Source organism: Olivibacter sitiensis DSM 17696 (genome assembly GCF_000427965.1).
Taxonomy (GTDB): Bacteria; Bacteroidota; Bacteroidia; order Sphingobacteriales; family Sphingobacteriaceae; genus Olivibacter; species Olivibacter sitiensis.
The window spans coordinates 115,344-173,014 of sequence record NZ_ATZA01000004.1 but is presented as its reverse complement, the minus strand read 5'-3'; the positions used below and the strand labels follow the sequence as shown (position 1 = coordinate 173,014).

Here is a 57,671-nt window from a genome sequence, read left to right as displayed (position 1 = left end):
GAATGGAAACAAAGGGCGTTTGACCGTCGTGGGTGCATTGGGAGGTAACTATATCTTCAAACCACCGTCCGATCATTTTAGGGAAATGCCGGAGAACGAACATGTCACTATGCGCATCGCCGAAGCCTTTGGGATAAATGTTGTCAAATCGAGTTTGATCCGCTTGCAATCGGGAGAGCTATCTTATATTACAAAACGCATAGACAGGACAGATGCCGAAGAGAAAATCCATATGCTCGACATGTTCCAGATTACCGAAGCTGTCGACAAATACAAGAGTTCTATGGAAAAAATCGGAAAGGCATTGGATAACTATTCCAGCAACACACTGTTGGACAAAGTTTATTTTTTGGAATTGGCAATCTTCTGTTTCCTGACAGGAAATAACGATATGCACCTGAAAAACTTTTCGATGATAAACTGGGAAAACGAATGGACTTTGGCACCTGCGTATGATCTGCTTAACGTCGCCATCGTAAATCCTGATGATACCGAAGAATTGGCCTTGACTTTGGAAGGGAAAAAAAGAAAGTTGCGGTGGGAGCATTTTGAACGTTTGGGAAAAGTGCTGGCATTGAATGACAAACAAATTGCTGGTATCGCAAAGCGCTTCCAGAAAAACAAGTCAATTGCCATCCGATGGGTCAATAATTCTTTTTTATCGGAAGAATACAAGCAAAAGTATAAAGCGCTTTTGGATGAGAGGTATGCTGTCTTCGGGTGGATGTAAATGCAATTTTGTGATGAAGTGGCAAAATCGATATTGTAAAGTTTGTTTCCATAATTCATCATTTTTGCTGAATTATGGAAACAAATTTCTGTCAACTTATAGTTTAAGGAAACTGAAATAGCCACTATTACTTAATCCGACAGGGACATATAGATAATGTAAGCAAAATAGCTTACATGGACAAATGTTCTTCTTAGCCGTCAAGCCAAAAACAGCACAGGTAAGTTTTTTGATTAGCAAGAAATGTGACCGCGAATAACAGGAAAAAACAAAATTGAACAGCATATGCTATAATAGAATAATAGGATTTTTTCCGATTATCCTATTATAAAATCACAATTCGCGTATATCCGATTATTTCATACATTATAATGTTCAAAATACCATTCAAAGAAACGGAAAGTTTCGGCCCTTGGATAGCGGTCACTTCGCCCGTCTCTCTGAACTTCGAGCTTCTTGGCATTAGGAATCGCATTTTCTTTTAACAGCTTCTTATAACGTTCATAAGGTTTTAATCCAGTAAGGTAGCGTTCACCTTTTTCATAGTTTGCAATTGCTCCCGGCTTTCGGATCTCCGCAATAACATTGTCGCAACTGGTAAATAGCTTCCCTGTTGACGAAAAATGAAGTAATATCCATGTTTCAAAACAGGGGTTATTCTCCAATATGGTCACCCCAGATTGTTCGGCAGACTGCTTGTTGGCATGATACTCGGCCATTCTATTTTCATTGATAATCTTATCCATGTCTATCAGAGCATAAACATGATCGTAGCCAGTGTTTTTCAAGGTTACCGCCCTTTCCAGAACACCTTTGTAGCTGCCGATTTTTCTTGGGTAATCGGGGAAAATATCGAGATTGGACGGTCTATCCGTATCCCGTACGTTGGCGAAATAAATACGTTCCGTTTGGCCATCGCCTACCAACGCTACCGTTTTATTGGTTCTTTTGTTCCTGGTATGTCTGGCCATGTTAGTCCGCTACGATGATGTATGGAGACCCTAAGTTTGGCTTGGCGCCCAATCTCCCCGTTCTATAAGCGTTGATTAAGCTGGCATCTTTCCGTAGGGTTGTGGTATCAAAATCTGCCGCAGAGAAAAGTGAAACAGACCCGTCGCTTTCTTTTTCGCTGAACCATAACGCATCCCTGCGTATGAAATCGGGATCGGCCATCAACGAAAGGTTATGCGTGGTAATCAATAATTGAGACCTCGTAGAGTTCATTAGGAAAACCTGTAAAAAATGCTTCATCAAATCGGGATGCAATGACGTTTCCAATTCGTCGATGCAAAGCAAATGTGAGCCGTGTATCAGTTCATAGAGAGGGCCACCCAAACCAAAATACCTTTTAGTTCCGCTACTTTCCTTTTGTATGGATAAGGGATATATATCGCCACTCCCTATTTTGTGCAAAAACTCAATTCTCCGTTCATTTGACCCACCATAAAACTTGATTGGATTAGCTTTTTCCCCACTTGAAGACCCAATTGTCGTTTTGCTGGAATAACTGCCCTGTTGCAAGATTGTACCTTGAAATTCATTTTGAAAAGTGTCATCGAGAGGTATCGCTATCAAATCGTTCCAATCAGGTACTAATACTTTCGCTATCTGGTTATCCGCTTTGTACAAAAGTGTATTTATCCAATCGTTGATAGTAGGGTTCTTGTCGATAAGTTTGGCCGTAATCTCGGTAAGGTCATGCGCCGATGTAACCATACCAAGAAGGTAGGTACTGAACCATTTATTCAATTCTTCGAGCTCCGGTATATCAACGTTTGTTTTGGCGTATGCCCCAAGCACCGTATTATTATGCAAGGTGTTGCTTTCCAATAAATCTTTTTCCCTTGCCGGTACCTTGGCTTTGGACCCAAACTGAATTTTGGCTAATCGCTTTTCCGGATCGGTTTGCCTTGAAAAAAGTTCCGTTGGCCTGACCGTTTGATAAAACAAAAGTTTTTCGTCCAGTATGGAATGTTTGGTAAAATTCAATTTATATAAATAACGGAGATCATCCACATAAAAAGACAACTCGAAATAAGAAGGCTTTGAATAGGCATCTTCACAAAACAGAAAAGGATCAAACGAAAGCCCCTGTGATTTATCTCCAGCAGGATACAAGAGGATTTTGCGTAGAAAATCAAACGCCTTTAAAATCGTAGTCTTGCCCGAAGCATTGGCCCCATAAATGTAGGCCAACTTCAACAATTTCCGCCCATCGCCCATCGTTATCTCATAGGCATCTTCCTGGATGCTATCAGCAACCTCAAAGCTGATTTCTGCCTCGTTTTTTACAGGGCCAAAATTCTTTATTTTGAGATAATGTATCATTTTAATCCTTATTTTCTCGATATATCTACAAAAATACGAAATAAAAACAAGTGTTTGCTCAACTATGTTTGTTTTCTTTGCGAGTCACTGTTTGTGTTTGGCGTTAAAATCTATATTATATGCAATTGTGTCACAAATGTTGACAATATTTGTGACAAATACCAAATGATGTTTGCATATTAACCTGTTTAATATCAAAGGGAAAACCATTACTTTTTGAATTAATTTTCAATTAATATTTTTACATTTCATGAAGGTTTCGGATGTTGGTATATAAAGGGTTTGGTGATGGCAAAGCTCGATGAATTAAAAAGACGTTTAAAACAAGGAGAGGTCTATCGTAGGACAGATTTGGCACAGTGGTCAAAGTCTGTAGATAGGCATCTTGATGAGTTGCTAAAGGATGGTACACTCCAAAAACTTTCGCAAGGAGTATATTACTATCCCAAAGAAACGGCTTTTGGCAAAACTCCACCGGAAGAAGATGTTTTGGTTCGTAGCTTTTTGAAAGATGACCGCTTTTTGCTGATCTATCCAAATTCATATAATGGTCTGGGTGTTGGCACAACCCAACTGTATAACTTACGTAGAGTATATAACCAAAAGCGACATGGTGAGTTTACGCTTGGCAATCGGAAATTCGACTTTAAAATCAAGCACCATTTCCCAAATAAACTCACAACCGAATTTCTTTTGGTCGATTTGGTCAATAACCTTGACAAGCTTGCAGAGGATAAACTGGAGGTTCTAAGAAATGTCTTGAAAAAAGCCGAAACAATGGATGTTGAAAAATTGGCGGATTCCGTCGCATTATACGGTACACTAAAACCAAAAAATTATTAGCTCCGGTCGTTTCCAAAACTGCTCGTAGATAGAATAAGCAAGTACGTCGAAAAACTCTAAAAAGTATTTTACTAACCAAAGCCCACAACCTAAACAAAAACCTATCCATGTTACAATCCGTAACAACACAATCAAATCAACACAAAACCGTAACAAATACTAACGGAGCAAAATTTTGCGGTTCAAAAAATAGTTCATATATTGCTTTACCTTGAAAAGCATCGGTTTTTAGTGGTTTTGTCTCATTTCTTGTTTCATTTTTCAGAGTATATTTACCTCCCTTTTTAGTGTTTAACAAAGATACAATTTGTTTTCTTGTCGCAATATAGGCTTTCGAGCCGTGGCGAGTTGAATGAGGGTCGTTTGAGTAAAGCTCGATAGAGCGGTCAAACGATATGTTGCTCCAATAGGGCAATACAAGCTGTTGGCGATATTTTTGACCAAAAATGGTGACAGCAGTGCGGCCCGAATGAATGCGCAGGCGAGCAAAATCAAGAAAAGCGGTTGGATTTTGTTCTATGGAACATAGATCGAAATCCAAGTGAGCTTTTATGAAGCACGACCTTTCGCAAAGCAATACGGGTGACAAATCATATTTGGCGACCGTATTGCCAAGATTGGGAGTGCGGAATGCCATTTTTCCTGCCGTTCATATGGTTGTTGTTCCTCCCGATTGTGTACCCACCTAGATTGTGTTGTGATAGCAATGGCTAAACGGGCGGTGAAACCCCAAAAGTTTCAAGAGCCATGTTTAGCCATTATGCCATTTTACATCAACCCCTCGTCACACATGCTGGAATATCCGTCCACCGTAATGATTAGATGCTTTATCACCTTTATGCCCATGATATGGCCACATTCCACCAGTCGCTTGGTTGTCTGTATATCGTTTCGGCTTGGTTTTAGATTTCCGCTAGGGTGGTTATGCGCCAGTATGATCTGTGTTGCATTGGCTTTTAACGCTGCTGCAAATATGGCACGCTGGTCAACGGTAACTCCATCTATACCTCCACTTGAAAGTTCATATATACCCAATACGCGGTTATACGGATAGCTTGCTTTATATGCTGTTTCAGCACATTTTGGTATAATCCCTCTCTATTGTTTTGTACTTGCAAGTTGTGTTTTTGTACGTACGGTTTTCGTTCCTCAATCCCGCACCCACAAAAATAACTTGCCACGGAACAGCCACACCCCGTTGGGGAATGGCCGTGCCGTGGTAGGAAAAAGGTCGCAACTCCCTTTTTCCTACCAGAAGACGAACACAGACGTTTTGTGAATAATTTTGTACTTTTGATAATCAAAAGAAATTGTTATGCAAACGACATATCGTTTAAAGGCCAAAGAGATCAGTATGTCCTTTCTAAAATCCTTAAAGACTTTGTTTGAAGGACAGGAGGTGGAGATCATTGTTAAATCCGTGGATCAGAAAAAAGAAAGGTTGCCCAAAGAGGCAAATAAAGGTTTGTTGCAAATGATTAAGGACAACCGACAAAATGCTCCAGTTATTTCCCCAAATATGGATATACGTGGTTTAATCGACAGTGCGCATAACCCGGACGGTATCTAATATGAATTATATTGATACGGATGTGCTGATTCACTCGCTGGTTAATCAAAACCCGGGTTTGCACTTGAAGGTTAATGATCTGATCGAAAAAATGATCGTTGACGATACGTTTCTAATTTCATGGCTCAATATACAGGAAGTTGGGTTTGTTCTGGCCAAACTTGACCAGCCTGCCGACTTTATATCCGCTAAATTGATGACATTGATGTCTTCCTTGCCCGTAGCCTATGGTTCTATTGAATTTACGCGTGCGTTGGAACTGGCAAAGACCATCGGTTTTAAGGATTTTAATGACTGTATTCATACCGCAATTGCTGAACAACATTGCTCCGGCCTCTATACCTACAATTATAAAGACTTCAAACGCATCCAACCCTACACTTCGCTGAATATCCATTTTCTATAGCCAACAGAAAAGTCGTTTTCCCGCAAGGAAAAACGGCTTTTTTCGTTTCTTAGGGCACTTTAGGAACCAATAACAGGCCTTGGCGTTCATTTTTATACATCTGTGTGCAGTTTCCAAAAACTTCATGTACATTTGAATCAGTTCTCAATTTGCATAAACCTCCGAAACTGGGTAATATTTTTTGGATTATGAAAAAGATCGTCATTGGCATAGCGCTGTTATTGGTCGTACTTGTCGCAGTTTTATTGATCAAAACGGCAGTACATCCCTTTTTAGACACAAGTGAAAGGCCCACGGGTGAAAATGTAGCCCCAATTTCTGATGCTGCCATTCAACGATTTTCTGAAGGCATCAGAATCCCCAGTGTTTCCAATGCGGATTATGCCGAGTTCGATTATGCCCCCTTTGATGAATTTGCATCCTATCTGGAAAAAACGTATCCCCGCATATACCAAAAAACGGAACATTACAAGATAAACAACCATGGTTTGGTGTTCAGGTTAAAAGGCGAAAATCCGGATCTAAAACCTATTTTATTCCTTTCTCATTATGATGTCGTGCCCGCTTGGAATTATGATGGGCAAGACAGTCTGGACGCCTCCATACAAGCTCCTTTCTCAGGAGCGGTAATCAATGGAAGGATATACGGACGAGGAACTTTGGATATGAAAGGGATGTTGTTTGGCCTTATGGAATCTATCAACAAGATCATTGCAAACGGGCCAAGGCCTCAAAGGGATATCTATCTTGCGTTCGGTTTTGACGAAGAAGTGGGCGGGCTTGAGGGCGCGTCAAAGATTGCCGAAGACTTTAAGGCGAAAGGGCTACATTTCGATGCCGTTTATGATGAGGGTGGGATTATCTCGACAAAAGGCAGTATTCAGGGGATCACCTCGGATGTGGCACTCATTGGCTGTGCCGAGAAAGGTTTCCTATCGGCCAGGGTGAAGGTAAAAGGCCTGGGAGGGCATTCTTCGATGCCACCCTTGCAAAGTGCGATAGGCAAGGCGGCAATCATCATGCAAAGGCTGGAAAACAACCAGATGAAGCCGATGGTCATACCGATCATCTCCAATTTTCTGGACAACGTGGGCGGTATGATGCCTTATGCCAATCGATTGGCCATTGCAAACCAATGGTTGTTGAAACCCGTGCTGCTGTCTTCCCTGGCGAAGAACAACGCGACCAATGCATTGACTAGGACCACTACGGCACTTACAATGATGAAGGGAAGCGATGCTTCGAATGTGTTGGCGCCCGAGGTTGAATTTGTGGTGAATTTCAGGATTTTGCCTGGCAACAGCGTTGCCGACGTCAGAGAGCACCTTGAGAAGGCATGTGAAGGATTTGAGGTGTCGATAGAAGAAGTGAGCAATACACGCGAAGCATCTAAGGTATCGCCAACTGATACGCGCGCATATGAGGTGATGAAAGAAAGTATCAATACGGTTTTTCCCGATGCTGTTGTGACTCCCTATCTAACGATTGGGGGTACGGATGCCTATAAATACGAAATTGTCAGCGACCATATTTACAGGTTTATGCCAGTTGCTTTAGATGCCGATGAGCAGCAGAGCATTCACAACACGAACGAGTCAATCAGCACTGAGAACTTCAATAGGATGATCCGTTACTTTGAACTGGTAATGCAGAACTATGACAAAAAGTAGATCTATATACTTGCTGTTAAGATATGTTAAAAAAGGGTGTCTATCAAAAACATTTTGTTAAGTTCGTACCTTATACCTTTTGATCATTACAACAAAAGTAAAGGAACTTACACATGCAAGAAACAAATATATTATGGGCTGATGATGAGATTGATCTGTTGAAACCCCACATCATGCTTCTAAACGAAAAGGGCTATTACGTTAAGACTGTGACCAATGGACACGATGCCGTGGAGGCTTTTAAAAACTCCTTTTTCGATCTGGTATTTCTCGACGAAAATATGCCCGGACTTACGGGATTGGAAACATTGAGCACCCTCAAAAATATAAACCCCTTGGTGCCTATGGTGATGGTTACCAAGAACGAGGAAGAATTCCTAATGGAGGATGCCATAGGGTCAAAAATAGACGACTATCTTATTAAGCCAGTCAATCCAAAGCAGATTTTGTTGACGATAAAAAAGCTGACCGAGAACAAGCGATTGGTGAGTGAAAAGACATCCATGGCCTACCAGCAGGAGTTTCGTAACCTGGGCATGACGCTGAACGATAACTTGGACTATAAGGAATGGGCAGAGGTGTACAAAAAATTGGTGTATTGGGAGATCTCACTTGAAAAATTAGAGGATGAGGGTATGCACGAAATCCTCACCATGCAGAAATCGGAAGCCAATGCACAGTTCTCCAAGTTTATTGAAAAGAATTATCTAAAATGGGTGAAAGACCCAGATAGCGGACCCCTTACCTCCCCTCAGTTGCTCCGGAAGAAGGTCTTTCCTCAGTTGGAGAGCAACAGACCCACTTTCTTTTTTCTGATAGACAATCTGCGGTATGACCAATGGAAAGTCATCAATGATGTGTTGGCAAATTACTACCGCATAGATGAGGAAGATACCTATTATAGTATACTCCCTACAGCCACGCAATATGCTCGAAATGCGATATTCAGTGGCATGATGCCCTCTGACATGGAGCGTCAGTTTCCGCAGTTATGGCAAAACGACGAAGATGAAGGAGGGAAAAACCTACATGAAGAAGCGTTTCTTTCGGCACTGATAAAAAGCACCGTCAGAAAAGAATGTAAGTTTTCCTACAACAAGATATTGACCTTGGAGCAAGGCAGGGATGTCGTAGATATCTTGCCCAATCTCATGGGCAATGAACTCAATGTGTTGGTCTACAATTTTGTGGATATGTTGAGCCATGCTCGAACGGATATGGCCATGATTCGCGAATTGGCGAATGACGAAGCGGCTTACCGTTCGCTCACACTTTCATGGTTTCAGCACTCGCCTTTATTAGACGCGCTGAAGTGGCTGGCGAGCAAAAATGTAAAAGTTGTCATTACGACCGATCACGGTACCATCAAGGTAAGGCATCCAAGCAAGGTAATAGGAGATAGGAATACAAATACCAACTTACGTTACAAGCAAGGGAAGAACCTGAATTACATAGACAAAGATGTATTTCTAGTGAAAAATCCGCAAGATGCAAAACTGCCCAAGCTGCACGTAAGCTCCAGCTTTATCTTTGCCAAGGAAGATACCTATTTTGTTTATCCTAATAATTACAATCAATTTGTGAATTATTTCAACGAGACGTTCCAGCATGGAGGCATTTCGTTGGAGGAGATGATTATTCCATGCATTACATATAGTCCCAAATAAAAGCTTTGCTTACCTTTGTGCCTTATGGTACTGATAGCAAAGGGCATTGACGAAATACCGCAGGTGGCTGAGGAAATATTGAAATATACTCGCCGTCCTGCGGTATTTCTTTTTTTTGCAGATATGGGGACAGGTAAAACAACGCTTATTAAGGCATTATGCCAAGCGCTTGGCGTGCCAGCGCAAGATATCTCAAGCCCAACTTTTTCCATAGTTAATCAGTATATGGGCAAAGAGGGTGAGGTGATATACCATTTTGATTTCTATCGTCTTCGCGACGAGACCGAAGCCTATGACCTGGGCTATGAGGACTATTTCTATTCGGGGCATTTTTGTTTTGTAGAATGGTCAGAAAAAATTCCTAATCTATGGCCACCAGATCACATCAAAATTCACATGAAGACGCAAGCAGATAGATCCAGGCTAATTACCTTGGAAATTAATGAAGCCAGTTAATCGGATATATTGATTTTTTTGCGTAAATTTCCCACCACTTTCGAGTAAAGCAGACCCACACATATATGAGTGAATTGTCCAAACTGGCAAGACAGGCCATGATGCAGCCGCAGGAGGCCTTATTAGAAACCGGCAGCAAGAAAAATAGCTTATGCATCGGTATTCCAAAGGAAATCAGCTATCAAGAAAATCGAATACCGCTCACACCACTTTCTGTGGCACTTCTGGTAGAGAATGGGCATCAGGTATTGTTAGAATCTGGTGCAGGCGATGGGGCCAATTTTTTGGACCACCACTATAGCGAGCAGGGTGCAAACATCGTATATGAGAAAGAAAGGGTGATGCAGGCGGACATCGTCATAAAAATAAATGGCCCCACATTGGAAGAAATCGCGCTGATGAAACCTGGACAGGTACTGTTCTCCTCGCAGCCACCTTCCTTCATGACGATGGAAACATTAAAGGCCATGATGAACAAGAAAATAACGGCGCTATCGTACGAGTACCTAAGGGACGAAGGCAATATTCTTACAGTTGTGCGCGCCATGAGCGAGATAGTGGGCACAACATCCGTGCTTATCGCTGCCGAATACCTCAGTAATATCTTTAATGGAAAAGGGTTGATGTTGGGTGGTATTACCGGCGTGCCGCCTACCGAAATTGTCATCATTGGCGCAGGTACTGTAGGCGAATATGCTGCTCGTACGGCTATTGCACTTGGCGCACAGGTCAAGGTTTTCGACAATTCGGTCTATCGTCTACGGCGTTTGCAGACAAACATAGGTAATAGGGTGTTCACTTCGGTCATTCAGCCCATCGTTTTGCGAAAGGCCGTGTTAAGTTGCGATGTCGTCATCGGTGCCATGCGCTCTCCGAGTGGCAGATGCCCCTGTATCGTCACCGAAGAGACCGTATCTAAGATGAAACCGAACTCTGTGCTAATTGACGTCTCCATCGACCAAGGCGGCTGCTTTGAGACGAGCAAAGTGACCAACCACGAAGAGCCCGTGTTTAGAAAGTACGATGTCATTCATTATTGTGTACCCAATATTGCTTCAAGGGTAGCCAGAACGGCCACCTACGCCCTCACAAACATTTTCACGCCTATCTTGTTAGATATCGGAGAGAAGGGCGGGCTATGGAATCTGATCTGGGAGAAAACGGGTATTAGAAAAGCCATATATCTTTATCAAGGACAGTTGACAAATGCAGACATGGCAGAGAAGTTCAATATGACCCCGAAAGATCTTGATCTAATGATTGTCTCCAGCAGATAGCCACATAGGTCACTTTCTCCCAGAGATTGTTATATGAGGATACTTACCAAAGCATTTTATGTTGACGCTTTTAGCGTGCTTAAGGCAACAGGCGTATCGTTTGGCGAGGACAAGGCTACTAAGATGGCTGCATCATTGTCATATTATACCATTTTTGCCTTGGCCCCCTTGATCATTATTATTATGGCCATCGTGGGGATAGTTTGGGGCGAAGATGCGGCACAAGGAAGGATTTTTACCGAGCTGAATGAACTGATTGGGCCAGACGCCGCAGCGACCGTGCAATCCATTGTGCAAAATCTTAACGTTGGAAGAGGCTCCTCCATAGCGACCATTATCGGTGTTGGTACACTCGCCTTTTCCTCGACCAAGGTGTTCATCGAGATGCAGGATACCCTCAACATGATTTTCAATGTGAAGCCCAAACCAAAACGGGGTTGGGTAAAGATGCTATTGGATCGGCTGCTTTCCTTTTCTATCGTACTTTCCCTAGGTTTTATCCTGATCGTTTCCTTTATCGCCAGTGGTCTCATCACCGCCCTTAGCACGTCTATCGTCAGCTATTTGCCCGATGTATTTGTATTTGGCTATAATCTCTTTGATACTACCACGCTCTATGTGTTGGATATAGTAAACAACACGTTGTCTTTTCTGGTCCTTTCCTTCCTGTTCGGATGTATTTTTAAATTCTTGCCCGATATAAAGATTAGGTGGAAGGACGTCCGTTCAGGGGCATTTTTTACCGCCGTCCTTTTTATGATCGGCAAATGGGGCATAGGTCTGTACATGACTCAGGCTGCTCCAGGCTCGGCTTATGGTGCTGCAGGAACGCTCATTATTATCTTGCTGTGGATATTTTATGCGGCCAATATCCTATTTTTAGGAGCCGAATTTACCAAACAAAATGCGGAAATGTTCGGAATGGGCATACAACCTTCTTCCATTGCCGTAAAGGTACGCTTGGAAGAAACCTCCGACGAGGAAGATGGTGAACGCTCTTACGAGCTTAGCAACGAAGCCCAAGATCCCAAGTTTCCCAATGCTTAGGTAGAGTTGATGCTCATTACTTCCATCTTTCTCCTGCCGGTGTAACGAGAGGGTAATGTCGCTATTATTTCGGCTTTTAAAGCTTCAATTGCTTTGGTTTTTAGATAATCTCCCTTGGTAACGAGGCTGATCTCGCGAACAGGTTCTGGATTTTTGAAATAGCGTACGTTTTCTAGCTCTTCTTCATTGAATTCAGAGATGCTCAATTCCGGCATGATGGTTACACCGCTATTGCTGTCTACCATGCGCTTCAGGGTTTCCACGCTTCCCGTGTTGTACTCAAACAGCTTATCTGGATGCATAGACCGCTCTTTGTTGCAAATATTCATTACCTGGTTTCGCATGCAATGCCCCTCGTTGAGCAACCATAGTTTTTCGCCAAGTATGTCATTGGCCGTCACCAGTTTTTTATCGTGAAGCGGACTGTGTTTTGAAAGGTAAGTGACAAAAGCTTCATAGAATAAAGGATATTCCTCTATGTTGGTCTGATGTAAGGGGGTGGAAAGGATCCCGCAGTCAAGCATGCCCCGCTTTATTTCATCCACTATTTTCTCCGTAGTGTATTCCCATATCTTTAAGCGCAGTTTTGGATATTTCGCCATGAAATTTCCTAATACACGTGGCAGTAAATAGGGGGCGACTGTGGGTATGATGCCCAATCGTATCTCACCCTCCATCTCTCCCTTTCTGTCGGCTACAATCTCCTTGATCCTCTTGGTTTCGTTCAATACGATACGTGCTTGCTTGATGATTTCGGCCCCAGCTTCCGTGGCTATAATGGGCTGTCGGCTCCTGTCGAATATCTTTAGACCCAGCTCATCCTCTAGCTTTTGTATTTGCATGCTTAAGGTGGGTTGCGTAACAAAACTGTGCTGCGCTGCGCTTACAAAACTCTTATAATTGTCTACGGCAACGATATACTCCAATTGAACCAATGTCATAATGCCTATTTTGGTGTCACTGCCTGCCAAAGCAAACGGTGTGAATTGATTGTATAAATATTGTTTATTTTGTTTGTAAATATAAATAGATTATATCTATACAAAGATAGAGATAATCAATTTAAATCAATGAAATAAAAAAGTATTTTTGACCAATGACCAAGGAGCCAATATGCCATAAACTAAACAACTGATTTTTTAATAAAATAAAAGAAAATGGAAAACGATTCTAGCAACATCAGCAAGTGCCCATTTCATGGGGCTGCTCCACAACACCAAAATAGCAAAGCTACAACCAACAAGGATTGGTGGCCTAACCGACTGGAGGTGGGGTTCTTGCGCCAACATTCCACTAAATCCGATCCGTTGGGTGAAAAGTTTGACTATCGGGAGGAGTTCAAGAAATTGGATTATTACGCATTGAAGAAGGATCTGCTGCAATTGATGACCGATTCGCAAGACTGGTGGCCAGCGGATTTCGGCCATTATGGTCCGCAGTTCATCCGTATGGCTTGGCATAGTGCCGGCACTTACCGTGCATTTGATGGTCGCGGAGGCGGAGGCCGTGGTCAGCAGCGCTTTGCTCCGCTTGATAGCTGGCCAGACAATGTCAATATCGATAAATCACGCCGTTTGCTATGGCCCATCAAGCAAAAGTATGGGCAGAAAATTTCCTGGGCCGACCTGTTGATTCTCACGGGTAACGTGGCTTTGGAAAGCATGGGCTTTCGGACTTTCGGTTTCGGCGCAGGTCGTGAGGATGTCTGGGAACCCGACGAGGACGTGAACTGGGGTAGCGAAAAAACTTGGTTGGAGCACCGTCCCTTAGAATCATTCGAAGATCATCTTGGGGCTACCGAGATGGGATTGATCTACGTCAATCCAGAAGGTCCGAATGCTAATGGCGATCCGTTGTCCGCTGCGAGCTTCATCCGCGAAACCTTCGCCCGAATGGGCATGAACGATGAGGAAACCGTGGCGCTGATCGCCGGCGGCCACACCTTTGGCAAGACACATGGTGCGGCTCCCGAGTCGCATAAGGGCCCAGACCCGGAGGCAGCTTCTATCGAGGCGCAAGGGCTCGGGTGGATCAGCGACTATGGCAGTGGCCACGGTGCCGACACCGTGTCCAGCGGCTTGGAGGTTACCTGGACCCAGACACCGGCGCAGTGGAGCAACTTTTTCTTCGACAACCTTTTCAAGTTCGAATGGGAGCAAACCCGTAGCCCAGCAGGGGCCATCCAATGGGAGGCCAAAGATGCCGAGCTCATTATCCCTGGCCCGACGCCCGATTCGCCCAAGCGCCGGCCAACGATGTTGACCACCGACATTTCGCTACGCATGGATCCGGTATACGAGAAAATCTCGCGTCGCTTCAAGCACGATCCGCAAGCCTTTGCCGAGGCCTTCGCTAGGGCTTGGTTCAAGCTTACCCATCGTGATATGGGGCCAAAGTCCCGCTACCTGGGACCTGAAGTGCCTAAGGAAGACCTTATTTGGCAGGATCCCCTGCCACAGGCAACCTTGCCTGCTCCCAGTGGCGCTGACATTGCCGAGCTCAAGGAGCAGATTGTTGCGTCGGGCCTGACAATTTCACAGCTGGTATCCACCGCTTGGGCATCGGCGTCCACTTTCCGTGGCGGAGATAAGCGTGGCGGTGCCAATGGTGCACGTATTCGTCTCGCCCCGCAGAAGGATTGGGAAGTCAACAATCCCTCGGAATTGGCGGGAGTACTGGCAAAATTGGAGGCAATCCAACAGGCATCTGGCAAGGTATCGCTGGCAGACCTAATCGTACTGGCTGGTGGAGTAGGCGTTGAGCAAGCGGCAAGGGCTGCAGGTATCAACATCGAAATTCCATTTGCGCCGGGTCGTGTAGATGCCTCCCAGGAACAAACCGGCGTGGACCTTTTCGAATTTTTAGAACCGCTAGCGGATGGTTTCCGCAACTATCGAAACAATCGGAAAGCCAAGTATTATTCATCGACAGAAGAATTGCTAATCGATAAGGCGCAGCTGCTCACCTTAACTGTTCCTGAGCTGACTGTGCTTGTGGGAGGTATGCGCGCTTTGGATACTAACTTTGATCACTCTAGAAATGGTGTGCTCACTGAGCGTCCCGGTGTGCTCAGCAATGATTTTTTTGTCAACTTGCTGGACATGAGGACAGTTTGGAAGGCAGCTGATGAGCGTCAAGAATTGTTTGAGGGACGTGATCGTGCCAGTGGCGACCTGAAATGGACGGCTACTCGTGCGGACTTGGTCTTTGGATCAAATTCAGAGCTTAGGGCTGTAGCTGAAGTTTACGCCAGTGAGGACTCAAAGGAAAAATTCGTAAAAGACTTTGTTGCCGCATGGGTGAAGGTAATGAACCTCGACCGCTTTGACTTAGCGCAGTAATTGAAGCTGGAGACGATCGAGTGGTTTCCATGACACCAAACACACATCAATTGATAAGTGGCCACCGCATTTGCGGTGGCCTATTTTTTTGCTTGTATGCCCATAGGATCGCTCTGGATAGACCTGGAATACGCGCGAAAAAAGAAACAGAAGTGGGAGAAAGATATGCCAGTTAGGTAATTGTCATAATATTCACTGCAAGAAAAGGAGAGTGATCAGCGCATTGTGCCTTGGTCACTTTTTAGTATGTTTGCGTATTGATTGTTGAAAGATGATGCTGCATATTGCCAAATATATTTTTTTCCTGTTCCTATCATTATTTTTTATCGTTTCGTGCAAGCGAGTAGATGACGAACCTATTGCTCCTATCGTACCGATAACCAGGTTGTATGTCTCCTTTTCGGATATTTATGTAGATGATGGAACCTCGGAAGTCTATAACAATATTGTTGCCATTGATCCGGCGGACAGTATCATCGACGGAGCCATAAGAGGCACTGTGTTAGGCTATAATAGCCAAACCACCAACGGCAATGGTAGAGGAGTGGTTTTCAATGCCGATATTTCACGATTGTTTCAAGCAGGAAGCCGAGATAAATATATTCGCTCATTTACCTTGAGCAATGCAGGCGTTATTAGTGCCTCCACCTATTTTGTAGATACATTGGTGACCAATGGTATTAGAGATATCGCACTCTACAGCTACCTAAACAGTAGCAATACCAGAGTCAATCAATTATACGTAGCAGACCTGAATGGCAGATACGTTCATTTTTATCTGGGGCCACAATCGCTGACAAATTATATCAGGCCTACCAAACGCTTCTATACCGGCGCAAACTCTACACCTTTTGGACTAGATACGAGCAATGATACTCTTTTCGTGAGCATGTCTGGAAATGCACATGAGATTAGGTTATATGCAGGACTTAACAGCAGCATAGGAGGGGAGGATACGACCGTTACTCCAGAGATACTGTCGTCCATTACCATTGCTGGAGCTACAGACCTGCGGGGGCTTAGCTACAGCGATTCCCTAGACATTTTGGCTGTAGCTGATAATGATGGCAAGGTGTTCATCATAGAAGACGCAAAAAGCAAGTTCTCAGCTGGTGGAGAGGTCAATCCCACGCGAACGATCACCGGATTTAGCAATCCGGCAGACGTGGCCATAGATGAAAGAAGTGCAAAGAAAAGGCTTTACGTAGCAGATAGAACTGCCCATAGTATCCTGCTGTTTGATATCACTACGGCCAATGGCAATGCGACTCCGTTGGGTACGCTTACATTTGGTGCGGGGATTGCGCGGACCCCCGAGTTTATACACCTGGATGCTAGATAGAGAAAGATAAAAAAAGGAAAATTTTCCGCTTTTTAATCTTGTCCCAGTATATCGAGTAGCCTCTGGATTTCCATGACTTTTTCGCTCGTGCCAGATTGGCTATATGACGACAGTAGGTTGCGCAATACCCTGGTAATGATAGCCAAGTTATCACAAGGTTCAAAAAAATGCTTTTCATTTGGTAAATTGAGTTGCTTCAAGAAAGCAAATACGTCGTGCTTGCCAAAAATCTGTCCCCTATTGAAAGCATTGATATAAAACAAAACTTCCTTCTCGTGATGGGCATCCTCGTCAAGATAAGCCAAAATAAAATGCCTAGGTAAGTTGACCCCATACACTGGTAGATCGACTTTTTGCGCTATGATAGAATAGATGGAAGCCAATAGAATAGGATTGCCCCGTTTGGTCTCCAGTACCCGGCCGATATAGGAATTCTCCGGATCGTGGTAGTTCTTGGTATTGCCGCGAAAGCCGTGCTTATTGTAGAGCACGTTGTTGAGTAGACGTACCTTTTCCACCGCGCTCATGTTATAGATCATTTCAAGCCATACATCGCGTTTTATTTCTTCCAGTATGTTAATTATTTCCTGCTCATCCTTATCGGGATATTGGTAGCGATTCACAATGAGCAGACCTTCCAATAAATCGTATGCCCCTCCCAGGTACCATGTACGCAAAGAAGTAACTGTCTGGCTGAACTGTATCTTATGGATGAGATACTCTATACGCGATTGCTTTAAAGGTTCAAAAGCCCCTTCCCACTCTTCCTCCAATGATTCTATTACATGACTTCCCAGTGAGAGGATCTTTTCTTCCACCATTCCGTAGATTTCTTCATCGGGATCATCCAGCAGATCTATTAATGACTTTATTTCTTTTTCGCTAAGCATATATACAAATATAGCAAACCTTCCATGTTCCAACAATAACGAAGAGTTTTTGTGAAGTATCTGCCAGTAATGTGATTCATCGCAAAAAGCTTACCTTTGCGTCCATGGCCAATATCAGGTTTTTCTTGGACTATTTGACGCATTTTGTCGCTGCAAAGACTAGGCATGGCGTACATTCTCCATTTGTATATCGGCTGGTAGATGAGGTGATATACGATTTCAGTCCGAAGCAGTATGATGCTGCTATTGAAAGAAGGCGTAAGCAGCTCTACAGGTATGATAGGGCAATAGTTAAGAATGCCTTGCCAACACCTCGTGTAGTACAGTTGCTTGCACGTTTGTCCGCTCATTTTGAGCCTGCTAACATGGTGGTGATAGGGGACTGCATGGGCATCGCTACGGCATACCTAGCCAAGGCATGTCCTGCAAGCCACTTGTATGCCATAGAAGAGGGGCAAACAGCCCTATTGGCTGAAGAAACGTTTGAGCAATTGCAGCTTTCCAATATAAACCTAAGTGTAGGTGAACCAAACAGTACGCTAGCTCGGCTATTGAATGATTTGGGCACTTTGGACCTCCTTTTTATAAATGGGCATCATGATTACGAGGCAAACATGTGTTATCTTTCCGAGGCATTGAACTACGTAAATGATCATTCTGTAATAATATATGTTGATATTTACTGGAACGATGACATGAAAAAAACATGGGAGACCATCAAGGCACATCCGAAAGTTAACCTTACGATAGACCTGTTTTACATGGGACTAATATTCTTAAAAAAAGGCAGGGAGGAAGAACATTTTAAGATAAGGTTCTAATTGCTTGATTGTGTTTTCCAGAATGGGTTAGAACGCTTCGCCTAAAGAGAGATAGACGCCGCTTTGACGGGGTTCTCCCGCTCGTTTTTCTCCCACAGCATAGTCGATACGCACACTACTGTTGTGATTTATGTCGAAGAAATATCGTATTCCACCACCAAAACTCGGTTTCAGCCCCGAAAGGACAAATTTACTGCTATAAACAGTACCTGCGCCCCCAAAAGCCACAATGGCAAAACGGTTCACGAAGCGATACCTAAGTTCCGCTTGGGAGGTGAACAAAGTCTTGTCCCGAAAACGTCCCTGATAGTAACCGCGCATCACCTCGTCATTGCCTAGCTGAGGGTAAAGGTAAAAGGGTATATTGCCGAAAAGTTCGTCGTAGGTCAGCTGGATACCGAGCGTAACTTTGGGGAATACTGGATAAAAGGCTTTCAGGTTGAGGCTTAGTTCAGATCCAGTGAAATTATCTCCACCAAAAAAATCTGGGGCATAACTATAGATGGCTTGCAATTGATAGCCTCTTGTAGTATATACGTTGCTGTTTCTGTTGTCAAACGTTTGTGATATGCCTACTGCCATCAGTTTGCCACCGTCGCGACCATAGAAATTTCCAGATTCGAATATTCCTGGCGAACCGTTGTTGACGTAATCATATTGTTGGTAACGGAAAGTGAGACCAGCGTAATATTGCGGAGCTATCTTCCGCTCTCCTAATACGTTAAAGCTGAATAGCTTTTGCGTGATGAGTTGTTCATCTGCTTTGTGGGTATCTCCCCCTACACCATAAAAATTGAATGGGAAATTTCTCCATCGAATAAGGGAAAGCACGTGGTAAGTATTGCCTTTGGTCCATAGGTCGGATTGCAGCTTCAAATAGGATTGTCCTTTTTCTGTCAAGGTTCCCATCAACAGGAGGCTGGAAGTGCGTATCAAGCTATCTGAACGGTCCATCTTATAGTTGACCACACCCGATAGGCCATATTCTAATCCCGTCTCTTGGGCATATCCGAGCGCTGGGAGTACCAAGAACGATGTGTGTCTGGACGTATCCTTCTCAGATGAAATGAACTGCTGTACAAAATTGCTTTGCATTAGCTTGCCATCCATAAAACGGCGGTACAAACTTTTGGGTTTGTCTTGTGCGTGGACGGTAAAACTGCTTATGACAATGCCAAACAATATGCCTAGTGAGGACAGGGGGCTTTTCATGTGCTACAATCTATTTTCTACAAGGGTTGTGGAACGCAGGTAATGTCCTGCCTCTTTTTCATGGATACTGTTTTGTTCGTGTATTCTTCACGCAAAACCAGCGAATCGGCGTTGTGCGAAAAAATGGAAAACTTAGGCAGGTATTGCCCAGTTCTATAGCAGCCTCCTTGTTTGTATCGGCCATTCTGTTGCGTAAAATAGGCTTCGATCATGAGGGTATCCTGATGCACAATGTAGACGCCCTTTGCATATTCTTTCCATGAAGTGTCCCTTGTGCAGCTATCTGCATGTAGCAAAGCTTTGTTGACCATATCCATGGAAATGTACACAGAATCGCAGGTGAACTTCATTTCGTACAAGGTGTATGCTAGTCGCTTATCTTGCATAGGGACACTGTCTTGCTTCCATACTCCCTGCAAGAAAGCCTCTCCTTCACCTTGTATGTTTGGCCTCATTTTGCATCCTATGTACATAATAAAGCACATGCCTAATACTGAAACCAGACATGTGCTTTTTTTTTGCTTCATTGCCATGCTTTACTTCAAGCCACCTATCATGTCCTCCGGACGTACCCACTGATCAAATTGTTCTTCGGTGAGTAGTCCCAAAGACAAAGCAGATTCTTTCAGGGTCAGGTTTTCCTTATGTGCTTTTTTAGCAATCTTGGCTGCATTCTCGTATCCAATATGTGGATTGAGTGCGGTTACAAGCATCAAGGAATTGTTTACGTGCTTCTTAATGCCCTCGTAATTTGGTTCTATGCCTATAGCGCAATGATCGTTGAATGATACGCATGCATCACCCAATAACCTGGCCGATTGCAAGAAGTTACTTGCCATAAGGGGTTTGAACACATTGAGCTCATAATGTCCTGTGGCACCACCTATGGTAATGGCGACATCATTGCCCATGACCTGAGCGGCTACCATGGTCAAGGCCTCGCACTGCGTGGGGTTTACCTTGCCGGGCATGATGGAAGATCCGGGTTCGTTCTCTGGAATATAGATTTCACCTATGCCAGCACGGGGTCCGGAAGCCAACATCCGTACATCATTGGCAATCTTCATGAGCGATACTGCCAATTGTTTGAGGGCTCCATGGCTCTCCACAATGGCGTCGTGCGCTGCCAGGGCTTCAAATTTATTTTCGGCTGTCTTGAAAGGAAGTCCAGTGAAATCAGCAATGTATTTGGCCACAGCAACGTCATATCCCTTTGGGGTATTGATGCCGGTACCTACTGCAGTGCCGCCTAAGGCTAGTTCAGAAAGATGGTCTAGCGTGTTTCGCAAAGCTTTAAGACCGTGATTCAGCTGGGCAACATAACCGGAAAATTCTTGACCAAGCGTGAGAGGAGTAGCATCCATTAGGTGGGTACGTCCTATTTTTACAACGTCCTTGAATTTGTCCGATTTTTCCTTTAACGTGTCACGTAGTTTTTCCACACCAGGAATGGTGGTGTTGATGAGCATCTTATAGGCCGCAATATGCATGGCGGTAGGATAAGTATCGTTGGAAGATTGCGATTTGTTTACATCGTCGTTCGGATGTACAAAAGTCTTTCCTTCTCCCAGCTTATTTCCCTGAAGAACATGAGCCCGATTGGCAACCACCTCATTCACATTCATGTTCGACTGCGTGCCGGAACCTGTTTGCCAGATAACCAACGGAAACTCGTCGTCAAGCTTTCCTTCTAAAATTTCATCGCATACCTGCCCAATTAGGTCTCGTTTCTCAGCAGGCAACACGCCGGCATCCGTATTGGTATAGGCGGCCGCTTTCTTTAAATAGGCAAAAGCCTCGATGATTTCCTTTGGCATGGACCCTTCGGGGCCAATTCTGAAATTCTCGTGCGAACGTTCTGTCTGCGCTCCCCAGTATTTTTCTGCGGGAACCTTCACTTCGCCCATCGTATCTTTCTCTATTCTATATGACATAATGATTTATATTTTCAAATACCACAAAGGTATAAATATTCTCCAGAGGCACATAACGAATGTGTCTCTACTCCGTTACAAATTAAAAATGATTTTCAAACAATAATTCTTCAATTTAGGCATTTTATTTTTGAACGTTTATTTAAGCAAGAAACAATACCTGTGTCGAAACATCATTACTTCCCTCAAATCCTTTTTGCCTTATTTTTTATTATAGCAATAAACGCTTGTTCATCTACCGCAGAAAAGAAACAGAAAAAAGAACGCGAACAAGCTGTTACGGATAGTGTTAGATTGATCTATGATCATAAAAAAGCCGATAAGTCTCTCGATGAATTCATGCAAAAATTACATGCCAAATCGGCCTTTAACGGCAATGTACTGATTGCAAAGAAGGGAAAGATCATTTATGAGAATCACTTTGGTTGGGCGGATTATTTGCGAAAGGATAGTCTGAAAATGAGCTCCCAGTTTGAACTGGCTTCGGTGTCCAAGCCGCTGACAGCTACTGCCATCTTGTTGCTAGTACAACAAGGTAAGTTGAAACTGGATCAACAAGTGACGGATTTTTTCCCAGATTTCCCCTGGCCAGACATTACCATACGCCTTCTGCTGAGCCATCGATCTGGCTTGGTGAATTACATTTATTTTACCGATGACCTATGGCCCGACAAGAGTAAGGGCATGAGCAACAAGGATGCCATGAGCTTGCTGACAGAGCACAAGCCCAGTCCTTATGCCAAGCCAGATACCCGCTTTCATTACAACAATAGTAATTTCATGATTCTTGGATCCATCATCGAGAAAGTGAGCGGACAGTCGTTCACCGTATTTATGAAAGAACATATTTTTGATCCATTGGGGATGAAACATACAGCGGTATATTCCAAGGCAGACTATGATAAGATACCAACTAACGTTGTGGGACACGATAAGGTGTGGCGGCGGTCAGTGGTGCAGAACTTTCATGATGGGCCAGTAGGGGACAAGGGTATATACAGCACGGTGGAAGACCTGTTCTTGTTTGATCAGGCCTTGAAGGAGAGTCGTTTGCTGGATAAGGCTTTGCAAGACTCGGCATACGCTCCCCACAATAAATCCATGAAAGGGGTATTCAATTATGGCTATGGTTGGCGTACCTTTCAGCAAGGGGACGAACATATCGTATATCATACCGGTTGGTGGCACGGATTCCGAAACTTGTATGTACGAGATCTCCACAACGACGTTACCATCGTATTGCTGAGCAACATGGCAAATGGTAGCCTGCTCCATTTGGATGAGCTCTACAAGCTGCTAGGCATGCCGGTGGTACGTCAAGGTGCATATGACAGTCAGGGAGGCTATCATGGGGATGATTAAGACGTGTTCCATCCAAGCCTTAGGAGGGATGATTTGCTCTTGGCATATATATGCGTCCCCTGCTTTTCAGGCAAAACTTTTTTTCGTAGTTTTGTTTTAATATAGACTACAAAGCAGGATCATGTTCGACAAATTATTCCAAGCCCAGCAAATGGCGGAAGAAATCAAGAAAAGACTTGATTATATTACCGTGAATGGAGAGGCAGAAGGAGGGAAAATAAAAGTAACCGCCACTGCCAATAAAGAAGTGAAAAACATCAGCATTTCGCCAGATTACTTTGCGCAAGCCGATCTGGAAGAATTGGAAGAGCTGCTAGCCGTTGCCATAAACAAAGCGCTGCAACAGGCAGAAAGCATTAGCCAAGCCGAGATGCAGGCCGCAACGAAAGATATGCTCGGTGGCTTGGGTGGTATGTTTGGATAGGAGAAAGCATTCAGTTTTTTGACTTTTTAATTTTTACTTTTCAATATGAAAGCGACATATTATGGACATTCCACGGTAGAACTGGAATTAGTAGGTGCAAGTATTTTGTTCGACCCTTTTATCACTCCCAATGAAAAAGCCAATAATATCGATGTAGAAAGTCTCAATCCAGATTATATATTCTTGAGTCATGCGCATGAGGATCATGTAGCTGATTTGTTTGCCATCCAACAACAAAGTGGTGCAGAAGTAGCAGCCATTGTAGAAACTTCCGCATGGGCCAATAAAGGAGGGATACCTCAAGAAAAATTGCATCCTTTTAATTTTGGAGGAACTTTGAAGCTCAAGTTTGGAACGGCCAAAATGGTCTACGCCTTGCATACAAATGGAGCACCGGATGGAAGCTATGCTGGGCTGCCAGCAGGTTATGTCATCCATAGTGGTGACAAGAAAATTTACTTTGCCGGCGATACGGCGCTTACGCTTGAGATGAAGTTGTTAGAGGATGAGGCCTTGGATTGGGCGTTCCTGCCCATAGGAGGGCATTTTACCATGGACGTAGACGATGCCATCAAGGCTGCAAAGCTCATCAATTGCCAAAATATTATTGGTATCCACTATAATACATTTCCTCCTATCCAAATAGATAAAGAAGAGGCAATAGACAAGTTTGAAAAGGCAGGTTTACGGCTTTATCTCCCTTCAATAGGAGGCACTGTGTCCTTGTAAATGGAAGTGTTTTCGATAGCAATCAATGCCTGTTCTTGTAATTAATCCATATTCAGTTTAGAATATTTCCAAATAACAAAGCCCTTTCCCATAAGGCATTAATGAATATTTTTTTTATTAATTTCGCCTGCGCTCAGCTTAACACATTGTGCCCCTTTATACATCGAACAGTAAAGTCCAATATGTTAAGCCTTGGAGCATTGAATTAAAACATTGTCAGAGCGCACAGATCGAAAAACGTTATTGTAATTTATACAGGCCGGTATAGTGAAAGTGGCAGGGCGGCACTTGGTTAAAAAACTGCCTTTAAAAATCAAAAAACTATTATGAGTATATATCAAGATTATATCAAAGAAATCGAAGAACGGAAACAGCAAGGACTTCACCCAAAACCAATTGATGGAGCAGAACTGTTAAGCGAAATCATCGCACAACTTAAAGATTCTGATAACCCTTATAGAGAAGACTCTCTTAAATTTTTTATTTACAACACCTTGCCCGGAACTACTCCAGCTGCAGGTGTTAAGGCAAAATTCTTAAAAGAAATTATCCTTGGCCAATCTGTAGTAGAAGAAATTACACCTGCTTTTGCATTTGAGTTGTTATCGCACATGAAGGGCGGCCCTTCGATTGAAGTACTGCTTGATTTGGCATTAGGCAGCGATGCGGCCATTGCAAAAGAAGCTGCAGATGTGCTTAAGACACAAGTCTTTCTTTACGATGCGGACATAGCACGTCTAAAAGAGGCATTTGACAAGGGAAACGCCATTGCAAAAGAAATTCTTGAAAGCTATGCAAAGGCCGAGTTTTTCACTAAACTGCCCGAGGTGGCCGAAGAAATTAAAGTGGTTACTTTTATTGCCGGTGAGGGCGATATTTCAACTGACTTGCTTTCTCCGGGCAATCAAGCCCACTCGCGTTCCGATCGTGAACTTCACGGTAAGTGTATGATTTCTCCTAAAGCACAAGAAGAAATCAAAGCTTTACAAGCTCAACATCCTGATGCAAGCGTGATGTTGATTGCAGAGAAAGGCACAATGGGCGTGGGCTCATCCAGAATGTCTGGTGTAAACAATGTGGCATTGTGGACTGGCAAACAAGCTAGCCCCTATGTACCATTCGTCAATATTGCGCCAATTGTTGGTGGCACAAATGGCATTTCTCCTATTTTCCTTACCACCGTTGATGTTACCGGCGGCATTGGTATTGACCTGAAAAACTGGGTGAAAAAGCATGATGCAGAAGGCAAACTTGTTCGCGATGAAAATGGCGATCCTGTTCTCGAAGAGGTTTACTCGGTAGCTACGGGTACCGTTTTAACCATCAATACAAAAAATAAGAAATTATATAATGGGGACAAAGAGCTGATAGATATCTCTAAGTCGCTTACTCCTCAGAAAATGGAATTTATCAAAGCCGGTGGCTCTTATGCCATTGTATTTGGTAAAAAGATTCAAACGGTTGCAGCCAAGATTCTCGGTATAGCTATTCCTCCAGTATTTGCTCCATCAAAGGAAATCACTATTGAGGGACAAGGCCTTACGGCAGTTGAAAAAATATTCAATAAAAACGCTGTAGGCACCACGCCGGGAAAAGTGTTGCACGCCGGTTCGGATGTGCGTGTGGAGGTTAATATTGTGGGATCGCAAGATACAACCGGCCTGATGACTGCTCAGGAACTGGAGTCTATGGCAGCCACGGTTATTTCACCAATCGTTGATGGCGCTTATCAATCTGGCTGCCACACGGCCTCAGTATGGGATAAGAAAGCACAGGCAAACATTCCAAAATTGATGAAGTTTATGAACGACTTCGGTCTTATCACTGCCCGTGACCCGAAGGGTGTTTATCACTCCATGACTGATGTTATCCATAAGGTTCTTAACGACATTACGGTGGATGAATGGGCAATCATTATCGGTGGCGACTCGCATACAAGGATGTCTAAGGGTGTGGCTTTTGGTGCCGATTCAGGGACAGTTGCCCTTGCGTTGGCTACGGGGGAAGCTTCCATGCCAATACCTGAATCAGTGAAGGTTACCTTTAAAGGAGAGATGAAAGAGTACATGGATTTCCGCGACGTAGTTCATGCTACACAAGCGCAGATGCTTGAACAGTTTGGTGGGGAGAATGTCTTTCAAGGTCGGGTTATAGAGGTGCACATCGGAACCCTTCTCGCAGATCAGGCTTTCACATTTACGGACTGGACGGCAGAAATGAAAGCAAAAGCGTCCATCTGTATTTCTCAGGATGATACGTTGATCGAATCACTGGAGATTGCGAAAGGTAGAATCCAGATTATGATTGACAAAGGCATGGATAACGAGAGGCAGGTGCTTCAAGGCTTGATCAATAAAGCTGATAAAAGGATTGAGGAAATTAGATCAGGGGAAAAACCAGCTCTTACACCAGATGAGAACGCTAAGTATTATGCCGAAGTGGTCGTTGATCTTGATGTAATTAATGAGCCGATGATTGCTGATCCTGATGTGAACAATAAGGATGTTTCTAAGCGATACACGCACGATACTATCCGGACTTTGTCCTACTATGGTGGCGACAAAAAAGTGGACCTTGGTTTCGTAGGTTCTTGTATGGTTCACAAGGGAGATTTGAAAATTGTTTCTCAAATGCTCAGAAACTTAGAGAAACGGCAGGGTAAAGTTGAGTTTCATGCACCGTTGGTGGTTGCCGCTCCAACTTATAACATCATTGATGAACTGAAAGAAGAAGGGGATTGGGAATTGTTGGAGAAATATTCCGGTTTTGAGTTTGATGATCTCTTTCCCAAGAGTCAAGCACGTACAGAATACGAGAACATGATGTACCTGGAGCGTCCTGGTTGTAACCTTTGCATGGGTAATCAGGAAAAAGCAGCCAGGGGAGATACCGTACTCGCTACGTCGACCCGACTTTTCCAAGGAAGAGTTGTTGAAGATTCCGAGCGGAAAAAGGGAGAGTCCCTGCTCGCTTCTACCCCGGTCGTAGTGCTATCTGCAATACTTGGAAGAATTCCTAATTTGGAGGAATACGAGGCAGCAGTGGAAGGAATCAACCTGACGAAGTTTGTTCCTTCCAATAAGCAGTTGGTGCATTAGTAGAGCCGCCGAAATAACTCTTCTGGAAACTTTACCAAAGTTGCGCGCAAGGCCACAGCGCATGCAAACTTGGTAAAGTTTCCTTTTTTTTAACCGATATTTTACAACTAGCTAATAGCCAGTTAATATTTGTTTGTGAACTTGCATCCTGATAACACTACTATTAGGAGGAACTATGAGAAGATTGCAAGTGACACTAACAGTTGGCAACTGTGAGGTGAGTATTCAACAAGAAGGGAGTGATCTAGAATCATTTACCAGAAAGGTGAGGCAAATTGTAAATCAATTTACTCAGATGCCGCAATTTTTTGAAGAGGACGACATGGTGAAAACCCGCATCAATGAGGAGATAGAATATGATAGATTATGTGATAAATAGTGTATTTGTAACGATCTTATAAGCAGCGTCTTAGCTCTTTGCTCGTCTTTGCTAATTTCTGGCATTCCTTATAACAATCACAACAAAAAAAGTTTTTTCTTGCACTATTAAGAAATAATACATTATATTTATGCCGAATCAAAAACTTAAACTCAAGGATGTAGAAATGGGAGATTTTGACAAAGAGAGAGAAGAGGTATTTTCAAAAAAAATAAGGGCTGGAAAACGGACTTATTTTTTCGACGTTAAAGCGACAAGGTCCAATGACTATTACGTAACGATCACGGAAAGTAAGAAAAGAGTAGAAGATGGCTCTTTCATTAAGCACAAAATTTTCCTTTATAAAGAGGATTTCGAAAAGTTTTCAGAAGGTCTAAGCGAAACGGTAGAATATATTAAAGCGCATCAAGAAGTTGTTGAGAAGCGTTATGAATATAGTGAAAACGGTTACTCCGACAGCAAGGATGAAGATTTCTCTTATTAATTGATTTTAGGATATCGTCAGTGAAATAAGACTCATTATTAAAGTCATTTTATAGACCTCCATTATGGAGGTTTTTGTTTTTTATCGAATTTGGAAAATGAAATGGAAAGGAAAACCTACCGAAGGTAATATAGAAGATAGGCGCGGTGCCTCCGGTGGAAAGGGCATAGCCATTGGTGGTGGTTTAGGAGCTATTGTAATTGCCCTAATAGTTACGTTCCTAGGAGGCGATCCACAAGAGGTATTACAGCAGCTGCAAAATCAGCAAATTTCTACCGGCACTGATTCCATTGAGGAAACTCCTGAGGAAAAGGAAATGGTGGAATTTGTCAATGTGGTATTGACAAGCACAGACAAGTACTGGACGGGATATTTTGCTCAAGAAGGGCAAGAATATCAAAAGCCTGTATTAAGGCTCTTTAGGGAGCAAACCAATACGGAAGGATGTGGTCTTGGCTCGGCTGCTATGGGGCCTTTCTACTGCCCTCCAAGTCAAAGGGTCTTCCTTGATTTGGCCTTTTTCGACGAGCTCTCCAGCAGGTTTGGTGCGGAAGGGGATCTCGCCCGTGCCTATGTTATTGCACACGAAGTGGGACACCACGTACAAAATCTGAATGGCACCATGGCCAAGGTACAACGCTTGCGTCAGCAGCTAAGTGAGAGTGAATACAATAAAGTATCTGTCGCTTTGGAGCTGCAGGCCGATTTTCTAGCCGGTATGTGGGTGCGCTATGCCGATCAGACAGAGGATATGATAGAGAGTGGAGATATGGCCTCGGCCCTTCGAGCGGCTAGTGCGGTGGGAGATGATGCTTTGCAAAAGCAGGCTCAAGGATACGTGGTTCCAGAGTCTTTCACGCATGGTACTTCAGAACAGCGGGTACGCTCTTTCAAACGTGGTTACGAGACGGGGGATCTTTCTAAGAGCGATAGCTTTGAAGGCCTGGAATAAGGGCGGTTTTTCCTTGGCAAGCTATTTATTTTGCCTCATCCAGTTTAATTTCCCTTTTCTCTCTCTATCTTGATACCATTTATGACAATGCCCATTTCAGGGGGTATTCTAGGTGTTATTTGAAGATGGATTTTTAACTGATCATCTATGAATACTTCTTGATCCGTGTCAAAGGAAGGTATCCAGTAAGGGATACCTATCAAAATCCTTTCTAACAAACCGCGCACTTCATCGATATTTTCATATCCTTGTACGACTTCAACATTGTCCGCCTCGCCTTGTTTCTTGACGTCCAAATCCACGGTGATATCCTGTATACCATATTGGGAAAAGTCGAACCTGGATAATGCTTTTTCAAGTCTAAGAGCAATGAAAAGGGGAAAGTCCTCATGTTCGTCTACGGAGCAATCTTTTGCCATCATTGCATCGGCCCTACCGATATAGACCTGTGGCCCCACTTGAATTCTTGAAGTGCCATACCTTTCGTCTTCCCATAGATCGTAGCCATAGCGCAAATTTTGCTTGCTATCGTAATATTCGTACGCAGCCTCGCTACGGGAGCCATCGGCAAAGACATAGTTGATGGTCCACATGCCCTTTGGGATCCCGTTTTGAACACTGCCCTTATATTCTATGTATTGATATCCATATTCGTTGAAGCCTCTTACCTTAGTAGCAAAGTCATATTTGCCATTGCCATTTGTGACGCGCTGACGTCCTCTCTCGTCCCAGAAATTTTTTAGCTTCACATCGTTTTCACCATACAACAGTTCCATTAAGGGCTTGCCATCAGGGTAATTGAAACGCCAAAGTCCCCTAGGTTCATTGTTCTCAAAGGATGCCTGCCATTGAATAACCCCATTGGCAAAATAGGCGGTAAAAAGGCTGTCTTTCTGTCCGTTGACATATTGGCCCTCCAAAATAAGCCTGCCATCTTGGTCATAGTCGGCAAATGGGCCTATAAAACCTACTTTCGAGCGGTAATTGCCGATGCGTTCAAAAGCGAAATATTCACAGTCTTTGTCTACAAGGTAGTAGCCATCGTCATAGTAAAAATGGATCATGCCGTCATCTGAACGCTCATAATAAGTGCTCTTTGATGAAACTTGAGAGATAGTACTACTGTCTGCCTGTTGCGCAGACAAGTCGAAGGTGACCGCAAATAAATTTATGGAGATTATGATGATGAACCAACGTGTCATTTTTGCTTTTTTGATTTTCACTTTCCATTGTCACGGCGCGACGAATCCATTCAGGGGGCCTTCAATACGGCATCTTATACCCAACAACGCATCCCGATATATGCCTGAAATTCGCTTCATTAAGTAACTCAGTGCGCTTCCAACCAATTTTTGCCTTCTCCAATCTCTACCACAATGGGGACCTGAAGCTTAAGGGCTGTTTTCATGCGATGCTCGATAAGTTGTCTGAAGCTTTCCACTTCTGCCTTAGGCACGTCAAATACCAGTTCATCGTGCACTTGCATGGTCATTTTCCCCTGGAGTCCCTGTGTCAGTATATCTCTATGGATATTGATCATAGCTATTTTGATAAGGTCTGCCGCCGAGCCTTGAATAGGGGCATTGATGGCGTTGCGCTCTGCAAAGCCCCTCACCGTGGCATTGGCCGAATTGATATCCCTAAGGTAACGCCTACGGCCCATTAATGTTTGTACATAGCCATGCTCCTTGGCAAAGGCGATGGTTTTTTCCATGTAGTCCTTAATGCCAGCATATTGTAGGTAGTATTCGTCTATGATGGCCTTTGCTTCCGTACGCGCTATGCCCAGGGTCTGTGATAGACCAAAGGCAGACTGTCCGTAGATGATGCCAAAGTTGACGGCCTTGGCGTTGCGGCGCTGTTCGGGAGTGACATTTTCTAACGCAAGGCCATATACCCTTGCAGCCGTAGCACGGTGAATATCCAGGTTGGCGTCAAATGCTTCCAGCATGTGCTTGTCTTGGCTCATCTCGGCAATGAGGCGAAGTTCTATTTGCGAATAGTCGGCAGATAAAATCACGTGGTCCTCGTCGCGAGCGATGAATGCCTTGCGCACTTCGCGCCCCCTTTCCGTGCGTATGGGGATGTTTTGTAGATTGGGATTATTGGAACTCAACCTGCCCGTGGCGGCCACGGCCTGATTATAGGACGTATGCACCCTGCCGGTCCTGTTGTTGATCAGCTTGGGTAGCGCGTCTACGTAGGTAGACTTGAGTTTTTGCAGCTGCCTGAAATCCAGTATATCCCGTACGATATCGCTTTTGTGGGCCAAAGCCAGCAAGACATCTTCGCCCGTCTGGTATTGCCCTGTTTTAGTCTTTTTGGCTTTGGCATCTAGTTGCAATTTGTCGAAAAGTACTTCGCCCAACTGCTTGGGTGATGCGATATTGAAGTGCACACCCGCCTTGTCGTAGATAGTCTTTTCCAAAACGAGCACGTCCCGTTCTATTTCGATGGAAAATTCTTGCAAAGCGGGCACGTCTATGCGAACACCCTCTCGTTCCATATCGGCCAGGACATAGACTAGCGGAAATTCCACATTGGTCGCCAGCTCCCGAGCATTTACTTCTTTCAGCATAGGGTCAAACACCTCATAGAGCTGCAACGTGATGTCGGCATCCTCAGCGGCGTAGTCGCTTACCAAGGCAGGGTCCACATCGGCCATATTCTTTTGTCCTTTTCCTTTCGGCCCGATGAGTTCGGTGATGGAAACAGGAGTATAGCCCAGGTAATTTTCGGACAATACGTCCATGCCATGCCTCGTTTCCGGATCGATGAGGTAGTGGGCCAACATGGTATCGAACAATTGGCCCTGGACACGTATGCCGTACCAGCTCAAAACCAAAATATCGTATTTGAGGTTTTGGCCTATCTTGGCAATATTGGGATCTTCCAATATGACCTTGAAATGCATCAATATGTCGCTGCAGGCCTGTCTTTCCAGGGACACCGGCACATAATAGGCCTTGCCTGCCTGCACGGAAAAACTGAGACCTACCAAATCGACGTCATTGGCATCCATGCCGGTCGTTTCCGTATCGAAGCAGATTTTATTTTGACTCCGTAATAGCAACAACAATTCTTCTATTTGTTGCTCGGTCTGCACCAGTATATATTCATGGGCGGTATTGCCTATGTTTTTGCCTGCTTGAGGAACCTCATAAGACGTATATTTGTGTTCGGCGGGGGGCGTGAGAGCTTGTCCAAATAGATCCATTTGCCCATGAGCATCCACTTTCGCCTCCGGTACGCTAAAGCCCTCGCCAAAGACACGCCTGCCCAATGTCCTAAACTCCAGTTCGGCAAAAAGGGGCTCCAGCAGTTCTTTGCTCGGTTCCTTCAACAATAGGTCGTCCTCGTCCAGTGCTACAGGAACGTCTAATAATATAGTTGCCAATTTTTTGGAAATCAACGCCTGTTCGGCAAAGATCGTCACATTCTCCTGTTGCTTACCCTTCAGCTTGTCCACATTGGCTATAAGGCCTTCCACCGAGTCGTACTCCGCAATCAGTTTTTTGGCCGTCTTTTCTCCAATTCCAGGTACTCCAGGGATATTATCCACCGCATCGCCCCATAGTCCCAATATGTCGATAACCTGTTCCACGCGTTGGATCTCCCACTTTTCCAATACTTCCTTGACGCCCAGTATCTCGGCGCCGTTACCCATACGTGCCGGTTTGTAGATCTTGATACGATCGGAAACCAGTTGTGCAAAATCCTTGTCCGGGGTCATGCAGAACACTTCGTAGCCTTTGTTTTCGGCCTCTTTGGCCAGCGTGCCGATGATGTCGTCGGCTTCGTAGCCATCCTTGGTGATAATAGGTATGTTGAATCCTTCTATCAGCTTGAATATATAGGGAATGGCAGCAGCCAAATCTTCGGGCATGGTTTCGCGTTGCGCCTTATAAGCTTCAAACTCCGTATGCCTTGCCGTAGGTGCCTCGGTGTCAAATACGACGGCAATATGGGTGGGCTGTTGGTTTTTAATGACTTCCAATAAGGTGTTCGTAAAGCCCATAATGGCCGATGTGTTCAACCCCGTAGAGGTAAAACGTGGATTTTTGCTCAAGGCAAAATACGCCCTATAGATCAGCGCCATCCCATCCAGTAAATATAGTTTCTTCATGTAATATCAAATATTGTCTCAAGAAGTGCACAACAAAAATCCCATTTGAACAAAAAAAGCAGATTGCTTCTTCATTACATTCATCGCAATGACGCTTTTTTTGTTCGCCAGATTGCTTGCCATCCAATCTCGCAGTGACGGCTGACCGTAAGCGGAAACTTGTCGTACACCCTGCCTCAAGGGTTGCTATCGACAAAGTTAAAAGAATAGCGGGGAAGCATACATAATAAAGACTTTTTTTCTGAAAAATGTCATACTGTTATACATTTTATGGTATTTTTTAAAAAGCTGAAACAAACGGCGTAGAATTGTATTTTGACATTGACCTCGTGCCTTTAATATCAACGAGCGTTTCTTACTTTTAAATTTTTACTTTTTATTTTTGATCATGGCAAAACTTTTTGAACCCATTCAATTAAAATCGATTCACCTGAAAAACCGCATAGTGGTATCTCCCATGTGCCAGTACAGCGCAGTTGATGGATATGCCAACAATTGGCATTTGGTACATCTGGGCAGCCGGGCAGTGGGCGGTGCCGGCCTGGTTATATCGGAAGCGACTGCGGTATCGCCAGAAGGGAGGATCTCTCCAGAGGACTTGGGCATATGGGAAGATGGACATATCGACAAGTTGCGTGAGATAACATCTTTTATTAAGGAAAATGGTGCCGTAGCAGGTATTCAATTGGCACATGCAGGCCGCAAGGCCTCTACCTATGCGGAATGGCGGGGCAAAGGCAAGGTCGTTGAGGCTGATGGTGGATGGCAGCCAGTGGGACCTTCAGCATTGGCCTTTGCGGATGATTATGCCGTGCCGACAGTGCTTGATCAGGAAGGGATAGAAAAGGTGAAGGCCGATTTTGGCGAAGCCGCCCGACGTGCACTCCTAGCTGGCTTTGAAGTGCTGGAAATACATGCCGCTCACGGTTATCTGTTGTACGAGTTTCTGTCGCCCCTAAGCAATCAACGTACAGACGCCTATGGTGGGAGTTTTGACAATAGAATCAGGCTATTGCTGGAAGTATTGCGAGCAGTGCAAGGTCAATGGCCGTCGCATCTGCCTATTTTTGTCCGTATTTCTGCCACGGAATGGACAGATGGCGGCTGGGATTTGGAGCAGACCGTTGCTTTAGCGAAAATCCTGAAAGAAAGAGGAGTAGATGTCATAGATGCTTCTTCGGGAGGCAATGTGGCCGACGCGAAGATACCCATTGGGGCTGGGTATCAGGTTCCTTTCGCCTCGGCCGTCAAAAAACAAGTAGGAATAACAACAGGTGCCGTAGGCCTTATCACCAGTGCCGCACAGGCCGAGACCATACTGGTCAATCGGGATGCCGACCTCATATTTTTAGCGCGTGAGCTTTTGCGCAATCCCTACTGGCCCTTGCATGCCGCCAAGGAGCTGCATGTAGATCTTGCCTGGCCAAATCAGTACCGGAGAGCAAAATAAAAGATGAATGGATTTAAGCGGACTACGGCTTTGAAAAATGAACAGCGTAGTCTTCAGGCTACGAATCCATTGGCTAGTCCTGAGTCTCTGGCACACCGCCAACCCGACAGACTCAGGACAGTATCGTTGGGCAGCTAGTCGGTCTCACAACTGGCAACTCACAACTGGCAACTCACAACCCACAACTATTCAAGTCCACTTACCGCACTGCCGGCATTTCTAGATAATCGCAGGTAACCCGCATTGGCTATGATACCTAAGATGCCCAATGCTATAAACGCCAATTGGAAGTCTGCCAATTGGGCTTCTCCTTGCGTATGGTGATAGGCACCGGCAAGATGCAGTGCCAGCGCTCCTATGGCTACGCCGACGCCCGTGGCAATTTTCTGTGCCGTGCTGAAGATGGTATTGGCATTGGACATTTGCGTCTGGTCAATATCCGCAAAAGCTAATGTGGCTAAGCTGCTAAACTGCAGGGACCTGAACATGCCCCAAAATAGCATGTTGATGACAATGACCCATATGGGCGTGTCGGGAAATATAAATGAAAAGGCATAGGTGGATACCGCCAGCAATAGTCCATTGCAAATAAGCACATGCTTGAAGCCGAAATGCCGTGTAATCCATATGGTAGCCGGTTTCATCCCGAGGTTGCCTACCATGCCAATTAGATACAGCATCCCCGAATGAAAGGCAGACATGCCCAAGCCTACTTGAAACAGCAAAGGCAATAGGAAGGGAGACGACCAGATAACGATACGGGATAACGATCCCGTGGTCACCGTGGTGCGAAAGGTAGTCACCTTAAAGACCTTATAGTCTATCAATGGTTTGTCTATTTTACCAGAGTGCCATATGTTGAACAGCAGTGCGGCGATGCTGAGCACAAGAATGGTGAGTGCCAGGCTATAGGATGTATGAGACTTGCCTAGCAGGTCTAAGCTATACATGAAGCCCGCCATGGCCAAGCCGCTGAAAGCAAAACCGGTGATATCCAGTGGAACACGCGATCGCTCAGACGTATTCTTTATAAAACGCCAAGTGAGGTATACGCCTGCGGCGCCCAAAGGCACATTGAGCAGGAATATCCAGTGCCATGAAAAGTACGTGGTAATGAACCCTCCAAGCGGAGGCCCCAACACGGGAGCCACCAGGGCAGGCCACGTGATATAGGCTATGGCGGTAAGTAGATCTTTCTTCTGTGTATTGTTCAAAACGGCTAGACGTCCTACAGGCACCATCAATGCACCGGCAGTTCCTTGTACAATGCGCGATATGGTGAATTGCAACATGCTTTGGCTAAAAGCGCAAGCAATGGATGAAAGCGTAAAAAATATGATGGCCGTGCCAAACACATCCCGCACGCCGTATCTATCGGCTATCCATCCGCTTACCGGGACAAAGACAGCTTGGGCTATCAGATAGGCGGTAATCCCAAGGCTCATATCGCCAGCTTCCACGCCGAAAGCCGTAGCGATATCCGGCAATGCGGTGGCAATGACCGTACTGTCCAGGTTTTCCATGAACAGGGCAGAAGCGACGATAAGGGAAACTGTTAGTGAGTTTTTTGATATTTTGGGCCGAGATGGCGGTACCGAATTTATCATGGCCTGCAAAATAGCAAATTATTTACCTGCAAACCAATTTTTGGACGGCTTGTTGTCGCATGTAAATGGAATGATATCATTTATTCATCAGAAATTTTTATAGTACAAGTACTCGCCGATGAAAAGGAAGAGTTGAAGCACTTAGCGGCGATAAAGCCCCTTTCCCTCGATAAACAGGAGAACCTCTGCTGGGAGGAAAAACTGAACATTTTTTTGTTCCTTGATGGCGTTTCGGAGAAAGGTAGAGGATATTTCCATCAATGGTGTTTCCGTCATATGGATGGACGGGTGACTTTCCAATTCTTTGTCTGAGTAGCCTGGTCTGGGGTAGACATATATTTCGTATTCCCTTAATATAACTTCATAGTTCTTCCATTTTCGGAGACTTAGGAGGTTGTCACTACCCATAATGAGCACAAACTGCTGTTTGGGATAACGTTCTTGCAGGTGGATTAACGTATCGATGGTATAGGAGGGCTGTTCCAAATGAAACTCGAAATCACTAGCCTTGATGCGTTCAGCGTTCCCCAATGCCAAGTGGGTCATTTCCAGTCGGTCGTACATGTTAGCTAGGCTGGCTTTGTTCTTCAAGGGATTGTGCGGAGATACTATCATCCACACTTCATCCAGGTCGGTGAAGTTGGCCATATAGCTGGCTATAACCAAATGCCCTGTATGTATGGGGTTGAAGGAACCAAAAAACAAACCGATTTTAGCCATACCTTTCCTAACGCTACTATCCCAAAAATTCCAATAGAAGCTTCTCAGCATCCGCACAAGCTACATCAAGATCGTCATTTCTTAAAATAACGTCAAACTGCTGCGAATAGCCCAGTTCCTTATCTGCCTTTGCAATACGCTCCTTTAACTTTTCGTCACTATCGGTTCCTCTGCCACGCAGGCGTTCGACAAGTACATCTACGGAAGGGGGTTGCACAAAAATAGCCAGCGCCTTATCGCCAAATTTATGCTTGAGACGTAGACCACCTATGACATCAAGATCAAAAATGACTGCCTTTCCCGTAGCCCATATGCGTTCGATCTCCGAGCGGAGCGTTCCATAAAAGGTTCCGGTGTAGACTTCCTCAAACTCTACGAATTCCTGTTTGGCTACACGGTGCAGAAACTCCTCTTTGCTTATGAAATAGTAGTCTTTCTTGTCGATTTCCCCTTCTCTAGGTTGGCGGGTACTGGCCGATATGGAAAAAGCAATTTTGTCTGGATACTGATGGAGCAAGTGTTTTACTATTGTTGTCTTTCCAGCTCCTGAGGGCGCCGAGAATATGAGCAATTTACCTGACATGATTACGGTATTTGGCAATTACAAAATATTGAGTAGTTGTTCTTTTATCTTTTCCAATTCTTCCTTCATCTGCACAACGATTTGCTGTATCTCAGCATCGTTGGCTTTGGAGCCTAGAGTGTTGATTTCGCGCCCCATTTCTTGGGATATAAAACCGAGCTTCTTTCCGTTGCCTTTGCCTTCAAGTGCTTCCAGGAAATAGTTGCAGTGCGTTCTCAACCGTACTTTTTCTTCGGTGATGTCCAGTTTGTCTATATAATAGATCAGCTCCTGCTCGAAACGGTTCTTGTCTATGTTCTCTTTGCCCACGACTTCATCAAGGTAATGCGCTATGCGCTCCCTGATGAGCGGGATTCGTGAAGTTTCATTGCTTTCCACTTCTCCCAGTAATCTGACAATGACATTGGTTCTTGCAGAAAGGTCCTTTTTCAAGGTTTCTCCTTCATCTTTTCTGAAAGACTGAAAGTGCTCAACGGCGGCATAGAATGCCTTCAATAGGTCTTCCCAGTCGGCCTCTTCCAGTTGCTCTTCGGCATAGGTTACTACTTCTGGCAAGGTGAGTACTACCTGCAGCAGGTTTTCACTTTTGTCCCCCAGCGTCTCTGCCACCTGCTTCAGCTGCTCGTAATAGGCTGTTAATAGTGCCTTATTGATGTTTGCAGCTTTGGCTACTTGATCGGTGTACTCAACGGTAATGATAATGGATACCTTGCCCCGTTCCAGTAGACGGGTACACTCGTTACGAAGGACGAGTTCTTTTTCGGAAAAGGATTTTGGCAGTTTTAGCCCGAGTTCCAGAAACTTGGAGTTTAGGGATTTTATCTCTACCGTATATTTTGCCTTGGCACTTTCATGGGTGGCCAAGCCAAAACCCGTCATGGATTGAATCATGTGCAAAGATAGCGAAAGGAAGCGTAAAAAAAAGGCTAGCGGATACCCGACTAGCCTTTCAATCATAGAAACTAAAAAACTATTCGCTTCTTTCTGGCCCATTGATGACCACCGTAGTGGTTGTCAGTTCAAGGGGCATGGGGATGCCTGGATTTTTCACGACGGAACTTACGGGCAGCTGTATGCCTTCATACTCCTTATAAACCTTGTACTCGGCTTCGCCCGAGGAGGCAGACTCACTTTTCAGCTTCAGGCCACTGCTTACGCTATAGTAGTTGACGGAGGCGCCTCCGTCCGTGGGCGTCACCTTCACTTTATAGGCATCTTCGCCATTTACCTTGCTGATACCGTCAAGTTCCAACGTAGCCTTGTTTTCGGCATAGTGTAGCTCGGGGAAGATCTGGATGGCTTTTACCATGGTATTGTGCATCTCGGCAGGGGCCTCCTGGCTTTGTCCTTGCTGCGTCATGATGGTTTTTTCTTTGGTAGTTACTACCTTGGAAAGCAACTGGTCTCCCATTTTTACTTCCTGTATAGCAAGTTCTTTTTCCTCATCGTTATACGATTCGATGCCGAGTTTCATCCCTTGCAGCTCTGTTTCGTTGACAATGGCAATGCGCTTGACAGCGGAGAGCTTCTCTTTGCCGCCTATGGCTGCTATGTATTTATCTACGATGCCCTGTGCGGTGATGCTGGCATCATCTACTGCTACCTTCACTTCGGGGTTTCCCTCGATGTCATAAAATTTCACTTCTCCCAACTGGGTCACTTTGTCGGCAAATGCATCTGTATTGCCGACTATGATGAGATAGGCTTTATCTGCACTGATAATGCTAGGGGCTAAAGTGTTGGCCTGCTCTAGCGTCACGGCGTCTATATTCTTCAGGTAATTCTTGTAGAAATCCTTAGGCAGCTTATTCAGCTCCGAGTTGATGGCAAAGCTGGCAATCGTGGATGGCTGCTCCAAAGATCGTCCGAAATTGCCCATCAGTGTTGCCTTTGCATCGTCTAGCTCCGCTTGCGTAATGGTTTTTTGACCCAATTTCTCCAACTCGCCTACCAATGCCAGTGCGGCACTGTCGGTCACCTCGGTACGCACGCTGGCACTGGCGCTGAAATTGCCTATGTACCGGCTTGGTGAAAGGGAAGAATAGGCTCCGTAGGTATAGCCTTTTTCCTCGCGCAGCTTTTGGAAAAGACGACCGGCACTCCCGCCCCCCAAAATGTTGTTGACGATGGCCGCGGGGATGACATTGGGGTCATTTGGCTTCAGGTCTACTGGGTACGCCAGTTTCACAATAGATTGCACACTGGTAGGGCGGTTTACCAAGGCTATTTCTCTTTTGGTGGGTAGCTCCTTAGTGGTAAAGGCATGTTGTGGCACATCACCTTTCTTCCAAGCCCCAAGATATTTATTGATGAGCTCTTTGGCCTGTTTTACGTTGATATCGCCAACGATGGCCAGGTACGCAATATTCGGTTTGTAGTAGCTGCTGTAGTATTGCTTCACATCGTCAAGACCGATGTTCTTGACTGTGGCTTCGGTTTCGGTTTCCCCGTATGGAGTATCTTTGCCATACAATACGGCATTGCTCACATTGGACATGATGGCGTTCGGGTCATCTTTGGATGAGGCGATACCCGATAGTTCTTGTTTTTTCAATTTTTCCAGTTCTTCTTGCGGAAATACGGGATTCAACAAGATATCCGTAAATAAGGACAGCAATTGATCTTGGTATTTTGTCAGGGATGATGCGTTGGCCGAGCTGGATGAAAAGGAAATCCTTCCTCCTATCATATCAATGGACTCATCTATTTCATCTTTGCTTTTGCTGGTCGTTCCGCCCATCATCATATTGCCCACCAGGGAGGTAAGTCCGGCTTTGTCTCCCTCAAATAAAGGGTCTCGGTCCAACACGAGCGAGTAGGCGACACGCGGTAGTTTATGGTTTTCCACGACGAATACCTTCAATCCGTTGTCTAGGGTGAAGCTTTCCGCTTCTCCTATGTTGATTTGGGGAGCTGGGCCTGGTGCTGGATATTGGCTGCGATCTACCTGAGCGAAAGCCGAGGCAATCGATAGTAAGAAAAGGCTTATATAGCAATTTATCTTTTTCATAATATATTGGGATATCTATAAGTAGGTGTTTTTTTACCGACTTCTTGATTTTTAACACAAAATTAGTTCTTCTCAGCTGCTTTGGGTAGGTAATGAAGTACTACACGGCTGTTTTTGTCGAGGTACTCATTAGCAACCCTTTTTATGTCCTCTTTAGTCACTTTGTTGTATTTGCCGAGTTCCTGGTTCACTTCATTGGCATCGCCAAAATAGACCTTGGCTTCCGCTAAGCTTTGTGCAATACCGGCGACGGAAGCATTTCTGTTTACGACGGCGTTTTCTACTTGTGCCTGCAATTTTGCAAAGTCTTGTTCGGTAATACCTTCCGCTTTCACTTTTTCTACCAATTCGTCCATGGCTATTTCCAGTGAATCAATAGAAACACCCATATTGGCCAAACCGAAGAAGATGAATAGTCCGCCATCTTCCAGATCTAGTGGCAAAGCCTGAATAGCGACAGCCTTTTGTTGGTTGTCTACCAATTGCTTGGTTAAGAGGGAACTTTTTCCTCCAGCCAAATAAGTGGATAGCATATCTAAGGCGTAGCTGTCTGGGTGGTCTTTTTTTGGCATGTTATACGCTTCTACTACCGCGGGCAATTGGATGTTGTCATAGATGACATCTCGAATTTCTGCAGTTCTCTTTGGTTCGCTTACCTGAGGTCTATTGATTTGCTTGGTGCTCCTTGGAATTTCGGAGAAATACTGGCGTACCCATTTTTCTGTCTGGTCGTAATCAATATCGCCGGCAATCGTTAGAACGGCATTGTTTGGTACGTAGTAGGTCTTGTAGAAATCCATAAATTCACCCAAGGAAGCCGCGTTCAGATGGTCCATGCTACCAATAGGTGCGGACTTGTAGGGATGTACTTGGTATGCCCGTTTCAATACTTCGAGCAAAATAGTTCCATAAGGCTGATTGTCATAGCGTTGACGCTTTTCTTCTTTCACTACTTCTCTTTGGGTTTCCACGCCTATGGAATCTATTTTGGCGTGGAGCATACGCTCGCTTTCCATGTAGAGCGCTGTTTCCAGGTAGTTGGACGGTACTACCTCATAATAGTATGTCTGATCGCTAGAAGTGAAAGCATTGAGCGTACCGCCGATAGACTGTATTTTCTTCATGTACTCACCACGACCGATATTTTCACTCCCCTCAAACAGCAAGTGTTCAAAGAAATGTGCAAAACCCGTCCGCTCGGGATTTTCGTTCTTGGCCCCGACGTGATAGAATACGGATACTGATGCAATAGGGGTCGATTTGTCTTGATGCATAATGACATCAAGGCCATTGTCAAGTTGAAACTCCTTAAACTTGACGGCCGTCTGTGCAAGGCTATTTAAGGCTGTCCCCGTAAGGGAAACGCTCATCGCTACGGCAAAAATGTACTTCTTCTTCATACTTCCTTTGTGTGTTTTTGGTAATTAAACAGGATATCGATTGATGTAACTTAATTATTAGACAAATAGCGAATAATATTGTTACAAAAAATGCAGAAAAGACCTAATATGCTTTCTTTTTGCACGATACAAAGGAAGAATTGGTTCTTTGGGCTCTTTACATGGTATCCTTTGGAGAAACAGGACTTTTTATTGCCAAATTTATTGTATTTTTGGTAGAAAACTTTTTATAGGATAAGGAATGTGTCAAAATGAATAAAAATTTACAACTTGTCGTTTTAGCGACTTTTAGTTTCTTGTGGGGCAGTGCAGCTTTTGCACAAGAGAATCTAACCTATCAGATGCCGCCAGAAAGCATCAGGGAGCTGGTGGATGCTCCTAGTATTCCAAATGTGAGATTTAGTGCCGATGGTAGCAGGATGCTTGTGCTCACCTCACCAGAATATCCGAGTATACAGCAAGTGGCACAGCCTGTTTTGGGTATTGCCGGATTGCGTATCAATCCCTCTACCAACTCTGGAACGGTGGCTACGACCTACACCAAATTTGTCTTGAAGAATGTAAAGACAGGGATGAATGTGCAAATACAGGACATGCCTGCCGATTTGCAGTTGGGTAATGTGAGCTGGAGCCCCAATGAAAAATTCATAGCTTTTACAAATACTACCCAAAAAGGGGTGGAGCTATGGCTTATCGACCTAAGCAATAATAAGGCGAAGAAATTGGTGGACAATTATCTGAACGATGCCTATGGCCCTACTTTCCAATGGAGCCAAGATGGAAACAGCTTATTGGTACAATTGGTGCCCTCGGGTCGAGGAGCAAGACCAGCGGAAGAAATGGTGCCTACTGGGCCCGTTGTACAGGAAAACTTGGGAGGAAAAACACCATCACGCACTTATCAATACCTGTTGAGAAATCCGCATGATGAATTGGTGATGGACTATTTTCTGAAAAGTCAGTTGGCACGCGTGGCCTTAGATGGCCAAATCACCAATTTGGGGCAACCCAAGATCTATCGATCGTTTAGCTATAGTCCTGATGGTAAATATTTGTTGGTGCAAACTGTAGAGAAGCCCTATTCCTATTTGGTACCCATACAGTCGTTTCCATACCACTCTAGCCTGCTGGATGCCAACGGGACTCTTGTAAAGGAACTCTATAAGGCCCCTTTGGCTGACAATCTTCCTACCGGTTTTGACGCTACGACCACCGGACCAAGGTCTTACGGCTGGCGAAGTGATGCCGATGCAACGCTGTATTGGGTAGAGGCATTGGATGGAGGTAATCCAAATAAAGTCTTTGAGAAGCGTGATGCAGTTTTTACTTGGCAGGCACCTTTCAAGGTAGAACCTAAAAAGTTATATGAAACAACCTGGCGTTATGGCAATATACAATGGGGCAATGAGGACTATGCAATCATTAGCGAGCATTGGAGAAAGGATAGAAAGGAAATAAAAACACTGATCAATCCGAATACGGGTAAGGTTGTTAAAAAGATCTCTGAACGACTCACAGAAGATGGATATAGCGATCCCGGTGATTTTGTGCAGGGCTATAATAAAAATAAGAGAAGGGTATTGTTGTTTGACGGGAAAAAGCCGGTAGTGTATACCATCAGTATTGGCTCGTCGCCCGTAGGGGATAGGCCTTTCTTGATGAGATGGGATCTCTTGGCAGGTAAGACAGATACCTTATTTAGGTCGCAAGCACCTTATTACGAGTTTCCCGTGTATTATCAAGGGGGAGACGAGGTCTATATCTCGAGAGAAGCGGTAGATCAAGTGCCCAATTATTTTACGGTAAACCTAAAAAACAGAAATAGCAAGTCGATTACCAGTTTTGCCGATCCATATCCTAGCTTGCGTGGAGTCACCAAACAGCAATTGTCTTATCCCAGAAAGGATGGCATTAAGCTTACCGCGACACTGTATTTGCCAAAGGGTTATAAAAAGGAAGATGGTAGGCTGCCGGTATTGATGTGGGCATATCCCCGTGAATATAAGAGTCTGGAGGCTGCCGGCCAAGTCAAGGGCAGTCCGTATAGGTTTACCACCTTGGCATTTCGTTCGCCCGTTTTTTGGGTCACCAGGGGCTATGCCATACTGGACCAGACAGATATGCCCATTGTGGGAGAAGGCGATGAGGAACCCAACGATACGTTTATCCAGCAGATAAAGGATAATGCGGAAGCTGTCATCAATTATGTTGTAGATGATCTGGGGATTGCGGATAGAAATAAAATTGCGGTTGGTGGACACTCTTACGGAGCTTTCATGACAGCAAATCTATTAGCGCATACCGATCTTTTTGCTGCTGGGCTGGCCAGAAGCGGTGCTTACAACCGCACCTTGACGCCATTTGGTTTTCAATATGAATCGAGGACTTATTGGGAGGCGCCAGAGGTATATTACAACATGTCGCCCTTTAGCTTTGCCGATAAAATCAAAATACCACTGCTGATGACTCATGGCATGGATGACGAGAACTCAGGCACATTTCCTATACAAAGTGAACGTCTTTATGCCGCTATCAAGGGGCATGGCGGGATAGTACGGCTGGTACTGTTGCCTAAAGAATTTCACGGCTATCGAGCCCGGGAGTCTGTGATGCATACTTTCTGGGAAATGGATACGTGGCTGGAGAAATACGTGAAGAACAGGAAATAGAAAATACGTATGTACACCGAAAAAGGTCTTCCTTCGCAAAAAGGAAGACCTTTTTATTTAGATTGCCGATTATTTGATAATTTAGCGAGCGAAATAAATGCTAAGTATGGGCACTCAGGAACAGTTTATTGAGAAAATCACCGCTTCTTATAATCCGAAAGGAGCCTTTATAAATCTAGGATCAGGTATCTTGGATGGCCAAGTAATAGCCTCTGCCAAGGTCAACCTAGCCTTGAAAATAATGAACAGGCATGGCCTTATTGCGGGAGCCACTGGGACAGGAAAAACCAGGACGTTGCAGTTGATTGCCGAGCAATTGTCGGATGCCAATGTACCCGTCTTTATGCTCGATGTGAAGGGTGACTTATCAGGGCTTGAAGAACCGGGTATGCCAAATGCAGCTCTGGAAGAAAGAGGCATGGCATTGGGCGAACCTTTTGTTCCATCGGGTTTCCCCGTAGAATTTTTCTCGTTAAGTGGAAAACAGGGCATTCCCGTGCGCATAAAGATCATGGATTTCGGGCCTGTTCTGCTGAGCCGTATCTTGGATCTAAATGATACACAGGAAGGCGTGATGAACGTCTTGTTTAAGTATGCGTCTGACTCTAAATGGCCCATTATTGACTTAAATGATGTAAAGAAAATCCTCGCCTACTTGAGCAGCGGTTCAGGTGCGGAGCAAATAAAGGAAGACTATGGCAAAATCAGTTCTGCCACCTCAAGTACCATATTGAGGAAAATTGTATCCATAGAACAGCAGGGGGTGGGACATATATTTGGCGAGCCGGAATTGGATGTGCTTGATCTGTTTCAAAAAGTAGATGGCAAAGGAGTGGTAAGTCTATTGAATATTGCGGATGTGCAAGGACAACCGGTTGTTTTTTCTACTTTTTTGCTAGGTGTTCTTTCTGAACTGTATGACAGGTTGCCTGAGGTAGGAGATTTGGACAAGCCGAAATTGGTCTTTTTCTTTGATGAAGCGCATTTGCTTTTTAAAAATGCCAGCAAAGCATTTCTTTCCAAGGTGGAACAAATCATCCGCCTTATCCGATCCAAAGGGATTGGCGTATTTTTCTGTACCCAGGCAGCCACCGATATACCGGAAAGTATATTGGGGCAGCTGGGCAATCGTGTACAACATGCTTTAAGAGCATTTACACCCAATGACGCGGAGGCACTCCGTAAAACGGCACGGACTTATCCAAAATCGGATTTTTACGATATAGAGAAGATCCTAACCAGTTTGGGTACCGGGCAAGCCATGATTACAGTGTTGAACGAGAAGGGAATACCTACTGAACCGGTAGCCACCCACCTTGTGCCCCCTAGGGCCGTGATGGGGCCACTTTCGCCAGGTAAGTACAGCGACCTTTACCATGCCTCTGATTTATACATGAAATATATTGCCGAGCGCAAATCGCGGAGCGCAGCGGATCTTATTGATCAGCTGGGAGAGGATAGAAAGAAGGAAGATGCGAAAGTAAAGCCTGCTAATCCAGTCAAAAAACAAAGTTCCAATAGAGAAACCCCCATGGAAGCCATGACTAAAAGCGCAACCAGAACACTTGGAAGAGAGGGAGTTCGCCTTTTGACTCGTTTGGGTACGGCATTGATCACAGCGTTCATCAGCGGAAAGAAGAAAAGGTGAATGAAATTTGAATTTCACTGCTTTTTGTTTTAGGTTTGGCGCTTGCTTATTGATTAATTGTTAGATAAATAAAAATTGTGGAAGGTGCCTCGCATTTTTCCATTACGAGACGATAGTATAAAATGAAAAAACCTACTTTACTAATATTGGCAGCAGGGATGGCAAGTCGTTATGGTAGCATGAAACAAATAGATGGTTTTGGCCCACATAACGAGACGATAATCGATTACTCTATTTTTGATGCCATCAAGGCGGGCTTCGGCAAGGTCGTTTTTATAGTGAAGAAGGAGTTTTCCGAAAAATTTAAGCAGATCTTCGACGAGAAACTAAATGGACTGATAGATACCGATTATGTTTATCAAGGTTTCGATTTGAGAAAATATGGCATAGAAAAAGAAATCGTAAGAGAAAAGCCATGGGGTACTGGCCACGCGGTTTTGGAAGCCAGAGATCAGATTCACGAGCCGTTTTGTGTCATCAATGCCGACGATTTTTATGGGTATGAAGCATTTCATAAAATGGCCGAATTTTTAACCAAGGAGGTGAGGGACGATTATATGGCTTTGATGGGCTATAGGTTGGACAGGACACTTTCTGAAAATGGTACCGTTTCCAGAGGGGTATGTGAAGTGGACGCCGAAAACCACATGACGGCTGTCAACGAAAGAACAAAGATATACTGGAAGACGTCCGAAGAAGGGAAGAGAGAAATCGTGTACGAAGAAAACGGAGTAGAAACCGAGCTCTCGCCAGACAGAAGGGTGTCCATGAACTTTTGGGGCTTTACCCCAAAGGTATTCGCTGTGGCAGAAAAGTTGTTCAAAGAGTTTGTAGCGCTCAATGAGCACAATCCGAAAGCGGAATTTTATATTCCTAAAGTGGCCGATTACCTGGCCCAATCGGGAGAGACTACCTTTCGCGTGATACCTACGTCCGAAAAATGGTTTGGAGTCACCTACAAGGAAGATAAGGCAGTGGTGCAGAAAAATATTTCGGAATTGGTTGCCAAAGGGGTATACCCAGAGAAGTTGTTCTAAGCATCTAGCGCTAGTCTGGAAATACGGCGTTCTCATAAGGATATGTCGGTTAAATGTACCTGTCAATTCATGAGCTATTAAGTAATATTCATTTGCTTAATGGCTTTTTACTTCTATGGGGATTTGGTACCCGCATTCGAACAGTGGCAATGATGTGTATAAATTTGGCCAGCATTTTGTAGTATTGATTCAGCAATCCAGTCGTAATGAATAAAAAAAATATCGAGATTTTGAGGCGATTTTTTACTGTTTTTCTCTTACTGCTGTATACCTCATTGGCATCGAACTCCCGGGTTTGGGCACAGGAATTGGACCGGGGCGACACTTCAGCTCGTCCAAACGTCGTAGCAGAACATCTTTCAGACCTGGAAGTTAAGTATACTCCTTTTAAGACCAACTTCTTAAACAACATCAATGTGGCTACGCTGCATAAAGAACTGGAAAGCGTGCGGCAGATAAATCGAGGTGTCCATCTTCTTTTGGATAGCCTGGACAGCGAGCAACTGACCGATACCATTGATAGCCTTGCGGCTGTAACAGAAAAGACGGAGGCAAGGTTGACGGGCTTTTTAAATACGGTAGATGGCTATAAGAGTAGCTTGGAAAATGCCCTAGAGGAATTGAAACAACTGGATAGCGATAGCATTTTTACTTCCGGGAGAGAACAGCATAGAAATGCTGAACTGCTAAACCGGACCCATAATTTACGGTTCCAGATTCGGCAAACAGAACTTCAGGCTCAGCAAAAGCTAGATTCTATCAACATCCTTATTGGCAATACGAATGCTATCATTAACGACACCAAAGGAATCAAAAAGCGCATTGATGGAAACGTGCAGGTAGTAAAAGGAACCAGAAGCCGAAAGAATGCCGACTACATATGGTCCGCACCTAGGGTGTTGAATAAGGAAAATATAATGGGAAACCTGAGAACTACCTATCAGGAAACAGGTGGCGTAAGGACCTATCTGGAGCATACCGCATGGACAGGGAGGATACTGCTGCTTTTGCTGAGTGTCGGGTTTTTCTATTGGATATACAGCAATGGAAAAAGACTCTTTCAGGAGCAAGCAGCACCCGAAGCGCAAGGCACGCAGGCGATACCGGTGACAGCGCCGTATCCTTGGGGCAAGGATATGCTTCAAGCACTGGTGTTTTTTCTCACCTTGCTGCCTTTGTTTGCCGCCTATACGCCTAGCATCTTGGTGCAGGGGGCTCAGCTGCTCATCATCGTGCTGTTGATGTGGCAAGCAAATTATGTGTTGAACGAGGACAATCGCCGCCTGTGGCTGCTTTTGCTTATTTTCTATGTTTTTGTCATCGTGGCCAACTCATTGGTGGGCGACGGACTGATCATGCGCTTGATTACCTTGACTCTCAATGTTGTCAATTTGGTGTTCAGCTATCGCTTGCGAAAGGGCTTGAAGGAAAATAGCTCCCAATTCCAAATCAATAGGTATATCCACTTGTCTTTTGTCATCATCAACCTCTTGGCTATTTTCCTCAATGTAATAGGTTATGTGGAATATGCGCGATACTGGAGCATTGCGGGCGCGGTGGGCCTGGCACAGTCTGTGTCCATACGTGGATTTTCCAATATTGTCAAGGGGGCTTTTCAGCGCCAGTTTGAAAAGAGCAGATTGACTGGCGACCTGTTCGCCAACTTTGATGAGCGCAAAACCTTGCTCAAGGTACATAAGTATTTGGTCATCATTTGCCTGATACTGGGTATTATCGTACTTGCCATCAACCTACACCGGGTACAGGCTCTGTACACGGCGACGGAGGAGTTGCTGGGGAGTACTCGCAAAATCGGGAATATCAGTTTTACGCTTGGCAACCTGCTAGTTTGTGTTGTGATCATATCCTTGGCCAATTGGTTGCAGCGCAATCTGGGGATTTTCTTTGGAGACAAAAAAGCGGCGAGCGAGGAGAAGATGCAAACTGCCAATTCCTTGATGCCCTTATTCAGGCTTGTGGTTATTGTTATCGGCTTTCTGTTCGGCATCAGTGCCTTGGGGATTGGCGTGGATCGGTTGACGGTGATCATCAGCGCGCTTACCGTGGGTATCGGTTTTGGCTTGCAGAATGTATTCAACAACTTTGTTTCGGGCATCATCCTTATCTTCGAGAAGCCTTTCCGCAATGGCGATTACATCGAACTGGCGGACAAGAAAGGCTGGGTAAAGGAGATTGGTATTCGTTCCAGCACCCTGCTCACGGAAGAAGGAGCCGAAGTGATTATACCGAACGGCGACCTGCTTTCGGGAAGGCTGGTCAACTGGACATTAAGCGAGTCGACCAGTAAGATTGCCTTGACTATCTTGGTTGACAAGAAGGCCGATATAGAGATGGTGAAAAAGGCAATAAAAGAAGAGGTGAAAAAAGTGGACCACTTTGTGAAAGGCCGCCCTGTAGATATATTGACCGTGGGCGTGACAGCCGATAAGGTGCAGCTGAGAATAAGTTGTTGGATTGTGGACATATATAATCAAGATCTATTCAAAAGCCAATTGTTGGAAAGATTGAGCAGTAGGCTTGGTATCGACGATATAGGTCTAGTAAGTGCTTAGCACTACAGAAGTGGAGAGAGCAAACGGGCGATTTTCTCGGGAATCTGTTTGTAAAACTTACGTTGTACCCATTCCTTGGAGTTTAGCAAAGTAGCATCTTTGATGTCATCATAGAAAATGCTTTTAAGCCGTTTGGCAGTATCTATATCGTAAACGAGGGCGTTTACTTCAAAATTGAGTTCAAAGCTTCGCTGATCCATATTTGCCGTGCCTACACTCACTACGCATTCGTCTACCACGATAGTCTTGGCATGAACAAATCCCTTGTTGTACATATAGATCTCTACGCCGGCGGCCAGCAGTTCGGCGTAGTAGGAGCGTGCCGCCAAATCCACAAAATGGGAATCCGATTTTTCCGGTACCAGGAGTTTTACTTTTACCTTGCTCTGGGAAGCGACGATCATGGTATCTATAAGGCTCTCGCCGGGAATGAAGTAGGGGGTGGTGATCAATACCTCCTGTTGTGCCAGGTTGATGAGCTGCAGTAGGGAAAGCAAAATGGTGGGGTGGGGCGAATCCGGTCCGCTGGCGGCAATCTGCACAAGTGCATTTCCATCGGGCGAGGAGGTAGTGCAAAAGAAATCGCGCTTGATGATCAGCTGTTCTCCAGAACAGAAATTCCAATCGGCAATAAAAAGCGACTGCAAAAAATTGATGCCGGGACCTTCTATTAGCAAGTGTGTATCTCGCCAATATAGATGATCGTGGCTTGACGTATTCGAGTTGATATACCTATCGCTGATGTTGATTCCTCCCGTAAAGGCGATCTGCCCGTCAATGACGATGATCTTGCGGTGATTACGGTAATTGAGCCTATTGGCGAGCGCTATAAGCCTGATCTTGTAAAAGGGATATGCCAGAACGCCATTTTGCTGGAGTTCCGAGACATATTTACGTCTAATGGAGCTGCTGCCGAAATCATCATATATAAAGCGTACTTCTACGCCCTCTTGCGCTTTTGCGATGAGTATGTCTTTGATCTGATTTCCGATCGCATCATTCTCAATGATGTAATATTCCAGGTGGATATGCTTCTTGGCATTTTTCAATGCTGGGATGACAGCCTTGAATTTTTCCTCGCCGTTTAGGAGAATCTCCACTTTGTTGCCATTGCTGATGGGGCTAAAGTCGTTTTTTAGAAGGAGCTGTGCCAACTTGGTATAGGAAGCCAGTGGAGGGGCTATCTCCGAAATGATTTTTCTTGAACTAGTGAGGACTTGGTGCTGAATGCGATCATATAAACGTTCGTCTTCAATAATCTTTTTGTTGTACAGTTTCCTTTTTCTGTAGTTGATGCCAAAGGAAAAATAGATGGCCATACCCAATATAGGCAGGAAGATGGTAATCAATAGGTAGGCTAAGGTTTTGGTCGTGGAGCGTGTGTCGTAAATGATTCTTAGGCATACCAAGATAATGATAATGATATATACAATCTCGGCTATGAGTATCCAGTTGATGTTTAGATTTTCCATTTCCCCTATTGTGCGGGATAAATCTAGCGATTTTTATTTGTTCTTATGGGTTACGCATCAATATGACCTTCATCAAATCGGAAAAAGAAATGGCTTGTGCCTTTTCTAGAATTATGGAAAAGAAAAAAGGGCAGCCAATCGCAATCGGCCGCCCTTTTCAGTAATTTAAATACAACGAATTTATTTCAAATTTTCCAGCACGCTATTGAACGTCTGGCTAGGTCTCATCGCCTTCGAAGCTAAATCATCATCTGGTAGGTAATATCCCCCGATGTTGGTAGGATGTCCTTGTACGCCTATCAGTTCTTCATTTATCTTGACCTCGTTGTCTGCCAAGATTTTGGCCAGAGGAGTAAATTGTGCTTTTAGTTCCGAATCCTTGTCCTGTGCGGCCAAGGCCTCGGCCCAGTAGAGGGCTAAGTAAAAATGACTGCCTCTGTTGTCTATCTCACCTACCTTGCGCGATGGTGATTTTTGGTTGTCCAGCAATTTGCCTGTAGCTTCATCAAGGGTATCGGCCAATACCTGCGCCTTTGGATTGTCAAAATGACCAGCCAAGTGCTCCAACGACACGGCCAAGGCCAGAAACTCACCCAAAGAATCCCAGCGTAGATAATCCTCTTCCAAGAATTGCTGTACATGCTTTGGAGCGGATCCACCAGCACCGGTTTCAAACAAACCACCGCCATTCATCAAAGGCACAATGGAGAGCATCTTGGCACTGGTACCCAGTTCAAGGATAGGGAAAAGGTCTGTCAAATAGTCGCGCAGCACGTTTCCTGTTACGGAAATGGTGTCTTTTCCGTCCTTCAGGCGTGCCAAGGTGAATTCCGTAGCTTTCTCCGGTGCTAAGATGTGTATTTCTAGTCCTTCTGGATGAAATTCTGGCAAATAGGCTTTTACTTTCTTAATGAGCTCGGCATCGTGCGGACGATTTTCATCCAACCAAAATACAGCAGGTGTTTCCGAGGCGCGCGCACGCGTTACGGCTAGTTTTACCCAATCCTTGATGGGGGCGTCTTTCGCTTGGCACATGCGCCAGATATCGCCCGCTTCTACTTCATGTGAGAGCAGTACGTTCCCTTCGCTGTCTACCACTGTGACAGTACCATCGGCAGGTATCTCAAAAGTTTTGTCATGGGAGCCATATTCTTCTGCCTTTTGAGCCATTAAGCCTACATTTGGCACGGTGCCCATCGTCCTTGGATCAAAGGCTCCGTTCTTTTTGCAGAACTCGATGGTGGCTTCATAGACACCTGCATAGCTGCTGTCCGGAATCACGGCTTTGGTGTCCTGCTGCTTGCCTTCGGCATTCCACATTTGGCCCGAGGTCCTGATCATGGCCGGCATGGAAGCATCTACGATAACATCACTGGGCACATGCAGGTTGGTAATGCCCTTGTCGGAGTTCACCATGGCAATGGCAGGGCCATTGTGTAGATCCGCTTTTATGGCAGCGTCTATTTCTTCCTTTTTTTCTGTGGGCAGTTTTTCAATGGCGTTTAATACCGCTCCTAATCCATTGTTTGGGTCTGCCCCAACAGATTTCAGGTCTGCCCCAAATTTTTCGAACACATCACTGAAGAAAGCTTTGACGGCATGGCCAAAAATGATAGGATCTGATACCTTCATCATGGTTGCCTTCATATGCAAGGAGAATAGTACGCCCTTAGCCTTGGCATCAGCTATTTGTTCCTTCAGAAATGCTACCAGTGCCTTTTTGCTCATGAAAGTAGCATCGATGATCTCGCCCGCCAGTAGATGCGTTTTCTCTTTCAATACGGTTTCTTTTCCATCTTTTGTAGTGAGTACGATTTTCACGTCGGTTTCAGCTGGTACGGTCACCGATTTTTCATTATGGAAAAAATCGCCGCGTTGCATGGTAGATACATGCGTTTTGGAGTCTGCAGACCACGCACCCATGCTATGTGGGTGTTTCTTGGCATAGTTTTTTACCGCTTTGGGCGCTCTACGATCCGAGTTGCCTTCTCGCAGTACAGGATTGACCGCACTGCCTTTTACCTTGTCATATGTTGCCTTGATTTTCTTTTCCTCTTCATTGGACGGCTCATCGGGATAGTCTGGCAATTTATAGCCCTTCGCTTGCAGTTCCTTTATGGCTGCTTTCAGTTGGGGGTTGGAAGCACTGATGTTTGGAAGTTTGATAATATTTGCTTCCGGTTTCAGTGTTAACTCTCCAAGCTCGGTTAAGGCATCCTCTACCTTTTGTTCGTCCGTAAGGTATTCTGGGAATACTGCAAGGATTCTACTTGCCAGTGAAATATCTTTAGTTTCTACATCAATGCCAGAAGATGCAGTAAAGGCTTTGATAACAGGCAATAGCGAATAGGTGGCTAATGCTGGGGCTTCATCTGTTTTGGTGTAGATAATTTTTGGGGTATTTGACATAATTTATTCTTATTGTTGTTAAATGAAACTTTATCTCCATGAAGGAACGTTTTCAGCATTGGCAAACTTAGATAAATTGCTTTGATTATGCAATTTAATTCAATATGAACTGTGAAGCTCAATTGAGCAATCGTTTGTGCTCTTTATTTAATTGGAGATTCTTTCATTAACCCTTATAACTGATGCCATAATATAATCAGCAGGGCAAAAACTAAGAGCCTGTTTAAATTTTATTGCTAACTATTTTTATAGCTATTTTGAGAAGGATTTTTTGCTTCGTGTTTGCAGATTTAGCGGGCTAAATCCAGAGCAGGAAGTGAAAAATAGGCTCAAAAGAGCATCAAAATATAGCAAAGACAAATTCAAAATCAGTATAACAAAAATTTCGTTAAAATTTTAAACAGGCTCTAAATGAGAAGAATAATTTTTATCGCAATGTTGACGCTGGTTTCGATCTAGAAAGGGTGGTGCTAGCGACAACAAAGTGCTTGAACGACTGTTGTACATTGTAACGTTGCAAAAAATAGTTACAGGAATGAAGAAAGTGAAATTGCTGATGATGGTTCCGTTTGCCCTATGTGTTTTTATGATGGCGGCATGCGGAAATGCGGGTAATAATGAAAACACAGTAGTCGAAATTGACACGATGGGAATGGTGGATGAATCGTTGGTGCAGGACATGCACAATTCCCAGAACTCCTTGGATTATGGAGGTACGTATAAAGGAACAATCCCTTGTGCAGATTGCGAGGGAATAAAGACGAGTGTGCAATTAATGGATGGAGATGCTTTCGTAATGAAGACCGAATATCTCGGCAAGGGAGATGGCAAGGAGTACGAAGAAAAAGGCACTTTCGTTTGGGACAGCACCGGGCAAATAATCACCTTGAATAATGCCGAAGGTACATTGTGTAAGTATTTTGTAGGAGAGAATACGCTAACCGAACTGGATATGGAGGGCAACCGGATAGAAGGCCCTTTGGCCGACAAATACGTCCTGAGGAAAGATTAGGCTTTCTTTATCAAGATTTGAACATGGGCCACGGCTGAGCAAGCTTATAAATAACAAAAAAAGAAAACCCTCCTGATGGGCAGGAGGGTTTTACTTAACCAATTATAAACCTAAATTATGAGAAGGATCTTTATATAAAACCGACTGACTTTCATCGCCGATGTTAATGTCTTTATCTATGATACAAAGATAGGGTTAAAAATTAAATCTGCGTTTTCTCTAATGTTAAATTAATGTTAAAATCAGCTTTAGCATTAATTGGAACGTTTTGTAGACTATTTCCCTATTTAGTACACTATGATAACGTGTTATCCGAACACTATATTGTGCACAAATAAAAAATGCATTATTTCGTGTTATAACAGTCCCTGCACCGCGGTTCATAGCTTTCCTTTTCGCCAATCAATATCTTGCCGTCATTTGAAGCCGTTCTAAATGAATAAAGGGCAGGAGCACCACAGCATACGCATACCGCATGTACTTTAGTGATATGTTCTGCTATGGAAAGCAGTGCAGGAATGGGACCAAATGGTTTTCCTTTAAAGTCCATGTCGAGGCCTGCGACAATGACGCGGACGCCTTTGTTGGCCAGCTTATTGCAAACATCGGCAAGGTTGCCGTCGAAGAATTGCGCTTCATCTATGCCCACCACTTCCGTGTTAACACTCAGCAATAGAATGGCATCCGCATTTTCCACTGCAGTAGAAGGAATGGAGTTGTTATCATGCGATACCACAGCATCTTCATCATACCTGTTGTCGATTTTGGGTTTAAAAATCTCTACCTTGAGCTTGGCAATTTGTGCTCTTTTTAACCTTCTTATAAGTTCTTCGGTCTTCCCTGAAAACATGGAGCCGCAGATTATCTCAATACTGCCTTTTGGACCAATTTTTTTACTGAAATTTTGTTCGCTAAATAGCATGTCTATTTTGTATGGACGGGGTAAATCTCGATTGTTTTTGTATGAACCCCTACTTGATTTCAAGTAAGCCCCAAATATCGCAAACTTAGCTAAAATTAACGTTCGCAAAGCGATTTTGTTCTTGCAAAGGCGGTAGTTTGTTGTCGGCCACGAATATAGGCACCCTTTGTGTTTTCTGCTTTATGCTTTCAAATGTAATATATGTATCTTTGAAAAAAATAGAACTTTCGTTTTCCAACACTTATAAATTAATTTCGTTATATAATCATGATGCAGAAAGAAGATATAGTAGAAAAAATAGGTGGACTCCTAGCCGAGTTATCTCAACAATATGACGAGCTGAAAGAAAATCCCGAAGGCGCAAACGAAGCTGATTTGGCCTTGTTTGCCATCAATACCAAGTATTTATACGGGCATGTTCGCATATGGAAGAAACTGGCGGTTATATCTGAAAAATCTAAGGTGGCAGAAAGCCCGATCGAAAGCAAGGTAGCGGACAAGAAATTTTGGGTGAACGATGAGCCGACAGATGACTCCAAGGAATTTTCTAGTATCGAAGAAAGTCCTATCGCTGGCGTAGATATTCCAGAGATCGAGGAACCGGAACAACAAGAGGAATTGATAAATGAGGCTGCCGAACAAGGGAGCACGCTATTAGGAGTGAATGAGGATGAGGAGCCTGATGCAGAAGCTGATTCTGAAATAGCTGAAGAGAGTCCCGAGGAATCGGCCCAGGAGGAAGAGCAGGAAAAAATCGAAGAGGAAGAGTCTCCAGTAATGCGCTATGTTGGTGATCATGAAGTAGAGGAAACTTTGTTTACGCCTGCCACCGCCGATCTTGATAGTGAAGTGGAAGAATATAGCTTGGGAGATAGCGATGCGAAGGAGGAAGAGGATAAGGCAGCAGAAACGGAGGATGCAGCAGAACAGGCTGGGGAGATTGATGAAAGTGCTGATGCAGAGGAAGTTGTAGATGAAAAGGAAGAGCCGGAAGAAGTTACAGACGAGGTAGGATACGAAGACGAAGCAAATACCAATACAGAATCCGAAGTGGAGGCTTCTATAGAGCGCGATGAGGCTGATTTGCCCGCTGAAGAAGTAACTGATGCGCCAGATTTGGCAAATGATGAGCAAACCGAGGACGCCGCGCCGCAGGAAACTGAGCCAGAAGCACATGAAGCCAAAGAAGTAGTTATTGAAGAAAAAGAGGTGATAATTCCTCAGGCGGAGGTTCCGGAAGCTCAACCTAAGGCGCGCCCAATGTCATTGAACGACCTGTTCTCTGCACAGCGAAAAATAGAACAAGAACAACAAAATATAACGGGCTCCAATGCTGCAAAAGCCAGTGCTTCTCCCGCTTCGGCGCAAGTGGGAAACCGCATACAAGACTTTAAGTCGGCTGTTAGCCTCAACGATAAGCTCCTGTTTATCAAAGATCTTTTTAATGGATATAGTTTGGCCTATTCCGAGGCAATGGATCTGCTTGCACGATATGAAACTTTTGGCGAAGCAGACGCGTTTCTGCAAGAGACTTATGCAGGCAAAAATAATTGGTCTTCCAAACAGGCAACCGTAGATAGATTCTATGCCTTGCTGCAGCAAAAATACACAAGCTAGCGGTGTGTATGTATTATATGCCCAATACTGCTTTCAACTTGCTATAGCCCGTTTTACTGACATTGATCCGGGTGCCATTTGTTAGAATAGCGATATGGCTGTCTTTTTCATAGGGTTCTAATCGCGCTATGAGATCTATACGGACAATATACGAACGGTGGAGGCGGACGAATTGCTTGCTGTCCAACTCCCTTTCGAAATAGGCCATTGTCTTGTTTTTGAGATAGGAGCCATTTTCGGTATGGATTTTTACGTAATCGTCATCCGCCTCCAAGTATAGGATATCGTCTACAGGGATGATTTTGATAGTGTTGCCTGTCTTTACTACTACCCTTTCGAGGCGGCTACTCGTATTGGAGGTAACATCCTCCAGAAGATTTTGCGTGTTTTTGTTGTCCGGCTGTAATTGCTTCTGGGCAAGATACTTTTGCATTGCTTTGTCGAACCGCAGTTT

General features: G+C 44.4%; 48 protein-coding genes (2 of these 48 cut by a window edge). 27 read left to right on the top strand and 21 right to left on the bottom strand.

Features of this window, described 5'->3' with window-relative positions; translation table 11 throughout:
• Positions 1-730, top strand: the 3' portion of a protein-coding gene (locus A37S_RS0104140) for a HipA domain-containing protein (RefSeq protein WP_028295889.1). It extends 227 nt beyond the left edge of the window; 730 of the gene's 957 nt are visible here — the last part of the coding sequence; its start codon lies beyond the left edge, outside the window; it ends in the stop codon at positions 728-730.
• A 359-nt stretch (positions 731-1,089) separates the two neighbouring features.
• Here the strand turns inward: A37S_RS0104140 and A37S_RS0104135 are convergent, their stop codons facing one another.
• Positions 1,090-1,701, bottom strand: coding sequence for an RloB family protein (locus A37S_RS0104135; protein WP_028295888.1), 612 nt, complete (start codon positions 1,699-1,701; stop codon positions 1,090-1,092).
• A gap of 1 nt (position 1,702) precedes the next feature.
• Entirely contained in the window at positions 1,703-3,058 is a 1,356-nt protein-coding gene (locus A37S_RS26095) for an AAA family ATPase (RefSeq protein ID WP_028295887.1), read from the bottom strand.
• 288 nt (positions 3,059-3,346) lie between these two features.
• Here A37S_RS26095 and A37S_RS0104125 point away from each other — a divergent pair, with 288 nt between their 5' ends.
• Positions 3,347-3,901, top strand: coding sequence for a hypothetical protein (locus A37S_RS0104125; protein WP_028295886.1), 555 nt, complete (start codon positions 3,347-3,349; stop codon positions 3,899-3,901).
• Between the two features lie 136 nt (positions 3,902-4,037).
• Here A37S_RS0104125 and A37S_RS0104120 read toward each other — a convergent pair whose 3' ends face one another.
• Positions 4,038-4,442 (bottom strand): hypothetical protein, encoded by a 405-nt coding sequence (locus tag A37S_RS0104120; protein WP_169719432.1) that lies wholly within the window; start codon positions 4,440-4,442, stop codon positions 4,038-4,040.
• Between the two features lie 10 nt (positions 4,443-4,452).
• Between A37S_RS0104120 and A37S_RS27410 the strand changes: the two genes are divergently transcribed.
• Positions 4,453-4,590: a hypothetical protein gene (locus tag A37S_RS27410; RefSeq protein ID WP_169719431.1), complete on the top strand. Its 138-nt coding sequence runs from the start codon at positions 4,453-4,455 to the stop codon at positions 4,588-4,590.
• Positions 4,591-4,669: 79 nt separating this feature from the next.
• Here the strand turns inward: A37S_RS27410 and A37S_RS23540 are convergent, their stop codons facing one another.
• A complete protein-coding gene (locus A37S_RS23540; RefSeq protein ID WP_051292708.1) occupies positions 4,670-4,936 on the bottom strand; it encodes a JAB domain-containing protein in 267 nt (88 codons plus the stop codon).
• A gap of 280 nt (positions 4,937-5,216) precedes the next feature.
• Between A37S_RS23540 and A37S_RS23535 the strand changes: the two genes are divergently transcribed.
• From A37S_RS23535 to A37S_RS23530, 7 genes are all read left to right on the top strand, one after another.
• Positions 5,217-5,471 carry a hypothetical protein gene (locus tag A37S_RS23535; RefSeq protein ID WP_051292707.1) on the top strand — a complete coding sequence of 85 codons (255 nt, stop codon included), beginning with the start codon at positions 5,217-5,219 and terminating at the stop codon, positions 5,469-5,471.
• Between the two features lies 1 nt (position 5,472).
• Entirely contained in the window at positions 5,473-5,877 is a 405-nt protein-coding gene (locus A37S_RS0104105) for a type II toxin-antitoxin system VapC family toxin (protein WP_028295884.1), read from the top strand.
• A 188-nt stretch (positions 5,878-6,065) separates the two neighbouring features.
• Positions 6,066-7,547, top strand: a complete 1,482-nt coding sequence (locus tag A37S_RS0104100; protein ID WP_028295883.1) for a M20/M25/M40 family metallo-hydrolase — start codon at positions 6,066-6,068, stop codon at positions 7,545-7,547.
• Between the two features lie 113 nt (positions 7,548-7,660).
• Positions 7,661-9,214 carry a T9SS response regulator signal transducer PorX gene (gene porX, locus A37S_RS0104095; protein WP_028295882.1) on the top strand — a complete coding sequence of 518 codons (1,554 nt, stop codon included), beginning with the start codon at positions 7,661-7,663 and terminating at the stop codon, positions 9,212-9,214.
• 24 nt (positions 9,215-9,238) lie between these two features.
• A complete protein-coding gene (gene tsaE / locus A37S_RS0104090; RefSeq protein ID WP_028295881.1) occupies positions 9,239-9,670 on the top strand; it encodes a tRNA (adenosine(37)-N6)-threonylcarbamoyltransferase complex ATPase subunit type 1 TsaE in 432 nt (143 codons plus the stop codon).
• Between the two features lie 65 nt (positions 9,671-9,735).
• Positions 9,736-10,947 (top strand): alanine dehydrogenase, encoded by a 1,212-nt coding sequence (locus tag A37S_RS0104085; RefSeq protein WP_028295880.1) that lies wholly within the window; start codon positions 9,736-9,738, stop codon positions 10,945-10,947.
• A gap of 33 nt (positions 10,948-10,980) precedes the next feature.
• A complete protein-coding gene (locus A37S_RS23530; protein ID WP_084163740.1) occupies positions 10,981-11,994 on the top strand; it encodes a YihY/virulence factor BrkB family protein in 1,014 nt (337 codons plus the stop codon).
• Here A37S_RS23530 and A37S_RS0104075 read toward each other — a convergent pair.
• The gene (locus A37S_RS0104075) at positions 11,991-12,935 is read right to left on the bottom strand and encodes a hydrogen peroxide-inducible genes activator (protein ID WP_028295879.1); all 945 of its coding nucleotides are present in this window, start codon (positions 12,933-12,935) and stop codon (positions 11,991-11,993) included. The two genes, A37S_RS23530 and A37S_RS0104075, sit on opposite strands and share 4 nt — an antisense overlap.
• Positions 12,936-13,151: 216 nt before the next feature.
• On the opposite strand from A37S_RS0104075, the gene katG reads away from it, so the two are divergent.
• A complete protein-coding gene (gene katG, locus A37S_RS0104070; protein WP_028295878.1) occupies positions 13,152-15,335 on the top strand; it encodes a catalase/peroxidase HPI in 2,184 nt (727 codons plus the stop codon).
• 271 nt (positions 15,336-15,606) lie between these two features.
• On the top strand, positions 15,607-16,677 hold the full coding sequence (locus A37S_RS0104060) for a YncE family protein (protein WP_028295877.1): 1,071 nt from the start codon (positions 15,607-15,609) through the stop codon (positions 16,675-16,677).
• A gap of 32 nt (positions 16,678-16,709) precedes the next feature.
• On the opposite strand, the gene A37S_RS0104055 is transcribed toward A37S_RS0104060, so the two are convergent.
• Positions 16,710-17,567, bottom strand: a complete 858-nt coding sequence (locus A37S_RS0104055) for a transglutaminase-like domain-containing protein (RefSeq protein ID WP_028295876.1) — start codon at positions 17,565-17,567, stop codon at positions 16,710-16,712.
• Between the two features lie 71 nt (positions 17,568-17,638).
• Here A37S_RS0104055 and A37S_RS0104050 point away from each other — a divergent pair, with 71 nt between their 5' ends.
• On the top strand, positions 17,639-18,388 hold the full coding sequence (locus A37S_RS0104050; protein ID WP_245586302.1) for a class I SAM-dependent methyltransferase: 750 nt from the start codon (positions 17,639-17,641) through the stop codon (positions 18,386-18,388).
• Positions 18,389-18,415: 27 nt separating this feature from the next.
• Here the strand turns inward: A37S_RS0104050 and A37S_RS0104045 are convergent, their stop codons facing one another.
• The 3 genes from A37S_RS0104045 to fumC all read right to left on the bottom strand — a co-directional run bounded on the left by A37S_RS0104045 (position 18,416) and on the right by fumC (position 21,534).
• The gene (locus tag A37S_RS0104045; protein ID WP_051292706.1) at positions 18,416-19,600 is read right to left on the bottom strand and encodes a BamA/TamA family outer membrane protein; all 1,185 of its coding nucleotides are present in this window, start codon (positions 19,598-19,600) and stop codon (positions 18,416-18,418) included.
• A 17-nt stretch (positions 19,601-19,617) separates the two neighbouring features.
• On the bottom strand, positions 19,618-20,055 hold the full coding sequence (locus A37S_RS0104040) for a fumarate hydratase (protein WP_245586301.1): 438 nt from the start codon (positions 20,053-20,055) through the stop codon (positions 19,618-19,620).
• Between the two features lie 81 nt (positions 20,056-20,136).
• Positions 20,137-21,534, bottom strand: coding sequence for a class II fumarate hydratase (gene fumC, locus A37S_RS0104035; protein ID WP_028295872.1), 1,398 nt, complete (start codon positions 21,532-21,534; stop codon positions 20,137-20,139).
• Between the two features lie 162 nt (positions 21,535-21,696).
• Between fumC and A37S_RS0104030 the strand changes: the two genes are divergently transcribed.
• The 7 genes from A37S_RS0104030 to ypfJ all read left to right on the top strand — a co-directional run bounded on the left by A37S_RS0104030 (position 21,697) and on the right by ypfJ (position 28,962).
• Positions 21,697-22,896, top strand: coding sequence for a serine hydrolase domain-containing protein (locus tag A37S_RS0104030; protein WP_036601155.1), 1,200 nt, complete (start codon positions 21,697-21,699; stop codon positions 22,894-22,896).
• Between the two features lie 121 nt (positions 22,897-23,017).
• A complete protein-coding gene (locus tag A37S_RS0104025) occupies positions 23,018-23,320 on the top strand; it encodes a YbaB/EbfC family nucleoid-associated protein (RefSeq protein ID WP_028295870.1) in 303 nt (100 codons plus the stop codon).
• Between the two features lie 45 nt (positions 23,321-23,365).
• Entirely contained in the window at positions 23,366-24,049 is a 684-nt protein-coding gene (locus A37S_RS0104020) for a metal-dependent hydrolase (RefSeq protein WP_028295869.1), read from the top strand.
• Between the two features lie 326 nt (positions 24,050-24,375).
• A complete protein-coding gene (locus A37S_RS0104015; protein ID WP_028295868.1) occupies positions 24,376-27,147 on the top strand; it encodes a bifunctional aconitate hydratase 2/2-methylisocitrate dehydratase in 2,772 nt (923 codons plus the stop codon).
• Positions 27,148-27,337: 190 nt separating this feature from the next.
• Positions 27,338-27,526: a hypothetical protein gene (locus A37S_RS27405; protein ID WP_169719430.1), complete on the top strand. Its 189-nt coding sequence runs from the start codon at positions 27,338-27,340 to the stop codon at positions 27,524-27,526.
• A gap of 166 nt (positions 27,527-27,692) precedes the next feature.
• Positions 27,693-28,010: a DUF3276 family protein gene (locus A37S_RS0104005; protein ID WP_028295866.1), complete on the top strand. Its 318-nt coding sequence runs from the start codon at positions 27,693-27,695 to the stop codon at positions 28,008-28,010.
• Between the two features lie 97 nt (positions 28,011-28,107).
• Entirely contained in the window at positions 28,108-28,962 is an 855-nt protein-coding gene (ypfJ, locus tag A37S_RS0104000) for a KPN_02809 family neutral zinc metallopeptidase (protein ID WP_028295865.1), read from the top strand.
• Positions 28,963-29,006: 44 nt separating this feature from the next.
• Here ypfJ and A37S_RS0103995 read toward each other — a convergent pair whose 3' ends face one another.
• Entirely contained in the window at positions 29,007-30,185 is a 1,179-nt protein-coding gene (locus A37S_RS0103995; protein WP_028295864.1) for a toxin-antitoxin system YwqK family antitoxin, read from the bottom strand.
• A 107-nt stretch (positions 30,186-30,292) separates the two neighbouring features.
• The gene (gene polA / locus A37S_RS0103990) at positions 30,293-33,088 is read right to left on the bottom strand and encodes a DNA polymerase I (RefSeq protein WP_028295863.1); all 2,796 of its coding nucleotides are present in this window, start codon (positions 33,086-33,088) and stop codon (positions 30,293-30,295) included.
• A 388-nt stretch (positions 33,089-33,476) separates the two neighbouring features.
• Here polA and A37S_RS0103985 point away from each other — a divergent pair, with 388 nt between their 5' ends.
• Positions 33,477-34,538: an NADH:flavin oxidoreductase/NADH oxidase gene (locus A37S_RS0103985; RefSeq protein ID WP_028295862.1), complete on the top strand. Its 1,062-nt coding sequence runs from the start codon at positions 33,477-33,479 to the stop codon at positions 34,536-34,538.
• A 185-nt stretch (positions 34,539-34,723) separates the two neighbouring features.
• Here A37S_RS0103985 and A37S_RS0103980 read toward each other — a convergent pair whose 3' ends face one another.
• The 6 genes from A37S_RS0103980 to A37S_RS0103950 form a co-directional block, all read right to left on the bottom strand.
• Complete coding sequence (locus A37S_RS0103980; protein WP_036601151.1) at positions 34,724-36,145, bottom strand: DHA2 family efflux MFS transporter permease subunit; 1,422 nt, start codon at positions 36,143-36,145, stop codon at positions 34,724-34,726.
• Positions 36,146-36,286: 141 nt separating this feature from the next.
• Positions 36,287-36,865: a nicotinate (nicotinamide) nucleotide adenylyltransferase gene (nadD, locus tag A37S_RS0103970; protein ID WP_028295860.1), complete on the bottom strand. Its 579-nt coding sequence runs from the start codon at positions 36,863-36,865 to the stop codon at positions 36,287-36,289.
• Positions 36,866-36,881: 16 nt separating this feature from the next.
• On the bottom strand, positions 36,882-37,448 hold the full coding sequence (gmk, locus tag A37S_RS0103965) for a guanylate kinase (protein ID WP_028295859.1): 567 nt from the start codon (positions 37,446-37,448) through the stop codon (positions 36,882-36,884).
• Positions 37,449-37,466: 18 nt separating this feature from the next.
• A complete protein-coding gene (locus tag A37S_RS0103960) occupies positions 37,467-38,339 on the bottom strand; it encodes a YicC/YloC family endoribonuclease (RefSeq protein WP_084163742.1) in 873 nt (290 codons plus the stop codon).
• Between the two features lie 79 nt (positions 38,340-38,418).
• Complete coding sequence (locus A37S_RS0103955; protein WP_028295857.1) at positions 38,419-40,458, bottom strand: M16 family metallopeptidase; 2,040 nt, start codon at positions 40,456-40,458, stop codon at positions 38,419-38,421.
• A 62-nt stretch (positions 40,459-40,520) separates the two neighbouring features.
• Positions 40,521-41,858, bottom strand: coding sequence for a M16 family metallopeptidase (locus tag A37S_RS0103950; RefSeq protein WP_028295856.1), 1,338 nt, complete (start codon positions 41,856-41,858; stop codon positions 40,521-40,523).
• A gap of 251 nt (positions 41,859-42,109) precedes the next feature.
• On the opposite strand from A37S_RS0103950, the gene A37S_RS0103940 reads away from it, so the two are divergent.
• The 4 genes from A37S_RS0103940 to A37S_RS0103920 all read left to right on the top strand — a co-directional run bounded on the left by A37S_RS0103940 (position 42,110) and on the right by A37S_RS0103920 (position 49,785).
• Positions 42,110-44,527 (top strand): alpha/beta hydrolase family protein, encoded by a 2,418-nt coding sequence (locus tag A37S_RS0103940; RefSeq protein WP_028295855.1) that lies wholly within the window; start codon positions 42,110-42,112, stop codon positions 44,525-44,527.
• A gap of 106 nt (positions 44,528-44,633) precedes the next feature.
• Entirely contained in the window at positions 44,634-46,175 is a 1,542-nt protein-coding gene (locus tag A37S_RS0103935; protein ID WP_028295854.1) for a helicase HerA-like domain-containing protein, read from the top strand.
• A 122-nt stretch (positions 46,176-46,297) separates the two neighbouring features.
• A complete protein-coding gene (locus A37S_RS0103930) occupies positions 46,298-47,212 on the top strand; it encodes a nucleotidyltransferase family protein (RefSeq protein WP_028295853.1) in 915 nt (304 codons plus the stop codon).
• Positions 47,213-47,418: 206 nt separating this feature from the next.
• Positions 47,419-49,785, top strand: coding sequence for a mechanosensitive ion channel family protein (locus tag A37S_RS0103920; RefSeq protein ID WP_028295852.1), 2,367 nt, complete (start codon positions 47,419-47,421; stop codon positions 49,783-49,785).
• A 2-nt stretch (positions 49,786-49,787) separates the two neighbouring features.
• Here the strand turns inward: A37S_RS0103920 and cls are convergent, their stop codons facing one another.
• The gene (gene cls / locus A37S_RS0103915; RefSeq protein ID WP_211229715.1) at positions 49,788-51,257 is read right to left on the bottom strand and encodes a cardiolipin synthase; all 1,470 of its coding nucleotides are present in this window, start codon (positions 51,255-51,257) and stop codon (positions 49,788-49,790) included.
• 180 nt (positions 51,258-51,437) lie between these two features.
• The gene (locus A37S_RS0103905; protein ID WP_028295850.1) at positions 51,438-53,666 is read right to left on the bottom strand and encodes an NADP-dependent isocitrate dehydrogenase; all 2,229 of its coding nucleotides are present in this window, start codon (positions 53,664-53,666) and stop codon (positions 51,438-51,440) included.
• 535 nt (positions 53,667-54,201) lie between these two features.
• On the opposite strand from A37S_RS0103905, the gene A37S_RS0103900 reads away from it, so the two are divergent.
• Positions 54,202-54,678 (top strand): copper resistance protein NlpE, encoded by a 477-nt coding sequence (locus tag A37S_RS0103900; protein ID WP_028295849.1) that lies wholly within the window; start codon positions 54,202-54,204, stop codon positions 54,676-54,678.
• Between the two features lie 346 nt (positions 54,679-55,024).
• Here the strand turns inward: A37S_RS0103900 and A37S_RS0103895 are convergent, their stop codons facing one another.
• Entirely contained in the window at positions 55,025-55,600 is a 576-nt protein-coding gene (locus A37S_RS0103895; protein ID WP_028295848.1) for a thymidine kinase, read from the bottom strand.
• 267 nt (positions 55,601-55,867) lie between these two features.
• On the opposite strand from A37S_RS0103895, the gene A37S_RS0103885 reads away from it, so the two are divergent.
• Entirely contained in the window at positions 55,868-57,217 is a 1,350-nt protein-coding gene (locus tag A37S_RS0103885) for a hypothetical protein (RefSeq protein ID WP_028295847.1), read from the top strand.
• 13 nt (positions 57,218-57,230) lie between these two features.
• Here A37S_RS0103885 and A37S_RS0103880 read toward each other — a convergent pair whose 3' ends face one another.
• A protein-coding gene (locus tag A37S_RS0103880; RefSeq protein ID WP_028295846.1) for a LytR/AlgR family response regulator transcription factor crosses the window boundary here: on the bottom strand, positions 57,231-57,671 show its 3' portion. The gene runs 306 nt beyond the window's last position; only the last 441 of its 747 coding nucleotides appear in the window; its start codon lies beyond the right edge, outside the window; the stop codon is at positions 57,231-57,233.

Coding starts and splice junctions, on each gene's coding strand:
- A37S_RS0104135 (WP_028295888.1), bottom strand. CDS start 1,701: ATGGCCAGACATACCAGGAACAAAAGAACCAATAAAACGGTAGCGTTG.
- A37S_RS26095 (WP_028295887.1), bottom strand. CDS start 3,058: ATGATACATTATCTCAAAATAAAGAATTTTGGCCCTGTAAAAAACGAG.
- A37S_RS0104125 (WP_028295886.1), top strand. CDS start 3,347: ATGGCAAAGCTCGATGAATTAAAAAGACGTTTAAAACAAGGAGAGGTC.
- A37S_RS27410 (WP_169719431.1), top strand. CDS start 4,453: ATGAAGCACGACCTTTCGCAAAGCAATACGGGTGACAAATCATATTTG.
- A37S_RS23535 (WP_051292707.1), top strand. CDS start 5,217: ATGCAAACGACATATCGTTTAAAGGCCAAAGAGATCAGTATGTCCTTT.
- A37S_RS0104105 (WP_028295884.1), top strand. CDS start 5,473: ATGAATTATATTGATACGGATGTGCTGATTCACTCGCTGGTTAATCAA.
- A37S_RS0104100 (WP_028295883.1), top strand. CDS start 6,066: ATGAAAAAGATCGTCATTGGCATAGCGCTGTTATTGGTCGTACTTGTC.
- porX (WP_028295882.1), top strand. CDS start 7,661: ATGCAAGAAACAAATATATTATGGGCTGATGATGAGATTGATCTGTTG.
- tsaE (WP_028295881.1), top strand. CDS start 9,239: ATGGTACTGATAGCAAAGGGCATTGACGAAATACCGCAGGTGGCTGAG.
- A37S_RS0104085 (WP_028295880.1), top strand. CDS start 9,736: ATGAGTGAATTGTCCAAACTGGCAAGACAGGCCATGATGCAGCCGCAG.
- A37S_RS23530 (WP_084163740.1), top strand. CDS start 10,981: ATGAGGATACTTACCAAAGCATTTTATGTTGACGCTTTTAGCGTGCTT.
- A37S_RS0104075 (WP_028295879.1), bottom strand. CDS start 12,935: ATGACATTGGTTCAATTGGAGTATATCGTTGCCGTAGACAATTATAAG.
- katG (WP_028295878.1), top strand. CDS start 13,152: ATGGAAAACGATTCTAGCAACATCAGCAAGTGCCCATTTCATGGGGCT.
- A37S_RS0104060 (WP_028295877.1), top strand. CDS start 15,607: ATGATGCTGCATATTGCCAAATATATTTTTTTCCTGTTCCTATCATTA.
- A37S_RS0104055 (WP_028295876.1), bottom strand. CDS start 17,567: ATGCTTAGCGAAAAAGAAATAAAGTCATTAATAGATCTGCTGGATGAT.
- A37S_RS0104045 (WP_051292706.1), bottom strand. CDS start 19,600: ATGAAAAGCCCCCTGTCCTCACTAGGCATATTGTTTGGCATTGTCATA.
- A37S_RS0104040 (WP_245586301.1), bottom strand. CDS start 20,055: ATGAGGCCAAACATACAAGGTGAAGGAGAGGCTTTCTTGCAGGGAGTA.
- fumC (WP_028295872.1), bottom strand. CDS start 21,534: ATGTCATATAGAATAGAGAAAGATACGATGGGCGAAGTGAAGGTTCCC.
- A37S_RS0104025 (WP_028295870.1), top strand. CDS start 23,018: ATGTTCGACAAATTATTCCAAGCCCAGCAAATGGCGGAAGAAATCAAG.
- A37S_RS0104020 (WP_028295869.1), top strand. CDS start 23,366: ATGAAAGCGACATATTATGGACATTCCACGGTAGAACTGGAATTAGTA.
- A37S_RS0104015 (WP_028295868.1), top strand. CDS start 24,376: ATGAGTATATATCAAGATTATATCAAAGAAATCGAAGAACGGAAACAG.
- A37S_RS0104005 (WP_028295866.1), top strand. CDS start 27,693: ATGGGAGATTTTGACAAAGAGAGAGAAGAGGTATTTTCAAAAAAAATA.
- ypfJ (WP_028295865.1), top strand. CDS start 28,108: ATGAAATGGAAAGGAAAACCTACCGAAGGTAATATAGAAGATAGGCGC.
- polA (WP_028295863.1), bottom strand. CDS start 33,088: ATGAAGAAACTATATTTACTGGATGGGATGGCGCTGATCTATAGGGCG.
- A37S_RS0103985 (WP_028295862.1), top strand. CDS start 33,477: ATGGCAAAACTTTTTGAACCCATTCAATTAAAATCGATTCACCTGAAA.
- A37S_RS0103980 (WP_036601151.1), bottom strand. CDS start 36,145: ATGATAAATTCGGTACCGCCATCTCGGCCCAAAATATCAAAAAACTCA.
- nadD (WP_028295860.1), bottom strand. CDS start 36,865: ATGGCTAAAATCGGTTTGTTTTTTGGTTCCTTCAACCCCATACATACA.
- gmk (WP_028295859.1), bottom strand. CDS start 37,448: ATGTCAGGTAAATTGCTCATATTCTCGGCGCCCTCAGGAGCTGGAAAG.
- A37S_RS0103960 (WP_084163742.1), bottom strand. CDS start 38,339: ATGATTCAATCCATGACGGGTTTTGGCTTGGCCACCCATGAAAGTGCC.
- A37S_RS0103955 (WP_028295857.1), bottom strand. CDS start 40,458: ATGAAAAAGATAAATTGCTATATAAGCCTTTTCTTACTATCGATTGCC.
- A37S_RS0103950 (WP_028295856.1), bottom strand. CDS start 41,858: ATGAAGAAGAAGTACATTTTTGCCGTAGCGATGAGCGTTTCCCTTACG.
- A37S_RS0103940 (WP_028295855.1), top strand. CDS start 42,110: ATGAATAAAAATTTACAACTTGTCGTTTTAGCGACTTTTAGTTTCTTG.
- A37S_RS0103935 (WP_028295854.1), top strand. CDS start 44,634: ATGGGCACTCAGGAACAGTTTATTGAGAAAATCACCGCTTCTTATAAT.
- A37S_RS0103930 (WP_028295853.1), top strand. CDS start 46,298: ATGAAAAAACCTACTTTACTAATATTGGCAGCAGGGATGGCAAGTCGT.
- A37S_RS0103920 (WP_028295852.1), top strand. CDS start 47,419: ATGAATAAAAAAAATATCGAGATTTTGAGGCGATTTTTTACTGTTTTT.
- cls (WP_211229715.1), bottom strand. CDS start 51,257: ATGGAAAATCTAAACATCAACTGGATACTCATAGCCGAGATTGTATAT.
- A37S_RS0103905 (WP_028295850.1), bottom strand. CDS start 53,666: ATGTCAAATACCCCAAAAATTATCTACACCAAAACAGATGAAGCCCCA.
- A37S_RS0103900 (WP_028295849.1), top strand. CDS start 54,202: ATGAAGAAAGTGAAATTGCTGATGATGGTTCCGTTTGCCCTATGTGTT.
- A37S_RS0103895 (WP_028295848.1), bottom strand. CDS start 55,600: ATGCTATTTAGCGAACAAAATTTCAGTAAAAAAATTGGTCCAAAAGGC.
- A37S_RS0103885 (WP_028295847.1), top strand. CDS start 55,868: ATGATGCAGAAAGAAGATATAGTAGAAAAAATAGGTGGACTCCTAGCC.